Source organism: Bacillus sp. 007/AIA-02/001 (assembly GCF_004634455.1).
Classification (GTDB): domain Bacteria; phylum Bacillota; class Bacilli; order Bacillales; family Bacillaceae_G; genus Bacillus_A; species Bacillus_A cereus.
Genome location: NZ_SEIY01000012.1, coordinates 115,344 through 163,131 on the forward strand (window position 1 = coordinate 115,344; position 47,788 = coordinate 163,131).

Below are 47,788 nucleotides of genomic sequence, written 5' to 3' on the forward strand. Positions count from 1 at the left end.
TTAATCCCCTGTTCTTTCGCCAAATCGATTAAATCTGGTAAAGGCATCGCATTATGTTTTTTCATAATACCTTTAATCATCTTTGGTCCCATACCTGCAAAATTCATTTTTGATAATCCCATCTTATCCGCACCGCGTGGCATCATTTTTCCAAACACTTTTTCTATAAAAGTTTTCTTTACCTTCACATGCTCATCTTTCCTTAAAGCATTTAATCCCCAAAAAGTATGAAAAATAGTTACCTCTTGATCATACGCCGCTGCACCATTTGCAATAATATAAGCAGCCATTGCTTTATCATAATCTCCGCTAAATAAAACGATTGTTGTTTTCTTCTGTTGTTCCATGTTGTTCTCCCTCCGATTACCTATAGGGGTATTTTATCATTTATAAAAAGGCTCAAATCATGTATCTCTGTACTATACGACTTTACCTTCCCATGCTAACATACCACCTACCATATTAATTGCTTGAAAACCGTAGCTCTCTAAAAACTGAACTGCTCGTGCACTTCTTCCGCCAGAACGACAAACGATAATATACTCTTTCTTTTTATCCAACTCATGCATACGAAACTCTAATAGTCCTAGTGGAATATTACACGCTTCTGGAATTTTCCCTTCGGCTACTTCTTCTACTTCACGTACGTCCACGATATTTACTGCTTCTTTACGTAACAATTTTTCTTCCAATTCTTTTACTGTCATTTCTTTCATTTTAAATCCCCTCCTCACAAACCATTCATACCGCCTGAAACATTGATAACGTGCTGAAATCCTAATTTCTTTAATACCTTTGCTGCTTGCTTACTTCTCATTCCACTTTGGCAAATAACGATTACTTCCTTATTCTTATCTAATTGATTCGCCTTACTTGCTAGATCATTTAGGGGGATATTTTGAAAGCCTTTCATATGATTCCCTCTATATTCACCTACTGTACGGACATCAATAAAATACTTCCCCTTTTTCCCCACTATACTTTTCAATTCTTTGCCATTTATATTTTGAACACCTTTCACTGGTAAAAATCGTGAAATAACAAACCATGCAGCAAGTACAATGAAAAGCGTACTTAATATTGTATTCATATAACCAACCTCTCTATATTTACAAAACTATTGCTTCACTACGCCTTCCTAATCCAAAACTTCAGCACATCGCCTTCTTCTTCAAGCTTTACGATGTCATGGCCACATTTATTTGCCCACGCTGGAATATCCTTAACTGACCCTTTATCCGTTACATGTATTTCTAACACTTCTCCAGTTTGTAGAGCATCCATTGCTCTCTTTGTTCTTACAATCGGCATTGGACATGCTAAACCTTTCGCATCTAACACTTGTTTTATATTCATCATCAATTCCTCCATTTTTTATTTATTTCATTATTCGTGCACTGCACAACGATTTGGACCAATCTCCATTTCACGCTCTTTATCCACACTTGGGTGAATTTTACCCATATTGGTTTGACGAATTTCTTCATATGCATTTGGCTGAGGTGGTAAGTTTTCTGTTACAACTTTACGGAACTCTCCCTCATCCTCAATATTTAATCCTGCATTATGCTCAAATAAATCTTTTAATTTTGCACTAACGATACCACTTTCGTTCATTTCACTTATTTTTGAATAATGAGCCGGTAACACAACTAAATTTTGAGATAGCTCTTTATATCGGCTATACAAAGTATTACGTAAATCACTCACCCAATCTTCAGCCTTACCAGCAAGATCAGGACGCCCAATTGAATCTACAAATAAAATATCGCCTGATAATAAATAAGAATCATCTACAATGAATGACGTACTTCCAATCGTATGCCCTGGTGAGTATAATGCGTCAATTACAATTTTAGTACCCCCCACCGTAATAACAGATCCTTCAACAAGCGGTTCGTATGAGAAAACAACTTCCTCTGCATCTTTTGGTGGTAACCAATACGTACCACCTATCTTTTCCGCTAACTTACGTCCTCCGGAAATATGGTCTGCATGTAAATGTGTATCCATTACATTCGTAATCGTAACGCCATGCTCTTTCGCAAATTCTTCATATGCTTCAACTGTTCTTACTGCATCAATAACTGCTGCTTCACCATTTGAAACGACCATATAAGATAAACAGCCTTTTCCAAGACGGTTAAACTGATACATACTTCCACCATTTTTTAAATCTCCAACTTTTATAGGCTTTACATATTCACTCCAAGCCTTCATGCCACCAGCTAAATAATAAATATTTTCTAATCCAGCCTCTGTTAATTGCTCTGCCACAAATATAGAAGACCCTTCTTTTGCACATACTACTAAAACATCTTTATCTTTAGGTAATTCACTTACAATATGATCTACACCATCTAACAAGTCAAAGTAAGGTCTATTAATAGAAGAAACTTGTTTCCCTTCAATTTTCCAATCTTCATAATCCGCCTCATTACGAACATCTAAAATGAATAACTCTCCGAATAACACTTTCTCTGCCACATCTTTTGCTTGTAACGGTTTAACACTCACTCTATTACCCCCATAGGTATATTTTTATTCAAAAAAATTTATTTCTCTATATTCCCTTGCCACTCTAACATACCTGGAATGACATTTTTCACATTTGAATAACCTTTCTCTTTCAACATTTGGCAAGCTATATCACTGCGATTACCAGTTCGGCAAATAACATAAATTTGCTTCGTCTTATCTAATACTGCGCTGTCTAATTCACCTAATGGTACCGAAATGGCGGATGGAATATGACCAAAAGCAAATTCCGCTGCTTCGCGAACATCTAATACAATGCTCTCTTCTCCATGAGACAATATAGACTGTAATTCTGCATTCGTAATTGTATGTGGATATTTCACAATTTCATTCACTTCATGCTCGTTTGCTTTCCTAACATAATGCACCAATACATTATCCTCGTGTTTCGTCCCGATATATTGATGTCCTACTTTACCCGCCCAACTTTTTATATCTACCGTAGATCCTTTATCTGTTGCCTGAACTTCAATTACTTGCCCTGGTGCTAATCCTTCTATCGCCTTCTTCGTTTTCACAATCGGCATCGGACAAGCCAACCCTTTACAATCTAAACTCATATCCACTTTTATACTCATAATTGATTCCTCCACAACTTATATACATATACCTGTAGGGGTATATTAAAATGTTTTTGAAAATCTGTCAACAATTATGTCTGACAGATTATCGGCTTTTTACAAGTAATTGAACAGCTTCTTTAATTAACTCTTCATTTGAAGCATTACCGCTTTCAAACTGCTCACGCAAACATTGCTCTAAATTTGTCCCAACAACAAGTCCAATTGTACGATCAAGTGCAGAACGAGATGCCGTTAACTGTGTAATAACCTCTCGGCAATCTTTTCCTTCTTCCATCATACGAAGTACACCACGAACTTGACCTTCAATACGTTTCAATCTATTTTTCATATCTTGATTATATTCCATTCTATAATCACCTCATTACCATTATGTCACTATTTATAACCTATGACAATATATTATACCCTATAGGGTATTTTGTAAACCCCTATTTTTAATATTTATCTTATATGTTCACAAAACAAGAAGTGAAACCTTACTATATAGGCTTTCATCTTCCACCAAATTTTGAAGTGGAAGATGAAAAAATATTAATATACAACACGTTCTGGTACTACTGTTCCGTATAATTTAAAGCCACCATCTAAGTTCTTTACCTTATATCCTTTTTCCATTAACATGCGCGCTGCAACATACCCTCTCATACCAAGTTGGCAAGTGATATATATTTCTTTGTCCATTGGCACTTCATCCAATCGATCACGTAATTCATCTAACGGAATATTAATAGAGTCTTTAATCATTCCCTGTTTTAGTTCATTAGGCTCTCGAACATCAATAAGATATCCACCATTTTTAACAATGTGATCTATTTCATGCCATTGCACTGTGCCCACAAAACCATCTACTATATTACTTGCCGCATACCCCACCATGTTTACTGGGTCTTTTGCAGAAGAATAGGGCGGGGCATATGATAATTCTAAATCCGGCAAATCGATTACAGTTAAGTTTGCCTTCATTGCCGTTGCAATAACATCAATACGCTTATCTACACCATCACGCCCTAACGCCTGCGCTCCATAAATTTTTCCGCTTTCTTTATTAAAAATTAATTTTATTAGCACAGGCGTAGCATTCGGATAATATCCCGCATGAGAATTTGCCTGTACATGTACTACCTCATAGGGTATATTTAGTCGTTTTAATATTTTCTCATTCACTCCAGTCGAAGCAACTGTTAAATCAAAAACTTTAGCCACAGAAGTTCCCATCGTACCTTTATATAAAGAATCCGTATGACCATGAATAATATCTGCTAACATGCGACCTTGACGATTAGCTGGCCACGCTAAAGGAATCATCGTTTCTATTTCTGTAACAAAATCTTTCACTTCAATCGCATCACCAATTGCATATACATATGGGTCAGATGTTTGAAATTTCTCATTTACCTTTATCGTTCCTCTAACTCCCAATGCTAATCCTGCCTCTTTCGCTAAACTACTCTCTGGTTGTACACCAATTGCTAAAATAATCATATCTGTTTTTATAACTGAGCCACTTTTTAAACGTACAATAGCCCCGTCTTCTTCTAACGCATCTACACCATCTTCTAAAACAAGCTCAACATTGTGATTTCTCATATGTTCATGTACGTATGCTGCCATTTCATAATCGATTGGTGGCATTACTTGATTCGCCATCTCTACAAGAGTAACATCAATCCCGCGTTCTCTTAAATTCTCAACCATTTCTACTCCAATAAATCCTCCACCAATAACCGTCGCATGACGTGGTTTCTTCTCATCAATATACGCTTTTATACGATCTGTATCAGGTACATTTCGTAACGTAAACAACGCCTTCGCTTCTTCAATGCCCGGAATAGGTGGAACAATTGGTTTCGCCCCTGGTGAAAGAATCAAAACATCATATTCCTCGTTATATGTTTCATCTGTAGTTACATTCTTTATCGTAATTGTTTTCTCTTCTTTATTAATCTTTACAACTTCACTCAATACACGTATATCTAAATTAAAACGTTTTGACATCCTTTCAACAGTTTGTACTAATAACTTTTGTCTTTCTGTAATGACACCGCCAATATAATATGGCAATCCACAGTTTGCGAACGAAATGTATTCACCGCGTTCAACCATAATAATTTCATCTTCCTCACTTAAACGACGAAGCCTTGCAGCTACTGATGCCCCGCCAGCAACTCCGCCTACTACAACAATTTTTCTAGACATATTTCAAACCTCCATGTTATTTATTATTTAATTTTTTCATGAATCACACAAAAACCTATACCTGTATGGGTATATAATAGGGTATAAAAAATTTAATTTCAATCAATATGTCTTTCTTTCACAAATTTGAAACAAATAAAAAAGAACTTAGATACCTCCAAGTTCTTTTGCGTATAGTTCTATAACTTTCTGCACGATTAAACCAATGTATAAATACGTGTTTTGAAAATTTAAATACACCTGTATTTAAATTTTCAAAATCAATAGCTTCTTCACATAAGGTTAAATCCATTCCACGTAAAATTCTTTAATGCCACAACCTGAGAAAACGAATCCCAATGGACTCTTTTTCTACAATGATATATTTATTTTTTTCGTTGCATCTCTATCATTAATCATAACCATCTGCGTCTCGTTATTTGGCAAAAATACGATATATTTTCCCGTTCTCACATTCCTCCAAATAACTTTTCCTTCTTCGTCTGTTTTCCCTATTGAGATCCCAATTTCTTTACTGGGTTCAGGTGATTCGTCTTTCATAAGTATAATTTCAAAATCTTTTATTGGCTGTTTTTCTTTATTTTTCACGTGAAAAGTTACAGAATTAACAACCTTATTAAACTTCTTTTCATTATTTACTATATAACTAGTCATTACGATTATGACCAATACACAAAATAAAATCCATAAAAGCTTATTATATTTATTCAGACCATTTTTTAAGATTATTAAAAACATCGTCTGTCACCCGGTTTCCAGAATTCCAAGAATTACTTCCTACTGCATGGGTAGCTATTATTGTTACACCCGTACGAGAATAGTCATGATATACAGGTGCTCCACTTTGACATCCATAAGTGTCCATCCTATATGTTAAAATTCTAGGACTAGTGCCTTCAATTGGTCCATAATCTGTCCACATAGTATATTTTTCATTTCCTACTTTATCACATGGATACCCTGGAACTACTGCGAGTAATCCCTTTGGAGACTCTACATTAGTAGTTCTATATCCTAACCAACCTGTATAATCTCCAGGAGATCCATTTAATTTAATGGCTCCATAATCAAATTCCGAATCTCCATCATCAGTCCATCCACTTACTGAATAAAGCTTTGTCCAACTATAAGGCAAATACGGTGCTTGGTCTCCATTTCTACCAGGAGTCACAATAACATTTTTTGCCCATCCACCAAGCTTTTTATTGTAAACACAGTGCCCAGCTGTAAATACTGTATCTTTACTAATTAGCGCTCCTGTACCCCCATAAACCTCTTGTCCATTAAATTGAATTACTAAGTGTACTATAGCCCTATAAGGATACAAAGTTGTATTAGTAACTCTAATTCGATCATCTCTTCCTATTACAGAATGTGTAAGGATATTAGATGGATAATTAAAATTACTGTCTCTTAATAAGTATCCCCAATCTTCCCCACCATGTTTACGCCCTTCAAATGAAGGTGAAACAAGATCTTCTCCCCTTCGATCATTACTATACAAAGATTGTTCTTGAAAAAGTACACGTTCTCCCTCATTTGAAACTGATGTCCACGGTACATCTTCTGCATACACCTTCTGATTCACCAAAAATACTGTACAAAAAAAGATAAAAAGAACACCAAAACTATAAAGAGCCAACCTACATCTTATAGAAATAAAGCTATCCAACATAACTTACCTCCTATACAAATGATAGCGAACAATTGAAGATCCCTTTATAAATTCTAGTTTTTCTTTTTTTAGAAGTCAATGTAATTAATAATGATTATCATTATTAATTACATTGACTTAACAAAATCAAACAATGAGTCATATTCTTTACTCTGCGTTCAAAAACCTGTCTCATTAAAGTTTCACCATATTACATAAATCCATAACCTTTTTCACAATCAACTCCGCAGTATTCTCTCCCGGTGGCATTAACAAATTTGTAACTGTTCCATACACAATAGGACTTAATTCTACTTCATATCCGCCATATGCATATTCGTCTTTTGTCGGTAAATAACCAAGATATCCGTTCATATATCCACCAAAGAAAGCCAATTCATTTTGAAGGCTCTCTTTCATTGCTAAGGCAGTTTCTGAAAAAGGTTCCATCGGTATACCTGAAAACATACCATCATTAACTTGAAACAGTTGAACTTCTAAATCTATACGTAACTTCCGAATACCTTGCCTATATTTCTCTAATACGATAGCAACCCATTCATCCGTATTCACGCCCCACTGCTTCTCGGCTAATCGAGCCATGCTTCGTATCTCATCAATTTCAGGAATATCATTCAACTTCATTTGCATCATACTTGAAACTGTCCTTAAATTTAAAATTGGGCTATATGTAACTGCTGGCAACATCGTTAATATATGTCCACTAAGTATGTAAGCCATTTGTTTTAACGCTTCACTTGAACCGCGATACTTCGCATTCACATTTCCAGCGGCACCTTGAACGATAATAACAGGGCAGTTCACTATCTGCTCTAGAATCTCTCTCGTTATTCCAGGATAATCTGCTGATAATTCATCGCTATCACCTTTTAAAACATTCGGATGCGCCGTACAAAATACTATAATCCCAGATAGCTCCTTCGTTTCAGCATCTCTTATTGCCAACATGCCAATTCGCTTATCTACAACACCTTCTATATTTGTTCCCATCTTTGCTTTTCCATCAGATGTTCTCTCTCGTCGGTTTACACCAATATCACCTGTCGTAACACCCCATCCAACTTCGCATCGCTTTAAATTGTTATTTGCAGTAACAGCACCGTGCACTACATTATTTACTAAAATCGTTTTATACGACTTTACTAAAGGATGATCACCGACTGTTTCCGGTCCAGAGTGTGTATGTGTATAAACAACAGTTATTCGCTCAACTGGCACATGAACCTCACTCGCTACTCGTTCACGAATCATATTCGTATCTTCTACTAACATACCGATATTATCAATGCTTATAAACACAGTCTTCATTTCATCTTTTTCAAATACAAAAACTGTCCCATAAATACGCTCTTCAATATTATTTATTCCGTTCTCTCTATGATATCCAACAAAATCAATACCTAAAGGCGGCGTAATATCCACCTTACATACCCCTATTTTGCTCATTTAAATCACTCCATTTCTCTATATAACTCCCTTTTTTCAAGAATAGCATATTTAACTTGGTTCCAAATAAAAAGAACGGACACAGTATCCTATGTCCGTTCTTCCCCTCACACATACTTCCGATGCACCATCTTACCATCATAAGAAAACACAACGCCCTTACTCTCCACAATGGACTCCATATGCACCGTTCTTCCCCATAGTTGATGAAGATATGGTAATACTTTTTCTAAATATTTTAAATCGAGCTCGATTCCTTCGTAACTATGTTTAATGTATAACTCTCCGTTTTTTAAGTAGTCTCCGTCTTCTACTACTAAGTATGGGAAGCCACCATTTGTACGCATATTTACGAGCTGATCACGTACATTTTCCCATTCTTTATCTATTACCTTATATTCTTTTCCTTGGCGCTGGAATAAATACATATCTTCTCTCATTACGAGATCTTTATTTAAGTAGTTTCTTAAGAAGGATACATCCCATTCGATTTCGCGTACTTCAAACATTTTGTCACGGCCAGATCCTGGTTTTACGCCTCGTCGTTTCATTTCTTCAGTCGGATTGTTGTACCGTTCTTCAATATCTTCAAAGATTTTAATACCGAGGTAGTATGGATTAATACTTGTTTTTGATGGCTGAACGACACCTGCATTTAGTTTCGCAAATTCAATTGCTTCATCAGAGGTTAAGTCCATTTCACGAAGTATGCGTTGATGCCAGTAGGATGCCCAGCCTTCGTTCATGATTTTCGTTTCAAGCTGCGGCCAAAAATATAACATTTCTTCGCGCATCATCGTTAATATATCACGCTGCCAATCTTCTAACTCACGGCTATATTCTTCAATAAAGAGAAGTAAATCCTTCTCTGGTTGCGGTGGGATTTTCTTCTTTTTACGTATATTAGAGCGCTCTTGTTTTTTATTTCGGTTATCTAAATTCCATAAATCATCGTATTGCGATACCTTTTTCTTTTCTACTTCTTCCTCTTCTAAATCATCAATACTCCATGCGAGCTTCGGACGCATAAGCGACGGATCAATATGCTCTTGAATGGCAAGTACGGCATCTAAAAATGTTTCTACCTCTGCTTTTCCATACTTATGCTCATAAGCTTTCACACGGTCCGCTGTTGCGGCCATACTCTCTACCATATCTCGCTTCGTATTTGAAAAACGAATATTATTTTTGAAGAAGTCACAGTGTGCTAAAACGTGCGCTACAATTAATTTGTTTTGAATTAAAGAGTTCGTATCTAATAAAAAGGCGTAACATGGATCAGAGTTAATAACGAGTTCGTATATTTTACTAAGTCCTAAATCGTATTGTAATTTCATTCTGAAAAATTGTTTTCCAAAACTCCAATGTGAAAACCTTGTCGGCATCCCATATGCACCAAATGTATAAATAATTTCCGCTGGACATATTTCATAACGCATCGGATAAAAATCAAGCCCAAATCCAGTCGCAATTTCCGTAATTTCCGCAATCGCATATTGCAGTGCTTTATCGTCACTTGCTCTCATTATTTTCCCTCCTTACACTTTCCCTTAAGAAAGTGTATGATGAAGAACAAGCTTTCATGAGGATTGATTGCATAATAAAAAGACACCCCCGCAAAAACGAGAATGTCTCATCTATTAACCTTCAATAATCTCCATCTTCTCCGTAATCGGAGTACGTGCTTTTCCTTCTGGCGCTTTATCGAAATAGCCGATATGAAGAATTCCAACGATACGTTGGCCTCTTGTTAAACCGATTCCTTCTATAAATAATGGATTGTAGTTTAATCCGCCTGATTTCCAAACGCAACCTAATCCGCGTTCCCAAGCAAGAAGTTGGAAGTTTTGCATGAATGCACATGTTGCAGCATAATCTTCATCACGTTGAATTTGACGCGGATCTTCATTTATATATACAACGATTTGTGCAGGCGTGCTTAAAAAACGATCTGATAAAATTTTACCGCGTTTCGCTCTTTCTTCTTCCGTGAAAGAGTTTAATACTGCATCTACTAATTTCTTGCGGCCTTCTCCGATGTATAGTTTACAATTCCATGGTTCACGGTGCTTATGATTTGGTGCCCATGTTGCATCGTTTAATAGTTCAATTAATAAATCTTTTTCTACTGCTTTGTCTGTAAATGTACGAACAGAGCGTCTTTCTTTAATCACATTAGCGATGGAAGTATATGTAGTCATATTTACCTCTCCCTTATTTTTATCTATATGTATAAGTTTATCGTCATCATTGATATTGATTTTCAATTTCGATTATACCTTAGTTTTTTACTATTAATCAATGTTTTATGTTGGAAAACTTCTAAAAACGTCATTTCATACTGTGAATAAAAAAACTTGATTTGTTCACAAGTATTTCACATTTTATGGAAATGATATGTGTACAGTTTTCTACATTATCCATCTAGGAGGAGTTTACATGTACAAAAAAATCGCTGTTTGTATGACTATGGCAGCATTATTATGCGGGATATCCACCTTCCCTACATCCGCTGCCACACCAAAAGAAGTAACAATGCATCACCATAAACCAATTCCAGAAGAAGAAGTGCAATCGCTAGAAAAACTCGGCTATAACAAACATGAAATTTGGAAAGCTGCTCATATTGCAAGAATTAGTAATAAAGAAATAAAAGATGTTTTAGCTTACTATAAGCAAAATAAATCTTGGGAGAAAACAGCCGAGCATTTCGGTGTAGATCCAAGTAAGCTGAAAAAGCATCATATGAATAAAGAAACAAAGCAAGCACTGCTACAACAGTTAGCAACTATGCAAAAATCCACACCTGATCAGCTAAAGCAAAAAATGAAAGAATATAACATCAAATTGCGTCATCTTACTGTGTTAACAATCATCTCTCAAAAAAGCAATACCCCTCTTGATGATGTATTAAAAATGAAAAAAGATGGAATGGACATTAAACAAATTGCCGAAAAATTAAATGTAAAAAGAGAAGATATACGAGCGGAAATGATGAAATTAGTGAAGTCTATTAAAGAACAAAAAACAAATTAAAATGCTAAAAAGGAAGAGGCTTTCACTACTCTTCCTTTTCTTTATGAACTTTCAATTTTTAAGTATAAATTCCCGTCTTTCCCAAAAACTAACACAAGTAAATGATGTAAGTTAGGGGTGAGAAAATGTTCGGTTTATCATCTAAGAAATCAAAAAAGACTAATACAAAAACACTTTGTTCTATCCCAGAATTTATACAAACCATGAAAGAATCAAGCGATTTTGTCTCTTATAACATACTTAAAGATGAAACGTTGTGCTTGTTTTATTATAAATCTGTCGTGGAAGCACTTATTATTAAACAATTCATTTTAACTCCTATAAAAAAGGAATCGGAACAAATCCAAAACATCTCTGATTTATGTAATATTATCTCTATTGAAGACATTATTACCTCCCCTTCTATTGATGATATTCGTGAAAAACTATTAGGTGGATATATTTTAATACGCTTAAAAAACAATTCGAATCCTGATCAATATGCTTTAATTCGTGCCGAAAGTACTGTTTTAGGAAAACGATTATATAACGATACAGAAAATGAGTATAGCGTAATCGGGCCTAAAATCGGTTTCGTTGAAAACCTTGATACAAATATCCACTTATTACGCCGAAATATCGTAACGGAGCAACTCATTTTTAAAGAAGTTACCGTCGGATCTATATCAAAAACGAAAGTAGCAGTTGCTTATATAGAAGGAATTACAAATGAACAATTTGTCAACACCGCAATTCAACGGCTAGAAGACATTGACTTTGATGTCCCATTTGATTCAACTATGATTGAGCAATTTATTAGTGATAATAGCAATTCACCTTTTCCTGTTCTATTACCTACAGAACGATTAGATCGAGCTGTATTTGCATTAATTAACGGGGAAGTTTTAATTTTAACAGATGGCTCTCCATATGCTTTATCAGGACCAACAACGTTACTGGATTTTTTCATTTCACCAGAAGATTATTATTTACCGTGGATGATTGGATCGTTCTTTCGTATTATTCGTTTTTTCGGAGCTATATTTTCTCTTTTTTCCTCCGCTATTTATACAGCGGCTTTAACATATCATTATCAAATGATTCCTGCCGATTTACTAGGTCCTATTATTTTCTCGAGAGCTAACGTACCTTTCCCTCCTATTCTAGAAGCACTCTTTTTAGAAATTACAATTGAATTGCTTCGTGAAGCTGGAGCGCGTTTACCGACAAAAGTCGGACAAACGATTGGGATTGTTGGGGGAATTGTAATTGGCCAAGCATCCGTGGAGGCAGCTTTGACAAGTACAATTTTATTAATTGCAGTTGCTTTATCCGCCCTTGCATCTTTCACAACACCGACTGTAAAGATGTCTTCTACTATCCGGTTGTTACGCTTTCCGCTTATTCTCTTAGCCGGTGCATTCGGAGGATTAGGCCTCGCTGTCGGATTTGTATTTATTTTAGCTCATTTAATTAAATTAAAATCGCTTGGATCACCTTATTTGTTACCTTTATATCCATTTCGTGGTTTAGGTACAGCAGAAGGTTTTCTTCGATTACCATTTAGTCAAACGGCACAAAGACCTTCTTTTCTTAGACCAAAATCAAAATGGCGCTACAATCCAAACAAATCGAAGCAAAAACGTGATGGTGAGAATGAATGAAAAAAATTTTATTGCACCTTATCATTATCTTCTTCGTTTTACAAACTGGCTGTACACAAACGTATATAGTGGATGCACAGCGTATTATTCATATTGCTGGATTTGACATCACAAAAAACAAAAAATTCCAAGGAACTATTCTATTCCCAGAGTACACACATGGTGTAAAGTCTAAACCAGAGACGCAAACAACATCTGCCCGTTCACTTGAAACAATTGCTTCACGATTAAATGCGAAATCTCCTCACAATGTTGTTGTAGGTCAAATGCGTGTCGTCCTATTTGGAAAGGCTCTAGGGGAACGCGGAATGGGAGAGATTATTACTAACTTACAACGTGACCCAAATATCGGGCGTGATGTACAACTAGCAATTGTAGATGGATCGGCTGAAGAGCTTTTAAATTACGGGAAAAAAAATGGGTCTTTATATATTGCTGATTTACTCGAGCAAAATATAAGAAATGAGAACATTCCACAAACTGAATTAAACATTTTTTTATATAATTATTACTCTTCTGTATGTGATGCCTATGTTCCTTATATTAAAATGGACGATAATCATTCTGTCGCTGTCAAAGGACTTGCCTTTTTAAAAGGCGATAAAGTCGTCATGTATACGGATAAAAGACATTCTGTTTTAGCAAAATTACTTATTAATCCTACGAAAAATGGACGTTACGAAGCAGCAATAAAAAAGGATAAACATAAAGGTATGGTTGTGATACAAAACTTAGCTGGGAAAAACAAATATGATATAGATCAAACTGGCGACATACCAAAAGTAAAAATCCATTTAAAATTAAATGGATTAATTAAAAACTCTCCTAATTGGATTGATTTAAGAAAAGAAACAAATATCAACTATATAAAAAAACAAATTGAACGAAATGTCGAAAAAGACTGTGAAGATTTAATAAAACAATTTCAAGAAAAGGAAATTGATCCGTTAGGAATACGAGATGAAATTAGAAGCCATACGAGAAAATGGAATATAAAACAAATTCGAAATATGTATAAAAATGTAGCGGTAGATATAAATTTAGATCTTAATATTGTACAATCTGGAATCGGAGAATAGTGAGGTGAAATAAGCAATGAATACAATGAATAAAACAAAGACAGTATCTCCATATTTTGCATTTATTTTATTGCATTCTCTCCAGATTGGTATAGGAATTCTCGGATATCAACGTGTAATTTTGAAAAATGCAGGTTATGATGCTTGGATTTCTCTTATTATTGCAGGTATTGCAACTCATATTGTACTGTTTTGTATGTTAAAAATGCTTGAAAAAGACGGAGATTTAATTAGTATTCATACAACAACCTTTGGAAAATGGGTTGGCTCTATATTTTCTGTAATTTTCACTCTTTATTGCTTATTATTTTGCCTTACTGTTCTTCGTACATATATGGAAGTGATACAAGTTTGGATTTTCCCTACCATTAAGTTATGGAAACTTACGCTTATGTTTTTATTAGTCACTTACTACATTATAAAAGGTGGCTTCCGTTCTGTGACAGGGATATGTTTTTGGGGTATTGTTCTTCCTATGTTCGTTGTATTTTTTTTAGTCTATCCGATGAAGTATGCACATTTTCGTAATATTTTACCTATTTTTACACATTCACCTTTTGACATGCTTATATCTGCAAAACACTCTGCATTGGAATTTCTAGGGTTTGAAACAATTCTTATCTTTTATCCCTTTATTGAAAAAGGAAAATCTTTAAAAAGATGGGCCCATGCTGGAATTGCTTTTAGCACCTTAATTTATGTAGTTTTAGCTATCGTATCTTTTATGTATTACAGCGAGGGACAATTAAACCGTACTATTTGGCCTACTTTAACGATGTTAAAAATAATTAAAGTTCCTTTTATTCAGCGCTTTGAATATATTATTATTTTCGTTTGGTTTTTAATTATTTTACCAAACCTTTGCTTAACCATTTGGTCATCATGTCAAACGATGAAGCGTTCCTTTCATATTTCATTTAAATTTACATTACCGTTTTTTATTTTCATCATATTTTCAGCTTCTCTACTTTTCACAAACCGTGAAAGTATCAACACATTAAATACCGTACTATCTCAAGCGGGTTTATATATTGTATACGCTTATATCCCAATTTTATTTCTATTCCATTCGCTAAGATGGCGCTTCAAAAATCAGTCAAAAAAATCTTCAACCGATACACCGTAATCTCTGATACAATTTGATTAATACATTTGTAAAGGGGGACAAGCGAATGAAAAAGTATGTATTTTCTTTACTTGCAGTACTAAGCTTAATTCTTGCTGGATGCGGAAGTACTGGTACAAATGACCAAAAATCTTCTGAATCAAAACAAGAAGAACATGACCACGCATCGCACACTCAGCAAGCTGACATTCAAGAGAAAACAAAAGGAGTCGACACACTTCCAACCTTCCTAGATAAGCTTGATCCACAAATGAAAGATATCTACACCGTCGCTGGACAAAATGCAGAGCTATTAGATTGGATTCCATGCTATTGTGGTTGCGGTGAAAGTGTAGGACATAAAAATAATAAAAACTGCTTTATTCGTGAAATTAAAAAGAATGGTGAAGTTGTTTGGGACTCCCATGCAACGACTTGCGTCAATTGCCTAGAAATTGCAGTTGAATCTGCTTCCATGAAACAAAAAGGAAAATCAACGCTTCAAATTCGTAACTATATCGATAATAAATACAAAGAAGGCTATGGCAAACCAACACCTACGCCAATGCCAAAAGCTTAAAAAACGAGGGAATTCCTCGTTTTTTCTTTTCATTCTCATTTTTTCTTAACAAATTCTTTCAAGTGTATTTCTCCTTACTTATCACACACTATATATAACTCTCGGTAAGGAGGGTACACAGTGCAAACATATAACGACTATGATAAAGCTCTCTATTACACGTATTGCTGTAATTGGGATAAATTACTCGTTCTCATGGTTCAAACGAACGATCAATTATTTTCTAAGCGTATTGAGCATTTTTTACACGCTTATCAATACAGCAAGGAACTGCCAGAAGTTGATAAACAATTGCAGCTCCTATTTCAATATATTGACCACGCATCCCAAAAGTCGCATGTAGAAGAAGTAGAACAAATTCAAATGTAAACTATAGCGCTATTCTCTTCCGGAGAATGGCGCTTTTTTTAAATTTTTATATCAATAAAAGTTTCTCCTCATAAAACTTTTATTGATAAACATATTTTTTCTTTCTTTTCCATACCACTTCATACTATAATTTAGTATGTAACTATTATAAGAGAGGTATAAAATATGGGACGAGAAAAAAAGCAAGAATATGCTTTACTTACCGCATGGGGAGCTTCTTTTATCGCTACACTGGGAAGTCTTTATTTTTCCGAAATCATGAAATTTGAGCCTTGTGTACTTTGTTGGTATCAACGTATTTTTATGTATCCATTCGTTTTATGGCTCGGTATCGCTGTAGCAAAAAAAGATTATCGCATCGCAAGTTATTCTTTACCAATTGCAAGTATTGGTGCTTGTATTTCTTTATATCACTATGCAATTCAAAAAGTCCCAGCGTTTTCAGCTGCTGGAGCAGCTTGCGGTCGTGTACCCTGCACCGGAGAATTTATAAACTGGTTTGGTTTTATTACAATCCCGTTTTTAGCACTTATCGGCTTTATTACAATCGCTGTTTGTAGCTTTATTGTCATCAAAAACAAATAAGGAGATGAAAGAATGAAAAAAATGCTTATATTTGGTGGTATTATTATCGCCTTGTTCGTAGCAATTTTCGCTGTCACACAAATGGAAGAAAAAAATGCTACTAGCCAAAAGATTGATAATCCTACTGAAAGTAAGACAAACGGTCCTGACTACTACACAAATAAAATCTCTCTTTCAGATCTTCAAAAGAACTTAAAAGAGAAAAAAGAAGAAACAGTATACTTTTATCAAACATCTTGCGTTCATTGCCAAAAATTATCTCCTGTCCTAGTGCCAATGGCTAAAGACTTAAACGTTGATATGAAAGTTATGGATATTGAAAAATTAGATGCTCCTTGGGATGAATATAAAATTCAAGGAACACCAACAATCATTCATTTTAAAGATGGCAAAGAAGTGAGCCGTATTAGCGGTGAACAGCCGAAAGATAAATTAAAAGAATGGCTTGAGCAAACGAAAAAGTAACTAGAAAAGGAAACTCCTTCTACACATGAAATGGGTGTAAAATCCCACACTAATGTATAAGGAGGGGGTTTTATGCCAGAAGTAAGATGTTCTGTTTCCAACTGTTCTTTTTGGGGACAAGGTAACTTTTGTCAAGCAAGTGCGATCATCGTTCAGCCTGATGCAGATGAAACTGGTCAAACTGAAAATGATTCATATACAGCTGCTGTTTTAACAAACGAGACGCTAGAAAGTCCTGTAGCAACGAGTGTAGAAACTTGTTGTCATACATTTAAGCCTAAATATTAAACAAAAAAAGCATGCGATTAATCGTATGCTTTTTACATTCCCCTCCAAAAATCATGCATAATAAAAAAGTACAAAATAACGAGAACGGCCGTCCCGCATAAGGTAATGCGCCGATATATACTCTTCTCTCCTTCCCTCGCTTTCACAAACGCCCAAATAAATCCGAAGAACAATATTAAATCAACATATGGAACATAAAAAGAAAAGACGAGAAACGCATATAAATACACGATAAATAAACAGGTCGTTACTAAAAAAACTTTAAACGCAAATTCACTTTTCATAATATAACCGCCCCCTATCTGTACTGTATTATATTCAGCAAAATATAATAGTTGCAGTTAAACTCCAAGTATAAATAAGCTACCGTCTATAAAACGGTAGCCATTACGGAACATTGTATTTCCGTTTATATATATTACTTAAAATTGAAGAAGGAATTTGCTCGTAACGAATTTTCTCTCCTGTTTCATCTATAATATACAAATTGTTTCCTATATAATATATTCCATCTTTTCGTTTTGAGTACACTGGATATCTTTCATTTGGCAATACCGTTTTCACTTTTGTTAACTGTCCATTTGGTTCTTGCCAATATATATCCGCGCGGTCTACTAGCGTAAGTACTCCAATTTGTTCTTCTTCTATTTTCCGACTATTCCAGCTCACAACGCGATAACCAAGCTTATTCGCTTCATATTCGGGGCTCGTATGAAAACGAGAAATGATTACTTTTGTTTGTAATTGTACTCTGTCATATAACCATTGTATATCCCTGTCATGCATGCGAATACAACCATTTGATTCCCTACTTCCAATCGTCCATTCCCGATTTGTCCCGTGAATCGCATATTCATTCTTATCTAGTCCAAGCCACCTCGTACCGAGAGGATTATTCGGTGCACCCCCAGGTATTTTTTTTCGATGGTATTCTTTATTTTTAAATTTAGTTATAATACAAAAGTTACCTTCAGGCGTAGGTGTACGATCTCTTCCAGTCGTTACTGGAAATGTTTTTGTATAATTTCCATTCTCAAAAAAAGACAACTGATTTGTCGTAAGATTCACTAATATTAAATGATCTGTATTAGCAAAAGCACTAACCGGTAGGATGAAAAATAATAGTATGACGAAACATAACTTTTTCAGCTATATCCCCCCTAGCGCTCACTATAATAAGTGGAATTAACATTACTTTGCTCTTATAAATGAAAACTATCCATTTACAATAACGCCCCCATTTACATGTATCATTTGTCCAGTAACATAAGAAGAATCACCAGACGCTAAATATACGTATGCCGGCGCTAACTCATATGGTTGACCAGGCCTTTGCATTGGGACATTGCTCCCAAACTGAGAGACTTTCTTCTCATCAAAGCTCGATGGAATAAGCGGTGTCCAAATCGGTCCTGGTGCAACACCATTTACCCGAATCCCTTTTTGCACTAACGATTGAGAAAGTGATCTTGTAAAAGCTACGATTGCTCCTTTCGTCGCGGAATAATCAATTAACGTTTCATTTCCTTCATATGCAACGATAGATGCCGTATTTATAATGACATCCCCTTTCTTCAAATGAGAAAGGGCTGCTTTCGCAACGTGAAAATAAGAAAAAATATTAATACGAAAAGTCTTTTCTAGCTGTTCTGCTGTAATATACTCTAGTCCTTGCTGCGGATATTGCTGCGCGACATTATTTACTAAAACCTGTAAACTACCTAGCTGCTGGACGGTCTCTTGAACAACATCTTTACAATGCTGTTCATCACTTAAATCACCCGGCAACAATACACACTTTACACCTTCTTTCTCAACATATTGCTTCGTCTCATTAGCATCTTCTTCCTCATCTAAATAAGCAATCGCAACATTTGCTCCTTCTTTTGCAAAAGCGATGGAAACTGCTCGTCCAATTCCGCTATCTCCCCCTGTAATTAATACATTCTTTCCTTTTAACTTTTCGCTACCTTTATAATTGGGATCTTCAAACTGTGGTAGAGGATTCATTAATGATTCAATACCAGGCTGCTTATTTTGATGTTGCGCAGGCATTGTTATAAAGTTTTTTTGCTGTGGCATAGCTGCTTTCAACTCCTTTTCCTTAGCATGTGCACAATAAAAAGCTGAAATTCACACATCGGTTTACGATTAATATTCGAATTTAAGACACAAAATATGAATTGTTATAAACTTTTTATGCAAAACTATTGCAAAATAGATAAAAAACGAATATTATATATAACTGTTGTGAAAATTATTCGTAAACAGAAAGGATGTTTATATGTTTAACCTTTCAAAACATAAAACTTCTATTAAAACTGAAATTATGGCAGGTATTATTACCTTCTTAACAATGGCATATATCATTGTCGTAAACCCTGTTATCCTTGGAGATGCAGGTGTTCCATTTGAACAAGCATTTACAGCAACAATTATTGCTGCTGTTGTCGGAACATTATTTATGGCAATCTTTACAAACTTACCAATCGCAATCGCGCCAGGTATGGGATTAAATGCTTACTTCTCTTACTCTGTTGTAAAAGCGCATGAAGGCATGACTTTCGCAATTGCATTCTCTGCTGTATTCGTAGCAGGTATGATTTTAATTTTGCTATCATTTACATCTTTCCGTACAAAATTAATGGAAGCAATTCCTGAAAACTTAAAACATGCAATTACTGCTGGTATCGGGTTATTTATCGCCTTTATCGGTTTACGATTAACTGGTATCGTTACAAAAAATGATGCAAACTTAGTTGGACTTGGTGATCTTCACTCTGCTCCAGTTCTACTAGCATTAGCTGGACTTGGAATTACTATTATCCTTATGTCTTTAAATGTAAATGGCGCACTATTTATCGGTATGCTATTAACTGGTATTATCGCTTTCTTCACAGGACAATTAACATTCTCAAACGGTGTTACATCAATGCCTGGATTACCAGAAGGAATTATCGTTTCAAATCCAATTACTGCTGTATCTGACGTAATTAACTACGGATTATACGGCGTTGTATTTTCATTCTTCCTTGTTACATTATTTGATACAACAGGTACATTACTTGGGGTAGCTCAACAAGGTGGATTTATGAAAGACGGAAAACTCCCAAAAGCTGGACGAGCTCTTCTATCTGACTCATTCTCAGCAACTATTGGTTCTATGTTCGGAACGACACCATCAACAGCTTACATTGAATCATCTGCTGGTGTTGCAGCTGGTGGTCGTACTGGTTTAACAACTGTTACAGTAGCTGTTCTATTCGCACTAGCAGCATTCTTCGGACCATTAGTAAGTGCTGTCTCTGGTGTATCAGCTATTACTGCTCCATCATTAATTATCGTTGGTAGTCTTATGATGGGTTCAGTTCGCCACATCGATTGGGACGCATTTGATGAAGCATTCCCAGCATTTTTAGTAATCTTAAGCATGCCTCTTACATCAAGTATCGCAACAGGTATCGCACTTGGATTTATTTCATATCCACTTATGAAAGTGGCAAAAGGTAAATTCCGTGCTGTTCACCCACTTGTATATGTATTTGGAATTTTGTTTGCTTATCAATTGATATTCTTACCACATTAAAAAAGTAGAGCATCGAAATCCGATGCTCTACTTTTCTTTTACAACAATCATTCAAACTATAAAGGCACCTCCAAAATATGAAGAAGGTTATAACCTTTTAATACTTCTCTTCTACCTTTAATTCTTTACTATACTTTTGAATGAAAACTGATGAAATAACCATTACTATGCCCACACTAAAACCAATAAGTTGATCTATTAACATTTCATCATGAATAAACCAGCGAAGTAAAAATACGCTACCAAAAATAAACATCATAATAAACCCAGTATGCCTAAGTCCTTTATAGACATTTTCCATATGTATCACCTCTTCACATAATATTATCCATATTACACCATACAACCATCGAGTAACCGTATCGTCCTCTGACAATATGCAGCTACCTTTTGATCATGTGTAACAACTAGCACTGTTTTTCCTTCTTTATTAATCTCTTGTAAAATACTCATAATTTTCTCCCCATTTTCTTGATCAAGAGCACCAGTCGGTTCATCAGCAAGTATAATTTTTGTATCTTGTGCTAAAGCCCTTGCTATTGCTGTTCTTTGCTGTTCTCCTCCTGATAACTCGTAAGGATATTTGTTAATATGCCTCTCAAGCCCTACCATTTTCAGCATTTCTTTTGATATTTGCATACGTTTCTTATGAGAAATTCTTCTATATATAAGCGGAAGCATTACATTTTCAACAACTGTATAATCATCTAATAGCGAAAAGTTCTGAAACACAAATCCAACTTCCGTGTTTCTATACTTATGATAATTTGACTTGAATGTACTCGTATCCATTCCATCTAAAAAATACTTTCCAGTAGAGGGGCTATCAATTAAGCCAATAATGTTAAGCAAGGTTGATTTCCCAGAACCAGATGGTCCCATAATGGCTATCATTTCGCCTTTTTCTATTGTAAGATTAATATCTTGTAAAGCACTAAAATTACTCTTTCCGTATCCCTTAGCCACATTTGCGAGCTGAATCATCTATAACACCTCTTTCATATATGTATTTTTTATTTTTAGTACATTGAAATAAATGATTGCATATATAACGAGGATCATTACAATTGATAAAGCACCTATAACAACCAATGATTCTATAGAGACTTTTAACGTTCCAAAGAAAGATACTATACTATTTTCTAGCCCTTTCTGAATTTCAATTACTCCGCTATTCTCCCATTGAAAATACATTATGCCTATACATATCGCTAAAACGAATAGCAACATATACTCAATAATAAATGGAAGACATATTTGAAAAGTGCTTGCACCTAACGCTGACCTAATAGAAATATTTTTACGCTCCATATAAAGTGCTGCCATTGATGTTAATACAATAGATAGAAATGAAAAAAAAAAGATTGTACCGCTTAATAATAAGGGGTATGACATATTATCAATACCTTGTTTTTCGTTTTCTAACAATTTATTCGGATTTGTAACATAATACGAATAACCCTTACCTTCTGTTACCTTTAATACTTTCTTTTGAAGTTCATTTATATTTATCTTCTCATTTGTTTCTATAATTAACCCATTGTATAAAAGTTCTACACTATAGAACTCTATTTCTTCTGTTCCAATTGGTAAAATCGCCATGTCATCTAATAATGTAATACGATTATCCGATATTTCACCACTTCGAGGATATGTAAATGGTGAATTTTTTTCTAAAAAACCAATTACTTTTAGCTTCATTTTTCCAGATGGTATAACATCACCAATAGATACCTTTTCTATATAATTAGCCCCTAATATAACAGGTCTAATATCAAATACTGATTTATGAAATTCCGATTCCTCAAAATATCTTCCTTGTGAAATTCGTATACGAAAGTACTTATTAATATCTTTATCAACAATAAGAGTCTTTATCGTTCCATTTTCTTTTTTTAAACTAAGTGAATAGTTACGGAACAGATAATTAGTTTTATTTGTTATTGGTATCATATTAGATAACCCTTGCATGAAATGTTGATAATCATTTTTCGCTTTTTCTTCGCTAAACAAGGTTATATCTTGCGTCGCATAAAGTTCATAGAAATTTTTATGAGTCGATAAATTATTTGCTACCGTCATCATTTTTCGATATCCCGAAAGATTACTAACAAATTCTATTGCTGAAGAAAATGCAATAATTAAAGAAATTACTATAATCAAACTTGGTAACAACCGTTTTTTCACAGACCGTATAGAATCAAATATAAAAAACATGACGACCTCCTACGTTCTTAAATGTTTTCCGGGATATATATTTATAATGTGCTTGATTGGAATTACAGTAACAAAAATTGTAAGAAAAATTATAAAAATAACATTGCATATCAATACATATAGTGTTAACGGTTTTACTAAGTATGTCTGAAAATAAGTATGAATTGTTCCCGAAAATATTTCTAACGTAATAAAAACTAAGAACATCGCTGCTAGAGAAATAAACAAAATTTGAATATATAGTTCGCAGTAGATAGATATATTAGAAGCACCTACTGCTTTTTTTAATGAAATCTCTCTTTCTTTTTTATAAATCCAAAATAAAACCGCAGAAATGCCAGAAACAATTGCAACAAGAATAAATTTATAATAATACTTATTTGCTGGAACTATATGTGTCACATGTAGTTCCTGAAGATCTCGTTCATTCAGTATTTGAACATCTCCCGAAAGCACTTCTTTACTCCTACCCATAAACTTTTTTATTTCGTTATGAATAGATGATGTAGGATTAACAACTGTTAATTGTAATTGTTTACTCGCGATAATACCTTTTTTAGATATAGTAGGTAAGTTTTGAAGTGGAACGTATATGCCTGCTACACCGACGTCACTGTCTTTTCTTGATATAGTTCCTATTTTTTTATATGTATCATCAAATTCATATAACTCCTCTACATTCGTTTGATCGCCAACAACCATATCGTTTACATTTTCACGATGAAAATATTGTCCTTCAGAAATATATGGCTTCCAATAATAATCATCTTTTAAATTCACAGCTATGATCTTTGTTGCCCCTGAACTATTTAATGCTTTTAAATGCTCTACATAAATATCACTTTTAACAAAAGTATCTTGTATGAAAGGAATTATCTCTTCCAATTCAGTTGCATTCGCTATCGGAACAGTTAAAACTTGGTTCTTCTCTGGAAAACCGATTTGAAAAGCAGATATAAAGTTTCGTTTAGACTCTGTTAAAAGTGCGGCTATTGATATAGAAAGAAAAGAAATAAAAAATGACATAAGGAGAATTAAGAAAAACAGTTTATTGCTTTTTATATTTTTAAAAGCTAGGTACATGTCTGTGCTCCTTTTAAATAAGAAGGAGATGATGAACATCCCCTTCTCCTTATCTAAATATTTATAAAGACAACTGTTTAATGCTTTTTACCACTGCAATCGTAAGTTACCATTACTATCAAAAGTACCTTTGTGTGTATCTTCTTGATAGTCATTATTCTCATTTGCATAATGCTCCGAGTATAGTCCTTTTGCACCAAAGGCGTTATATGCACCATTACTCACAGTTGCGTTTAATGCTCTTCCAGATTCATGGGATCCTAATTTGTCTGAAGCGCTTTCAATATATGAATTATTTCCATTTGATTTAATAAAAGAAATTGCTACTGAACAACGAGATGCATTTTGATTCGTAGTAGTTTGAGCTCTGTAAGATAGTAGGTTACCGCTTTTGTGACCGCTTAGAGTTGGATAGAATGCACTTGTTGGATGTTGCTAATAATACTAAAGTCGTAATTGAAAAAACTTTTCCTTTCATTAACAATCACCTCATAAATTTAATAGTTTAGTAGCGCTACATCATCATAATATCCTTCAAATAAATTCTCCTCAACAAGAAACCCCGGTGTTTTACAAACTCTTTAAACACTTAAACATTCATACATTTTTAAAAAGTAACGGATAAGCAAGCAATACAAAAAAGGCTGCAGAGAATTTCTTCTCCGCAGCCTAATACTTATTTTTGCAAGAACGCCTTTAAATCTGCAAACTGTCTCTTTGCATCTTCATAGCCTTGCTCGTATAAATTTTGTAGTTTTGCTGTATCTTTTTCCATACGATCTACTTGAAGCGGCACTTCTGGGCGAATAACAAATAAATTACCAGCTTGCTCTTCTTTTTCAATATAGTGAAGTGTTTCATTATACACTTCATAACGATTGAGCATCGTGTTAACAAGATTCGGATATTTTTTATAAGCTTTCGCAGCAACCCACCCAAATCTTGATTTTTTCTTTGCGTAACCGTGATTTCTTGTTAAAATTACGACTGATTTTTTAAATCCATCTTCCTGTGCTTTACGAACTGGAATCGGATCTGAAATCCCACCATCTAATAATTGCTTACCACGGTAATTTACTACCGGTGCAATGAAAGGCAATGAACTAGACGCTTGTAATAAATTTAGCGCATCATCATTCGTTCCTTCTTTTTCAAAATAAACAGATTGCCCAGTTTCACAATCCGTCGTTCCTACAAGGAAACGTTCTGGGCTATTAAAGTATGTTTCAAAATCAAACGGAACATGCTTTTCTGGGATTTCATGAAAAATGAAATCCATATCAAATAGTTGACGTTTTCTCCATAAGTTTTTATACGATAAATATTTCGGATGTGATGCATAATCAATATTGACCGTTTTATTTCTATTTCTTTGTCTGGAAAGATACGACGCTGCATGACAAGCACCAGCTGATACACCGATTACATATGGAAAATATAAATCTTGTTCCATAAAGTATTCTAATATCCCGCCCGTGTACACACCACGCATACCGCCGCCTTCTAATACTAACCCCGTATTTTCAAGCATGTTACTCTCTCCTCTATATATATTGACTCTTTAATTATTCACCATGTTAAGTATCTTTTTCTATTATATATGAGTTCTTTCAGAAATTATATTTAAAAGACTTGAGAAAAAGGAGTTTTTTCTTCCAATTATATTTCCAAATGATCGGAGACATCCTTTATAAACCTTTGGATAAAGTCTTGCTCTTCTTTCCTATATCCATCTAAAAGTAACAACCACTTTTCTTCAGCTTGCTTATGCAATTTTTCATGAGCTTTATATATTTCATTCCCACTTTCCGTTAAGCGGAAGAAGATTTCTTTTTGATTATCTAACATTTGCATCTTCTCAACGAATTGCTTTTGAAACAACTTTGTACAAATTTTAGAGATTGCTCCCTTCGTCATGCCCATTTCTGTCGTAATTGCCGTTACATTCATCAAACCATTTTTTCCGATACATTCGATTACATGTAACTCAGATAAAGACATACTACTTACGCCTGTCTCACGAAGAAACTTCTCATTTTGTCGTTTTAAATATTCTTCTTTTTTATGCAAAAGTGTACGAATGTCCGAAAGTATTTCCATTTGCTTCGTTGCATGCTTCAATCCGTTCGCCTCCTAAGTTTCCGAAGAAACAATTTAACTATATACCATTTTAAAATTTTTTTTTCATCTTTACAAGTGAGAAAATCATGTTAAAATAAATTTAGTTTCCTAGGAAACTAAATTACAAGGGGGTTAACAAGATGAAAAAATCTAAACTAAATTTCATTTTATATGTTATCTGTATTAGTGCCTTATTCGGTTCCTTCGCTCAAAATATTTACACACCTATCTTACCGATGATTCAAAATTCTTTTCATACTTCTCTTTATCTTGTAAATGTAACAGTTTCACTTTTTACATTCGTTCTTGCGATTATGCAGCTCATATATGGCCCTTTAATTGATACAAAAGGGAGAAAATCTGTCCTTATTCCTAGTTTAATTATTAGTACGATTGCTTCAATCGGATGTGCTTTTTCGGCAAACATTTATTTATTTCTCTTTTTTAGAGCTGTTCAAGCTATAGGAATAGCGGCTATACCTGTAGTTTCAGCAACGATTATCGGCGATTTATTTGAAGGAAAAGAACGCGGAGAAGCGATGAGCCTATACCAAATGTTACTTGCCCTCGCACCTGCAATGGCTCCTCTCATAGGTGGTTATCTTGGCAGTATAAATGGTCACTTATCTGTATTTCTCTTTTTATCTACACTTGGCATTATCTTATTAATGATAAACATTTCACTACTTCCAGAAACAAAGCCAAATGTAATTAAGCGGTCTAAAGCACAAAAGAATTACTCTCTTATCTTAAAAAATAAAACTGGATTTTCTATTACTCTTATTGGCTTCATTCAATTTTGTATTTACTTTTGCTTTCTCGTTTTTTTACCGAGTATTTTAACAAATTCATTTCATTTAGCTGCAAATGAAATTGGTCTTATGTTTGTGCCAATGTCTCTTTCTATCATGCTAGGAAGTTTTTGCTACAAGTTTTTGCAAAAACGCCTCACAACAAAGCCAACTTTATTTATTACGAGTTTCTTCAATATTATATGTGTCTTTTTATTCTCTTTCACATATAACATCAATATCCCATTCATCATTATCGTTACATCTTTGTACGGTTGTAGTATGGGACTTTCTATGCCAACTCACACTACTTTATTAACAGAAGAATTCGTGCAAGAACGTGCAACAGCTATCGGTATGTACAACTTCATCCGCTATCTTGGTATGGGTACAGGGCCACTTATAGGTGGATTTCTTTTATTTAACCAAAATTACTTTTGGATTTTCTTCCTAGGCGCAATTATGTTTTTACTTGTAATCTTATATGCAATGAAAATGCTAAGTTTTCATGCTGTACAAAAATTAAAATAGAGCCCCAAAATGTCGGCTCTATTTTACCCTCTTTGATCCGCAACAATATGAATATCAATATACTTTGTTTGTCTCATAATTTCATTTACAATAGAGCCTTTTCGTATTTCTTCCCACCTTGTTCTTGCAGATTGTCCAAGTAAAATTTGCGTCACTTGTAATCTTCTTGCGACTTCAATAATAACATCCGCTGGTTTTCTCCCTTTCGCCTCTTCTAATACAAAACTCGCATCAAATTGATTGGTTAACGATTTCCACTCTTCAATCGTCTGCTTTTTTCCAGCTGAAATAGAATCTATATTTTCCCTCTCAACGTTTAATACGTACAATTCAGCATTTAATCGATCAGCCATGCGCCATCCCCGTCTTATTAATTTCTCCGCTGTTGAACTGTATTGTACACAAACGAGAATTTTTTCTTTTACGCCAATTGGTTCTATTACTGTTTGGCTAATTTTCTCGTCCATATCATCGGCAACTTCTCGAAGTGATAATTCCCTAAGTGCTCCTAAATTATTAAGTGTAAAGAAGTTTTGTAAGCTTTGCTGAATTTTTTCTTCTTTATATATCTTTCCGTCTATTAGTCTCTTCCTTAATACCTCAGGCGTTGCATCAACGAGCTGAATTTCATTTGCTTTTTGTAAAATAAAATCTGGAATTCGTTCTCTTACTTTTACATTCGTAATTTGAGCTACAATATCATGAACACTTTCTAAATGTTGAATATTAAAAGCTGATAATACCGATATACCAGCCTCTAACAATTCCTGCACATCCATATAACGTTTCTTATGTTTAGAACCAGGAACATTACTATGAGCAAGTTCATCCACTACGACTACTTGCGGCGCGCGTTTTTTTATTCCTTCCACATCAAGCTCATAAAATACCTTTCCTTTATACTGTATTTCTTTCAAAGGAACTTTTTCTAAATTAGCAATTGCTTCTTCCGTCTCTTTTCTTCCATGCGTTTCAATTAAACCAATTACAATATCAATTCCATCTTTTTTCATTTCCCTTGCATCAAAGAGCATTTTATAACTTTTTCCTACGCCTGGAGCTGCTCCTACATATAGCTTTAACTTTCCCCGATTTTGCTGACGAATATATTCTAAATATTCCTCTGGCGTTCGCCTTTGAAACTTCGGTTCATAATCATCTGCATACAAAATAAACACTACCTTTCATTCGAAACAACGCTACCTCAATCCTTTAGATTGAGGTAGCACTGTTGCTATTTTATTAATTTCTGTAACTCTAAATTTAATTTTAAGACGTTCACACGATCTTCTCCAAACAAGCCGAGTGCAGCGCCTTCCGTTTGATCCTTAATCAATTGATTAAGTTTTTCTTTCGGAATATTCGTTAATTTTGAGATGCGATCCACCTGCACCGAGGCCGCCTTTGGACTAATATCAGGATCAAGCCCTGAACCTGAATTTGTCACTAAGTCTATCGGTACTTCTGTGACTGGAACAGTGGGATTTTGTTTCTTCCACTCTTCAATACTTTTCTCTACTCGCTTTGCTAAATCTGGATTAGATGGTGCATAGTTATTTGAACCAGATGCTTCAGCCTTATATTCAATACTAGAAACACGCCCTTGAAAATAACGTGGATCCGTGAAGTTTTGACCAATTAATTTAGAACCAATCACTTCATTTTTATCATTATATATTAGACTTCCATCCGCATTATCCTTCATCACTGCTTGTGCAATACCAGTAACAATAAGTGGGTATACAAGTCCACACAACACTAGAAATGTAAAAGTAATACGGATAATTGGTGATAGTATACTTTGTTTCTTCTCCATCTTTTTCCCCTCTTCCTTATATAAACAAGCCGACAATCATATCAATTACCTTAATTCCAATGAACGGAACGATAACTCCGCCAAGCCCATAAATAAGTAAGTTTCGGCTAAGCAATGCATTAGAACTCATCGGTTTATATGCAATACCTTTCATCGCTAACGGAATGAGTAATGGAATAATAACAGCGTTAAATATTAATGCTGATAAAATCGCTGACAGTGGTGATGTTAATTTCATAATGTTCAATGCTTCCATTTGCGGAATCGCAAGTGTAAACATTGCTGGAATGATTGCAAAATATTTCGCTATATCATTCGCAATACTAAACGTCGTTAAAGCACCTCGCGTCATTAACAATTGCTTACCGATTCCTACAACCTCAATAATTTTCGTTGGATTCGAGTCTAGATCAATCATGTTCGCCGCTTCTTTCGCTGCTGTCGTACCACTGTTCATCGCTAATCCAACGTCCGCCTGTGCTAATGCTGGAGCATCATTTGTACCATCACCTGTCATTGCTACAAGTTTCCCTTTATCTTGCTCTGCTTTAATAACAGCAATTTTATCTTCCGGTTTACACTCGGCAACGAATTCATCTACTCCAGCTTCTTTTGCAATCGTTGCTGCCGTTAACGGATTATCACCTGTACACATAACCGTTTTAATCCCCATTTGGCGTAACTGTTCAAAACGCTCACGCATACCCGGTTTTACTGTATCCTTTAAATAAATTAAACCATAAATACGATTATCTACTGCAACTACAAGTGGTGTTCCACCCTCTTTTGAAATTAAGTCTGCTTTTTGATTTACATCTTTCGGAATTATTCCGCCTTGTGACTCAACCCATTCAATAACGGCACCTACAGCACCTTTTCTCACTTTCGTTCCGTCTTGTAAATCAACACCACTCATTCTCGTTTCTGCTTTAAACGGAACAAACTCACCTTGTTCTGCAAGTTCTCTATTGTATGATATAGATTTTCCCTGCACATACTCGATAACAGATCGACCTTCTGGTGTTTCATCTAAAACAGAACTAATAGCGGCCCACTTTCCAACTTGCTCAATCGTTTCATTTCCTACAGGCAATAATGTATGAGCCATCCGGTTCCCAAAAGTAATTGTACCTGTTTTATCTAAAATAATTGTATTAATATCGCCAGCAGCTTCTACTGCTTTCCCCGACATCGCTAACACGTTAAACTTTGTCACACGGTCCATCCCAGCAATACCAATTGCCGATAATAGCCCACCAATTGTCGTTGGAATTAAACAAACTAATAATGCAACTAGCACAGCAGTATCAATTTGAAACCCTAAATAATTTGTAAAAATCGGCAACGTCACAACGACGATCAAGAAAATAAGAGTTAAGCTCGTTAATACTGTATTTAAAGCAATCTCATTCGGCGTTTTTTGACGAGCAGCTCCTTCTACTAAAGAAATCATTTTGTCTATAAATGATTCACCAGGATTACTCGTAATGACAATTGTAATTTCATCACTTACGACCATCGTTCCACCTGTTACGGAACAAAAATCACCGCCTGCTTCTTTTATAACAGGAGCTGATTCCCCTGTAATTGCAGATTCATCTACAGATGCTAATCCTTTGATTACTTCGCCATCATTCGGAATCATTTCTCCTTGTTTTACGATAACAACGTCACCTTTTGTAAGATCAGTTGCTGAAACTTGGACAATGTCTCCATTTTCTTTTACAACATTTGCAAACACATCTTTCTTCGACTGCTTTAAAGAATCGGCTTGCGCTTTACCACGACCTTCTGCTAATGCTTCTGCAAAATTCGCAAATAAAACTGTAAATAATAGAATGAGAGAAACTGTTATATTAAACCAACCTGGTATACTACTAGAACTACTTGGAAGAAAAGATAAAATGAACGTAATGATAAATCCAATTTCCACAACGAACATAATCGGATTCTTTATCATGACTTTCGGATTCAATTTCGCAATGGATTGCTTCATCGCATGTGTTACGATATCACGATCCATCGTTTTCGCTTGTCTAACTTCATCTTCTACAGCATGTATTTGTGACTCATTTAATTGTTTTTCTTTTACTACTACCGGTCTCATCATTTACCCTCCATTACTTCAATGTAAGAAATTCTGCAATTGGTCCAAGTACTAACATCGGGAAGAATGTTAATGCACCAACAATTACAATTGTTCCGATGAAGATGCCACCAAATAAACTATTATCTGTACGGAACGTTCCGACTGTTTCTGGCACTACCGTTTTTTCTTTCAACGAAGCTGCCACAGCTAGCATCGTAATTAAACTGAAGTAACGTCCTAAAAACATAACTAAACCAGTCGTAATATTCCAAAACGGTGTATTATCTCCTAATCCTTCAAATCCAGATCCGTTATTCGCAGCTGACGATGTATACTCATATACAACTTGCGTTAAACCGTGGAAACCGGAATGAGAAATAGCATCCGTCCCTAAATTTGTTGAAAGAGCTAATGCCGAAAAGCCTAAAATGAGCAATGGATGAAATAAAATCGTGACCGCGATTAATTTCATTTCCTTACCTTCAATCTTTTTACCTAAAAACTCTGGTGTCCGTCCAACCATTAACCCAGATATAAACACCGCGATAATTGCATACATAATAATGTTCACAAAGCCTGCTCCAACGCCGCCATATACTGTATTTAACATCATATTTACGAGTGGTACTAAACCACCAATTGGTGTTAACGTATCATGCATCGTATTAACAGCACCTGTTTCCGCAGCAGTCGTTACTGTCGCATAAAGGGAAGAAAATACTGTTCCGAACCTCACTTCTTTTCCTTCTGCACTTCCTTGTACATGCTGGATACCCATTTCATTTAATACTGGATTTCCATGTAATTCAGATGTCGTAATTGTGATAAATCCTAGTAAAAACATCATGAATAGTGATACGAAAAGGATACGACCTTGCTTTTTATTTCCTACCATTCGTCCGTACGTAAACGGAAGTGCAGTTGGTAATAACATCATAAGCATCATTTGCAAAATATTACTCATTTGCCCTGGATTTTCAAAAGGATGCGTAGAGTTTGCTCCGAAAAATCCACCACCGTTATTTCCAAGTTCCTTAATGGACACGAATGATGCAACTGGTCCGCGTAATATACTTTGCTTTGCACCTTCAATCGTATGTGCTGTAACAGCCCCATCTAACGTTTGCGGTACACCAAGAGCGACAAAGATTAACGCCGTAATAAAAGCGATAGGAAGAAATACTCTCGTTAACGCTCTCGTAAAATCAACGAAAAAGTTACCGAGTTCTTTTCCAGCGAGCCCTCTTATAAATGCCATAACGAGCGCTAATGTCGTTGCTGGTGCTGCGAACATTAAAAATGTAATCCCGATTAATTGTGATAAATAAGATAAGCCATTTTCACCGCTATAATGCTGTAAGTTTGTATCAGCCATAAAACTAATTGCTGTATTAAAAGCGAGCGTAGGCTCCATTCCTTCAATATGCGCTGAGTTTAGCGGCAATACACCTTGTAATCTGAAAATGAAATATACAATAACAATCATAAATCCGTTGAGTAAAACTAATGATAATGCGTACTGTTTCCACGTTTGATTGTATTCTTTTACACCCGTAATTTTAAAAATAATTTTTTCAAAAGGCCCGAATACTTTATCTAGCTTTTTGCTACCTTGAAAAGCTTTTTCTAAATAAATCCCCGTTGGCTTTGCTACTAAAATAAACAAGAGCATTGTAATAATGACTGCAACCCAAATCATAATGAATGATTCCCCCTAATTAAAACTTCTCTGGATTTAATAATGCATACACTAAATACACTGTAATTGCTGCGACAATAACCGATAAGACAATCATCATGATTGCTTTCCTTCTTTCACAACTTTATCTGACCAACTTGCAAGACTTGCCATTGATGCAACTAATAAAATAAAAATCCCGACCATTACAACATCTAACATAGCTATCCCTCGCTTTGTTTTTGTTAAAATTTACCATTTAAATGTTAAAAAAGAACACTGAGCTCTACTCAGTGTTCAAAAAATGAACAACAAAAAGTAAACCTCCTCTCTAAACGCTTACGAGGTTAGCTGTCGGATTCGGGCCTAAAGAGTAGCCCTACTTTCAAAACTGAAAGATTCACCCCAAGTGACGATGCACAAAATTGGTTCCCCCGCTCCATTTCTGGAACTCAGCGATTTTAGGTTTTTTTGGAAATTTTATGAATGATTTATGAGAGTAAATATACTCCTCTATATTTCACTTGTAAAGGGGTAAATTACTGAAAATAATAATATTTACATCCATTTAAACGCTTACATTAAAGGTTATTACTATTATTTCATCTATTTTCTTTATTTCTCTTCTCTTTTCTTAAAAATGACCTGTTAAATATGAAATAAAAAGAGCGAATGAGATGAAGTGCATAGCTTGTTGCACTCAGCATTCGCTCTTTTTATTCAACCTTTATTCTCCTCGTAAAAATGCACGTAAATTTCTCCCGCGAATATAAACTTGTGTCAATTCTGCATGTAGCTGCTCATACTCGGTAATATCCACCTCTAAATACAAAGCATCTTTTGATGGTAATATAATATACGGCCCTGGAAAAAGGGGATCGATCTGAACCAATTCTTGAACTCGCTCTACCGATACTGCCCAACGATTTGCTATATCTCCAAGTAATAGTACCTTCATCATTTCTTCCCCCGCCCTATTCAAAAAATAAAAAAGAAATATTATCACAATTTGTAAACACGACAAACTTAGCTCCAATTGTTTCATAGAGCCTCGCTGGATATCGTTTATTCCTTGTAACAATAGTAATAGGTGCTTGAAAAGAAAAGCGAATGTGTTCTGTGAAAAAACTAACGATTGAAAGCTCATCCCCTAGTAAAATCACCTTCTTAATACACTCACAAATACTAGTAAAGTCCTGCTCCTTACTGCAGCTATAAGTCCAATCAAACCCACAATTCCTAACTTCAGCCGCTATCTCTTCATTTGCTGTAAAAATAATTAACTCATGTTGAAATGATACTAGATCTCTTAAACTATCTACCTTACTTTCTTCTCCAACACAAATAAGTGTTAGTTCCATGTACCTCATCCTCCTTAGTATAAAAGAAATCAAACATAGATTGATATTCTCCTATACTAATCAGATCGATGAAGTGATGTATCCATCATGGCACCGTCCTCTCTCAAGACGCTTACGAAGTTAGCTGTCGGATTCGGACTTTGAGAGTAGCCCTACTTTCAAACTTGAAAGATTCACCCCTAGTGCCTACGCACAAATTGGTTCCTCCGCTCCATATAATTGGACTCAGCGTTTACAAAAAAATGTATTCTGGCTGATATATTACTCCTGTATTTTGAAAAAGTAAACAGAAAAAAAGCCAGTTATAAAACTGGCTTTTCACTTACCTATGCACGCATTCTATTCACTTTATATGCAAAATGATTCGTCGGCCCATGGCCACTACCAATATTCAATGGCTCTTCAATTGCTATACTAATAAATCGTTTTGCTTCTTGAACAGCATCTTCAATCGAGTATCCTTTCGCAAGTCCTGCTGTAACCGCTGAAGCAAATGTACACCCACTTCCATGCGTTTGCTTTGAAGGAATTCGCTCGCTTCTAAACTCAATAAATTTTTCTCCATCAAAGAGGAAATCAATTACTTCATTCCCTTGATATTCTGCATGTCCGCCCTTCATAAGCACATATTTAGCACCTAATTCATACAATACTTTTGCAGCTTCCTTACTATCTTCAACATTATGAATCTCCATCCCAGTTAACACTTCTGCTTCTGGGACATTCGGTGTTATAACAGTTGCTACTGGTAATAAATATTCTTTTAATGCTTGAACTGCTTCTTGCTGTAATAATGATGCACCGCCTTTTGCAATCATAACGGGATCTAGCACAATATTATTCCAGCCAAACTTTTTAATTTGTTCTGCAACAATTTGAATTATTTCACTACTAAATAACATTCCTAGTTTCACTGCATCTGGTGTTAAATCCGTACCAATTGAATTCAACTGTTCTGTAATACCTTCTAACGGAACAGGATATACCCCTTGAACGCCAAGCGTGTTTTGAGCAGTAATCGCCGTAATAGCCGTCATTCCGTATACACCAAGCTCTTGGAATGTTTTTAAATCTGCCTGAATTCCAGCACCGCCGCCGCTATCAGACCCTGCAATTGTTAAAGCTTTATTCACTTTCATCCCACTCATCCTTTTCTATCCAAAATAGCGATGATAAATCGTTTTTGCTTCGCTTATATCTTTCGTTCCATGTACGAGCACACGGCCATCTTTAAAGGCGACTAACCTCTTGTCTTCAATAGAAAATGATAGTAAATATGGATTTATATTTAAATCATTCACACGACCTTCCAACAACTCTTTATATTGTTCAAAATTTATTTCATCTTTATGAGGTGGTCTAATTTGAACTGTATTTCGCCCGCATAAAACTGCTGTTTTTGATGTGTTCTCTTTATTTAAATACGGATATAATGCATTCTCTCCGCATGAAGGACAATTATGCTGGCGAAGCTTTTGCACATTCATACATGAATACTCATTCTTCCACATATCAAACGATACAAGCCCATCTCGAAGTGATTCGTAATCTTCTACTAACAGTTTAAGAGCTTCTGTTACTTGATGAGAAACGACAAGAGATACAGCAGGTGATATAATACCCGCTGTATCACATGTTGCCCCGCCAAGCGGAATCGACTGTAATAAACATGATAAACATGGTGTTTTACTAGGAAGGATTGTGTAAGAAAGACCGTAACTACCTACACATGCACCGTAAATCCATGGAATAGAATATTTTTGTGCTATATCATTTACAATAAAGCGTGTTTCAAAATTATCAGTCGCATCAATAATTACATCAACATTTATAACAAGTTCTTCTAGCTCTTCAGCTGTTACATCTTGAACGAGAGCTTCTATTGTTACATCGCTATTAATCTCATCTAAACGTTTTTTAGCCGCTATAGCTTTTGGAAGATTATTCTTTACGTCGCTCTCTGCATACAATTGTTGTCTTTGTAAATTACTCCAATCTACATAATCACGGTCAACAATTGTTATCTTGCCAACACCTGCTCTTACAAACATCTCTGCATTTGCACTACCTAATGCACCTGCACCGATAATAAGCACATGCTTTTCTCTTATCTTTTGCTGTCCTTCTTCTCCAATTGGAGAAAATAGTTCTTGGCGAGAATATCGATTATTCAACTACGCTCATTCCTTCTAAAGGACTACTTGCAGTTGCACAACGCTTACGTGCAATACGACCTGCTTCAAATCCTAAACGGCCTGCTTCAATACTTAATTTCATTGCTTGTGCCATTTTAATAGGATCTTTTGCACCTGATACAGCTGTATTTAATAACACGCCATCTGCTCCTAATTCCATTGCAAATGCCGCATCAGCTGGGCTACCAATACCGGCATCAACGATAACTGGTACTGTCGCTTGTTCAATAATGAAGCTCAAATTTAATGGATTTACAATACCAAGTCCTGATCCGATTGGAGATGCTCCTGGCATAATCGCATGCACGCCAAGCTCTTGTAATTTACGTGCTAATACAACATCATCAGATGTATACGGAAGTACGATAAATCCTTCTTCCAGTAACATTTCAGAGGCCTTTAACGTTTCTACCGGATCAGGTAATAACGTTCTATCATCACCAATAACTTCTACCTTTATCATGTCACAAAGCCCAGAGGCTTTTGCTAATTTTGCAATACGAACAGCCTCTTCAGCGTTTTTTGCCCCTGCTGTATTTGGTAATAACGTATATTTTTTCACATCAAGTTTCTCTAATAAATTAGGTTGCTTTGCATCAAAGATATCCATACGACGTACTGCAAACGTTAAAATTTCAGCTTCAGAAACGTCAATTGCCTTTTGCTGTACGTCAAAATCAGGGAATTTACCTGTTCCTAATAAAAGTCTAGAATGAAATGAAAATGGTCCAATGTTTAACATAATCAACCGCCTCCTACGAAAGTTACAATCTCAATTTGGTCTCCATCAAAAACAGATGTATCTGTATGATCATCTTTTTGTAAAATATCTTTATTACGCTCTACTACAACAATTCTGTTATCTAACTCTAAATGTGTAAGTAGCTCAGCTACTGTTTTTACACTCGCTGGCACTTCAATTTGGTTACCATTAATTTTTAAATTCAAACTTCCATCCCCTTTCTAAACGCTTCTAGAAAGCAATGAATCTAGCAAATGATTCTCTTGCTTTCCTTCTATTAAATCAGCCATATATTGACCAGAAATAGGACTTAATAAAATACCGTTTCGATAATGGCCCGTGCAAGCATATAAACCTTTTATTTCTTCATGCTCTCCCATATAAGGAGCTTCATGATTCGATTGTGGTCGTAATCCTGCCCACGTGCTTTCCCATTCTGCTTCTTTTAAAGCTGGCAATATTGTATAAGCACGCTCTAATATAGAAGTTATACTTTCTGGCTGCACAGTTTTATTGAACGTATGTTGCTTCATTGTTGCCCCAATTACGTAACGTCCACCGCGCTTTGGAGTAATGTAAAATCTTTCTTGAAAAATAGGTGCTTTTAAAAGTTTTTTTCTACTTCTTACCGCAACCACTTCTCCTTTAACTGGATATGTACCCCAATCACGGTGAAAATAACCTAGTAACTTCGTGCTCCATGAACCTCCTGCAATAACGACTTTCTCACATGTGACAATACCTTCACTTGTAATAACTCCAGTCACTTTATTATTTTCAATACGGATATCAAATACTTCTGTCTGTTCATATATATCAGCACCGGAAATTGCCGCAGAATGTGCGAATGCTTTCGTAAGCTCTGGTGCAATAACATGACCGTCTTTCGGATAATATACTGCTCCTATAATAGATTCGGATAGATATGGCTCTTTTTCCCGCACATGGTCTCCCGTTAGAAAATAAGAATCTTCACCTGTTTTCTGCTGCCAATCCATAATGTGAAGTATTCTTTCCTTCTCATCTTCATTTTGAGCAATACGATAAATTCCTTTTTCTTCATATCCAATATCAATACCCGTCTTTTCACGTAAAACTGCTGCAAGGTGTGGAAATATAGCTCGGCTTTCTCTAGCAAGTTCAAATAGCGGATCATACGCATCCCATTCTGCCTGAACACCAAGTAAACCAGCAGCTGCTTTGGAAGCTTCCGATGCAATACTTTGCTTCTCCACAATCGCTACTTTATGTCCTCTTTCTGCTAGAAAATGTGCAACTGAACTGCCAATTACACCACCACCAATAATCGCTACATCATACTTCTCACACATGTTTTTCCGCCCACTTTCTTATTGATTCCTTATAAGATTTCGCTTTGCTATACGGGTTACTACTACTTACAATTCCAGACATAACTGCTATACCACTTACACCGTTAGTAAGAACATCCACTGTGTTTTGTGGGGTAATTCCTCCAATTGCTGTAATCGGTATAGATAAACACCTTGCAATGTCTGAAATTTCTTCAAGCCCTCTCGCTGGCACACCTTTTTTACAATCTGTCGGAAATACATGGCCATAAACGAGTGAATCCGCTCCATTTTTAAAAGCTACTATTGCTTCATCTAGCGAATGCACAGAATAACCGACATGCAAATACGAAAACTTTTCTTTCACTGACTTTACATCTGTACTTCGATATCCTAGTTGAACACGAGGAATATTTAATAAAATTGCAATATCAATTCGATCGTTTATGACAATTTTAGAAGCCGGAAAGCCCTCCATTAATAGACTTTCCACACCTTCATATAATTCCTTCGTACTCTTCTCACGCTCACGAATATGCAAATAATCAATCTCACTCTCAATTTGCATCGCTACATTCACTAACTCTTCGAATGGCATATGGCCATTTGAGATTACGTGGAGCTCATTTTTCATATTCATTCGCCTACTTTAAAATATTTTCGAATAGTTCATCGGCTGGGACGGTTTCTTTCGTCATTCCTTTGTCCTTCAGCCACTTATTTTGTTTCTCCCAAGATTCTTTTGAATCTGATAAAAATGGCTCATCTTTCGTTTCCATCTTCTCTAATAAAATTTTCATACTTTCCTTTTCAACTTCTGGCACAAGTGGGAAGTTTTCTTTTTCTTGATGATTTAATAAAATATTCAATGCTTCATCTGGGTTTTTCTTCATGAAATCATAGCCTTTTTTCGTACCGCGTAAGAAAGCTTGCAACGCTTCTTTATCTTTTTTCAACGTTTTATCACCTGTTACAAACACAAGCTCATGATAGTTTGGTACTCCGTAATCAGCTGGATTAAAGTACGCTGGTTCATGGCCTTCATGACGCATAACAGGTACTTCATGGTTAATGTATGCCCCTGTTACCGCATCTACTTTCTTCGTAATTAATGCTGGTACTAAATCAAAGCCAACATCAACTACTTTCACTGTATCAGGATTACCACCAGCTTCTTTTACCATCGTTTTTAAATACATCTCACTTAAAGGTGTTCCAGAGTATCCTACTGTTTTTCCTTCTAAATCTTTCGGTGATTGAATGCCTGCTGATTTCAGTGATACAACATGATTTAATGGTGAACGTACGACAGCTCCAATTGATTTCACTGGAATTTGCTCATTCGCTCTCGCCATAACAACATCTGGCTGATAATACAAGCCAACTGTTACCTTCCCTGCTGCTGCCAGCGTTAATGGATCAGTCGGATTAGAAGGGAATTTAATATTTACCTTTACACCTTCTTCTTTAAAGTATCCTTTTTCAATTGCTGCATAGATAAAGCTATGTACCGCATTTGGATACCAATCTAACATGACTGTTATTTCTTTCTCTTTTTTACTTTTGTCTGATGCTGAATTACTCGAACATCCTGCAATTATTGCAATTAATAATGTAACCACAAAGATGCGCTTTAAAAATTTCATGAATACTTCCTCCAACTAATGAATTTCTTTTCTAATATGGAAATAATTACGACGAAGAAAATAGCTAATAATGATAACAATACAATAGGTGCAAATACGCCAGCTCCATCTAACTGCGTCATCATTCTCTTACTGAAATATCCAAGCCCAGCTTGTGCACCGAGCCATTCTCCAATTGCTGCTCCGATAACACTAAGCGGAACTGCAATTTTTAAAGCTGAGAAAAAATAAGGAAGAGCAGACGGCAACTTTAATTTAAGAAAAATATCTCTTTTTGTTGCTCCATATGTAACTAAGAGCTCCTCCCATTCTTTTTTCGTACTACGCAGTCCATCATACGTATTGACCGCAATTGGGAAAAACGTAATTAAAACTGTGACAACAACCTTACTCCAAATTGTGTATCCAAACCATAAAACAAATAGCGGAGCAAGCGCAGTAATCGGAATCGTTTGTGAAGCAACTAATAATGGATAAAATGCTCTCTCCATCCATGTACTCGCATTCATTAACATCGCTAGCCCTACACCTAATACGATAGAGATAACAACACCTATTAAAACGACGTATAAAGTTGCAGGTAAATGAACTGTAAATAATATGTCTTTTAGTTTCCATATCTTCATTACAATCGCAGAAGGTGACGGTAAAATGTACATCTCATCTACAATTCTTGCTCCTATTTCCCACACAGCTAGTAAAATACTAGAAAGTGTAATAGCAGGAACTAATTCTTTCAATCGGTTCATCACACAAGTACCTGCCTTTGTAACATACTAAGAAGCTCATCTTTCAGCGCTAATACTTCCGGTTTATATAAATCTTTTCGTGTTCTGTTATGATCAAGCGGTACAGTCCGCTCAGTCAAAGTCGTTATCGGCTGCTGTTCCACTACTAAAACTCGGTTTGAAAGAAATAACGCTTCTTCAACATCATGAGTAATGAATAAAATTGTTTTTTCCCACTCTTGCCATTGTTCAAACAACCATTCTTGCAAAGAGGTCTTCGTTAAAGCATCCAACGCACTAAATGGTTCATCTAACAGCAATATTTCCCCGCCTGTTAATAAAGTTCGAATAAAAGATACACGTTGTCTCATACCACCAGATAAATCTTTCGGATATTTTTTCTCATACCCTTGCAAACCAAATTTATGTAACAGTTCCTTTGCCTTTACTTGTGCTTCTTTCTTCTGTACACCTTGGCACTCTAGCGGCAGGGCAGCATTCTCAATAATTGTTCTCCACGGCAAAAGCATATCTTTTTGCGGCATATATCCTACAGGATGGTGCTTTGTTTCTGTCAGTTCTATCTGTCCAGTACTTACCTTTTCTAGACCTGTAATAAGGCGAAATAAAGTACTTTTCCCACATCCACTCGGTCCGATAATACTGACAAACTCTTTCTCATGTATAGAAGCATTTAATTCATGGATGATTGGTTTCTCATCGTAATGAAAAGAAACATTATGAAACTGTAGTATGTTCTTGCTCCTCAAATCCCCACATCTCCTTACGATAGGACATATCCCAGAATAAATATTCAAATCGACTGGAATATAAGAAAATCTCCTCTAATCTTTCTAGTTCTGTCTCAGACTTTCCCACTGCCATTTCATTTAATAAATCTATTAACCAAATACACAGATTACCGTATTCTTCCGAACTATATCCTTGAATCCACTCACCAAAAAACTCATGATCTCTTGCTCCAGGAATATCATTTAAACGCTTTCCAATTTCCCAATAGCTCCACATACATGGAAGAAGCGCTGCTATTAATTCCGCAAGTGTGCCATTTTGAGATACAGACATCATGTAATTTGTATAAGCTAAATTTTTAGCAGATGGTTTCGCAGACTCTATCTCCTCTATAGAAATTCCAAGTCTTTTTGCATATTGTTTATGGATTGTCATTTCGCCATTTAATATTCCATCAATTTGTTCAGCGAACTTTCCCATTACTTGTGGATTCGTTGCTTTTACAACACCAATCGCATATAACTTTGCATAATCTAGCAGATATAAATAATCTTGAATAATATAATACTGGAATTTATCTTTTTCTAACGTGCCATCTCCCATACCTACTACAAACGGATGATTATGACTCATCTCCCAAACCGGTTGCATAGTTTCTAATAATCTATCGCAAAATTTCATTTCTCTATCCCCTTTCAATATATGTATCTAAATAAAAAACCACTTCTATATATAAGAAGTGGTTACAGCAAATAAAGTTATACATTTATTCGATGTTCCACTTCCCTTCGCTAGTATTACCTAGATCAGGTGTTGTAAGGGTTAAGGATTATTCCTCTCTCAGCAAATCAAGCACCCCTAGTGGTTTCAATATGAAATTTTCAAATAAAAAAGCCCCGTTTCTATACGCAAAGAAACGGGGACTCATTGTTAGTGTCCGAATTGCTTCCCTACGCTAGCATAATCTAGATCAGGTAATAAAAAGGATCAAAGGCTTACGGCCTACTCTCAGCTGGCAACACCAGCTCTCCTAGCAAACTATAAAATTATCACTGTCAGTATAACACCCTAATAAGACATCATCAACTTTTTTAATTTTCTTAATTATTAACAGAATATCAAATTTATACAATACATACATTCTATTTTAGAAAATAAAACCCCAATTAATTGCATAAGAAGGAATCATTATCCTCAAAAAATTTATTTTTATATTGATTTCATATTACATTTATGTGAATACACCCACTATATTATATCTTTATACTATAATAAAATTACAACTATACAACTAGAGGAGGTCTCTATTCCATGAATATGAAAGCTACTGCTTTAACAGCAACTACTGTAGCGATTGCTTCTTTACTTCCTTCTATGGGTGAAACAAATGTACAAAAAGCAAACGCTGAACAATTATCTAATATTAAAACTGGGTATGTCAAAGTCGATCAAGTAGCATTACATACAGAAGATAACGTAAAAAGCACATCAATTGATACAATTCGCTTTAATACAAAAGTGAACATCCTTGAAACAACTAATGAGTGGTATAAAGTATCTGTTCATAATAAAGTAGGTTATGTACAAAAAGATGCTATTTTACTAAAAAACAAACTTCATTCTAATGATCAATACATCGTTAATGCTAATGCATTAAACGTTCGCTCTGAACCTAATTTAGAATCTTCCATTTTAGATGTATTACCAAATGGCAAGTTTATTACCGTTCAAGAAGATCAAGGCGAATGGTATAAAATATCGCATAATGGCCAAACAGGTTACGTACAAAAAGCATTCATCTCTAATGGTTCACAACCCTTAGTAAAAGGAATCACCGTTCAAAATAATACAAAATATACTGTTGCAACACCTAATCTAAATGTACGTAGCAACGCTAGTACAAGTAGCGCTCTACTCGGTTCATTACAAAACGGTACACAAGTACAAGTAGTAGAAACTGTAGGAACTTGGTATAAAATTCGTTTTGGCACAGGATACGGATATGTAGCAAAACACTATGTAGTACAAAATCAACCACAAGCTAAAACAGATCAACCTTCATCAATTCCAGCTGCTTTCAAATTCCCTGCTCAAGGAAGAATTAGCTCAACCTTTGATATACGCTGGGAACAAATGCATTATGGTATAGATATTGCCGCTCCAGGAAACGTCTCTATCCAAGCTGCTGCTGCAGGTAAAGTTGTGAAATCTTATTATTCAGCTAGCTATGGCAATGTTGTTTTCATTGCACATCAAATCAATGGGAAATTATATACAACTGTTTATGCTCATATGAAGGATCGCACTGTACAAGCTGGTGATCAAGTACAAACTGGACAATTAATAGGTCATATGGGAAACACAGGTCATTCATACGGGCAGCATCTTCATTTTGAATTACATAATGGAGAATGGAATTTTGAAAAAACAAATGCAGTAAATCCACTGCCATATTTAGTTAGGTAAATTGTATGCCACGCAATATACCTCTTATAATTGAATACGTAGCCTTTTTAGGTTTAATCTGTTGTTTAATCATTTACAATACAAACATTGTATTTTTATCTATTATTATTGCTTTTGTTGCATTAGAAATTATGATGGAATCATTTCAAGTGCAACTAAAACAAAAAATTGCCCATATTTATAATGCTATTTTTCTTTTGAGTGCTCTCATAACAAATATAATTAGTAATGGCTTTTATTTATCTACTGTATTTCCAGTATTCTTTATGGCTGTTTTATTATTTGTAGCTAGATATATTAATGTCCCTTATAACCAAAAACAAAAACAAGAACAAGAAGCTTAGAAAGAGGAGACACTGTGTACCAATCTTTCAAAGATACTCCAATAAAATACATATTGAATTTGTATAAGAAAGCCAATACTTTTTTTGGTATACAAGGAAGTTATACTGAACAACTTCTCCTATATGGAATGTTTTTTCTTGTCTTAATCACTTTCTCCTTGTTTTACTAACAAAAAAGGATCTCACATAAACTGGAGATCCTTTTTAATTTATATTAATTTTTCATATCGAAAATATTGTTTATCCACAAGCATATTTTTCATAAATAAAGCTCAGATTATATTTTTTCTCTAAGCTCATTCGTTGTTCGTCATCGCACCAATAGAAAAGAATATCATGAATCGTTGCGTAACGCTTATTTTTAAGAAATAGCCTAAAGAATGATGGTAAACAATCATGTAATTGTATAAATATATAATTGCGTAGTGTTTCTTCTTTATATTCAATGCCCTTACAAATATACAGTAATTCTTCACAATAATATGCATGCTGTGGAACTTGTATCATTTCGAAAAATGGCACATAAGATAGTAGCTTTCCAATAAAATGACCATATCGATCCATTACTCCTATCGTCATATGCTCCATCATTTCTTTCATCACATATAAATAATCATCTACATGTGTTGTCTTTAATGGGTCTAAGCGATCGGAAATTTGAGATAATACAGCTCTTTGACATGCTAAAACTGCCTGACTAGGTCCATAATATGATAGGAAATCTGTACACTTACGATATTTCCGTAATAAATCATGTGTATACAAATCATATACAAAAGTATTACAATACATTGCTAAACTCATCATATCACTATTTAATTGCTCTTTTGATAATGATTTCGCTCTCTTGCACATATAAAAGAATGTAAATTCCAATACTTCTTTATGAGATAATAAATGTTTACAATCGGTTATACACTTCTCATTAAATTTAACTCTATCCCAAATTTCAATATCCCTATCTGTCAATTCACCTATACGATATTTAATAATTAAATAATTTAAAGCAACTGATTGCGTCAAAAGATCCCATGTTTCATATTCCAATGAAGTATGAACAAACTCAGCTAATCCTTGCGCTATCATAAAATCATTTGCCTCTTCATACCAACCAATCTCTTGGCATAAGCGAAGAATACGCACTAAAGTTGGAATTTCATCTTTATGAAACTGCGGTAATTTCTTTGCTTTATTCATGCCATATACGATAAATGCCGCTAAATTTTCTTCTTTATAAAATTCTTTCTCTTTCCATACTAATATAGTTCGTTCTTTCCCCTCACCTTTTGGGTGACAAGGTACAAGCAAAGAAAATAATTCAGCGAAATTATTTGGTTCTATATATGTATCTGTAACCAAATTCCAATTTGGATCGCCCTGTACAGCCTTCATATAATTCCCCTTCCCTTTTCATCTATGTAGGAAATATTAATTTATTATCGCACCACTAAAAATTAATATTGTTATATTCAAAATCTATCATAATACTTATATCTATCAGTATATCATCTTTTCTCTTATTAAAAATTAAGAATAACAAATTTTAAAAAAATGTCGAAATTATTAACCGTATCCTTATTATATAATGTCTCAGATACATCACGCTAACATATTAGTTTAATCCATATATGCTAGAATAATGTATCTGAAATTTATATATAATTTAGCTCTTTATGAGTGACCATTAAACTCTCGGTTAATTAAAGTTTCAATTTACTCTGTACGCTCTGAGATTTCACTCAAGGCAAATCCAGCTTGATCATCTGCTGATTCCCTTATAGCTAAATCTCCTAGTGCTAACATGCCAATAAGTTGACCACTATCAACTACTGGTAATCGTCTAATTTGATGCTGTGCCATTAGCTCTGTAGCTTTTTCAATAGAATCATTTGGAGAAACTGAGATAATATTTGTTGTCATTACATTTGTAATTTTATTAGATCCAGGATGTTTTTCAGCAATCCCTCGAACGACTAAATCACGATCAGTAACAAGCCCAACAACTTGCTCATTTTCAACAACAGGAATTAATCCAACTGATTCTTCCTTCATTTTAACAGCTGCCTCATATACATTGTCTAGCGGTGTACAATGTACAATATGGGTACTCATTAAGTCTCTAACTCGTGTCATTATTTATTTCCTCCTTTTTATACATACCATAGCTTTTCCAAAATTCCTTTATTTATTTCTGGAAAGTAACGTAATAAAAAGGATTAACAAAATAAAAAAGAGCCAGCATAATGCTGACTCTTTTTTGTATGACCCGTACGGGATTCGAACCCGTGTTACCGCCGTGAAAGGGCGGTGTCTTAACCACTTGACCAACGGGCCATGGCTCCGCAGGTAGGACTCGAACCTACGACCGATCGGTTAACAGCCGATAGCTCTACCACTGAGCTACTGCGGAATAATATATGGTGGGCCTAAATGGACTCGAACCATCGACCTCACGCTTATCAGGCGTGCGCTCTAACCAGCTGAGCTATAGGCCCATATACTTTACAGGGGCAGTAGGAATCGAACCCACACTGGAGGTTTTGGAGACCTCAGTTCTACCTTTAAACTATGCCCCTAAATGATGCCGGCTAGAGGACTTGAACCCCCAACCTACTGATTACAAGTCAGTTGCTCTACCAATTGAGCTAAGCCGGCATAAAAAAATGGTGGCTCGGGACGGAATCGAACCGCCGACACGAGGATTTTCAGTCCTCTGCTCTACCGACTGAGCTACCGAGCCTT

At 35.2% G+C, this 47,788-nt stretch carries 55 protein-coding genes, 6 tRNA genes, 1 pseudogene and 4 riboswitches (1 of these 66 running past the window's edge); of the genes and pseudogenes, 13 read left to right on the forward strand and 49 right to left on the reverse strand.

Annotated elements, in window-relative coordinates; all coding sequences use genetic code 11:
* The 13 genes from ES895_RS20985 to ES895_RS21045 form a co-directional block, all read right to left on the reverse strand.
* A protein-coding gene (locus ES895_RS20985) for a DsrE/DsrF/DrsH-like family protein (RefSeq protein ID WP_000437728.1) crosses the window boundary here: on the reverse strand, positions 1-347 show its 5' portion. It extends 133 nt beyond the left edge of the window; 347 of the gene's 480 nt are visible here — the first part of the coding sequence; its start codon is at positions 345-347; the stop codon falls past the left edge of the window.
* 72 nt (positions 348-419) lie between these two features.
* The gene (locus ES895_RS20990; protein ID WP_000661816.1) at positions 420-716 is read right to left on the reverse strand and encodes a rhodanese-like domain-containing protein; all 297 of its coding nucleotides are present in this window, start codon (positions 714-716) and stop codon (positions 420-422) included.
* Positions 717-730: 14 nt separating this feature from the next.
* Positions 731-1,090, reverse strand: a complete 360-nt coding sequence (locus ES895_RS20995; protein WP_001092317.1) for a rhodanese-like domain-containing protein — start codon at positions 1,088-1,090, stop codon at positions 731-733.
* A gap of 38 nt (positions 1,091-1,128) precedes the next feature.
* On the reverse strand, positions 1,129-1,359 hold the full coding sequence (locus ES895_RS21000) for a sulfurtransferase TusA family protein (RefSeq protein WP_002093886.1): 231 nt from the start codon (positions 1,357-1,359) through the stop codon (positions 1,129-1,131).
* A 27-nt stretch (positions 1,360-1,386) separates the two neighbouring features.
* Positions 1,387-2,517, reverse strand: a complete 1,131-nt coding sequence (locus ES895_RS21005; protein WP_098664463.1) for an MBL fold metallo-hydrolase — start codon at positions 2,515-2,517, stop codon at positions 1,387-1,389.
* A 38-nt stretch (positions 2,518-2,555) separates the two neighbouring features.
* Positions 2,556-3,116 (reverse strand): sulfurtransferase TusA family protein, encoded by a 561-nt coding sequence (locus tag ES895_RS21010; RefSeq protein WP_050821648.1) that lies wholly within the window; start codon positions 3,114-3,116, stop codon positions 2,556-2,558.
* Positions 3,117-3,204: 88 nt separating this feature from the next.
* Positions 3,205-3,468, reverse strand: coding sequence for a metal-sensitive transcriptional regulator (locus tag ES895_RS21015; protein ID WP_000456205.1), 264 nt, complete (start codon positions 3,466-3,468; stop codon positions 3,205-3,207).
* Between the two features lie 185 nt (positions 3,469-3,653).
* Positions 3,654-5,318: a CoA-disulfide reductase gene (gene cdr / locus ES895_RS21020; protein ID WP_135238618.1), complete on the reverse strand. Its 1,665-nt coding sequence runs from the start codon at positions 5,316-5,318 to the stop codon at positions 3,654-3,656.
* 351 nt (positions 5,319-5,669) lie between these two features.
* A complete protein-coding gene (locus tag ES895_RS21025; RefSeq protein WP_135238619.1) occupies positions 5,670-6,056 on the reverse strand; it encodes a DUF2606 family protein in 387 nt (128 codons plus the stop codon).
* A complete protein-coding gene (locus tag ES895_RS21030) occupies positions 6,022-6,993 on the reverse strand; it encodes a trypsin-like serine peptidase (RefSeq protein WP_135238620.1) in 972 nt (323 codons plus the stop codon). The genes ES895_RS21025 and ES895_RS21030 overlap by 35 nt, the downstream gene beginning before the upstream one ends.
* Positions 6,994-7,167: 174 nt before the next feature.
* Entirely contained in the window at positions 7,168-8,439 is a 1,272-nt protein-coding gene (locus ES895_RS21035; RefSeq protein ID WP_098207991.1) for a neutral/alkaline non-lysosomal ceramidase N-terminal domain-containing protein, read from the reverse strand.
* A gap of 107 nt (positions 8,440-8,546) precedes the next feature.
* Positions 8,547-9,965 (reverse strand): stage V sporulation protein SpoVR, encoded by a 1,419-nt coding sequence (gene spoVR / locus ES895_RS21040; RefSeq protein WP_001202701.1) that lies wholly within the window; start codon positions 9,963-9,965, stop codon positions 8,547-8,549.
* Positions 9,966-10,079: 114 nt separating this feature from the next.
* Positions 10,080-10,640 carry a nitroreductase family protein gene (locus tag ES895_RS21045; RefSeq protein WP_000214819.1) on the reverse strand — a complete coding sequence of 187 codons (561 nt, stop codon included), beginning with the start codon at positions 10,638-10,640 and terminating at the stop codon, positions 10,080-10,082.
* Positions 10,641-10,878: 238 nt separating this feature from the next.
* On the opposite strand from ES895_RS21045, the gene ES895_RS21050 reads away from it, so the two are divergent.
* The 9 genes from ES895_RS21050 (at position 10,879) to ES895_RS21090 (ending at position 17,589) form a co-directional block, all read left to right on the forward strand.
* Positions 10,879-11,475 (forward strand): hypothetical protein, encoded by a 597-nt coding sequence (locus ES895_RS21050; protein ID WP_000276968.1) that lies wholly within the window; start codon positions 10,879-10,881, stop codon positions 11,473-11,475.
* Positions 11,476-11,600: 125 nt separating this feature from the next.
* A complete protein-coding gene (locus ES895_RS21055; protein ID WP_000467489.1) occupies positions 11,601-13,118 on the forward strand; it encodes a spore germination protein in 1,518 nt (505 codons plus the stop codon).
* Entirely contained in the window at positions 13,115-14,197 is a 1,083-nt protein-coding gene (locus ES895_RS21060; RefSeq protein ID WP_000722248.1) for a Ger(x)C family spore germination protein, read from the forward strand. Before ES895_RS21055 ends, ES895_RS21060 begins: the two co-directional genes overlap by 4 nt.
* Before the next feature lie 16 nt (positions 14,198-14,213).
* Positions 14,214-15,323, forward strand: a complete 1,110-nt coding sequence (locus ES895_RS21065; protein ID WP_001095041.1) for a GerAB/ArcD/ProY family transporter — start codon at positions 14,214-14,216, stop codon at positions 15,321-15,323.
* Between the two features lie 46 nt (positions 15,324-15,369).
* Positions 15,370-15,882, forward strand: a complete 513-nt coding sequence (locus tag ES895_RS21070; RefSeq protein WP_065704848.1) for a PCYCGC domain-containing protein — start codon at positions 15,370-15,372, stop codon at positions 15,880-15,882.
* A gap of 120 nt (positions 15,883-16,002) precedes the next feature.
* Positions 16,003-16,251 (forward strand): YhdB family protein, encoded by a 249-nt coding sequence (locus ES895_RS21075; RefSeq protein WP_001195459.1) that lies wholly within the window; start codon positions 16,003-16,005, stop codon positions 16,249-16,251.
* A 165-nt stretch (positions 16,252-16,416) separates the two neighbouring features.
* The gene (locus ES895_RS21080; RefSeq protein ID WP_000532264.1) at positions 16,417-16,836 is read left to right on the forward strand and encodes a disulfide formation protein C; all 420 of its coding nucleotides are present in this window, start codon (positions 16,417-16,419) and stop codon (positions 16,834-16,836) included.
* Between the two features lie 12 nt (positions 16,837-16,848).
* Positions 16,849-17,301: a thioredoxin family protein gene (locus ES895_RS21085; RefSeq protein WP_000738450.1), complete on the forward strand. Its 453-nt coding sequence runs from the start codon at positions 16,849-16,851 to the stop codon at positions 17,299-17,301.
* Positions 17,302-17,373: 72 nt separating this feature from the next.
* Positions 17,374-17,589, forward strand: a complete 216-nt coding sequence (locus ES895_RS21090) for a DUF1540 domain-containing protein (protein ID WP_001115480.1) — start codon at positions 17,374-17,376, stop codon at positions 17,587-17,589.
* Between the two features lie 32 nt (positions 17,590-17,621).
* Here the strand turns inward: ES895_RS21090 and ES895_RS21095 are convergent, their stop codons facing one another.
* The 3 genes from ES895_RS21095 to ES895_RS21105 form a co-directional block, all read right to left on the reverse strand.
* The gene (locus ES895_RS21095; protein ID WP_000834195.1) at positions 17,622-17,873 is read right to left on the reverse strand and encodes a hypothetical protein; all 252 of its coding nucleotides are present in this window, start codon (positions 17,871-17,873) and stop codon (positions 17,622-17,624) included.
* A 103-nt stretch (positions 17,874-17,976) separates the two neighbouring features.
* Positions 17,977-18,738, reverse strand: a complete 762-nt coding sequence (locus tag ES895_RS21100; protein ID WP_025118307.1) for a L,D-transpeptidase — start codon at positions 18,736-18,738, stop codon at positions 17,977-17,979.
* A 66-nt stretch (positions 18,739-18,804) separates the two neighbouring features.
* Positions 18,805-19,671 carry an SDR family oxidoreductase gene (locus ES895_RS21105; protein WP_001136259.1) on the reverse strand — a complete coding sequence of 289 codons (867 nt, stop codon included), beginning with the start codon at positions 19,669-19,671 and terminating at the stop codon, positions 18,805-18,807.
* Between the two features lie 202 nt (positions 19,672-19,873).
* Here ES895_RS21105 and ES895_RS21110 point away from each other — a divergent pair, with 202 nt between their 5' ends.
* The gene (locus ES895_RS21110; RefSeq protein ID WP_000482710.1) at positions 19,874-21,175 is read left to right on the forward strand and encodes an NCS2 family permease; all 1,302 of its coding nucleotides are present in this window, start codon (positions 19,874-19,876) and stop codon (positions 21,173-21,175) included.
* Between the two features lie 97 nt (positions 21,176-21,272).
* Here the strand turns inward: ES895_RS21110 and ES895_RS21115 are convergent, their stop codons facing one another.
* From ES895_RS21115 to ES895_RS21145, 7 genes and pseudogenes are all read right to left on the reverse strand, one after another.
* Positions 21,273-21,476, reverse strand: coding sequence for a hypothetical protein (locus tag ES895_RS21115; RefSeq protein WP_000432806.1), 204 nt, complete (start codon positions 21,474-21,476; stop codon positions 21,273-21,275).
* Positions 21,477-21,508: 32 nt separating this feature from the next.
* The gene (locus ES895_RS21120; protein ID WP_000615295.1) at positions 21,509-22,159 is read right to left on the reverse strand and encodes an ABC transporter ATP-binding protein; all 651 of its coding nucleotides are present in this window, start codon (positions 22,157-22,159) and stop codon (positions 21,509-21,511) included.
* On the reverse strand, positions 22,160-23,392 hold the full coding sequence (locus ES895_RS21125; protein ID WP_065704850.1) for an ABC transporter permease: 1,233 nt from the start codon (positions 23,390-23,392) through the stop codon (positions 22,160-22,162).
* 9 nt (positions 23,393-23,401) lie between these two features.
* Complete coding sequence (locus ES895_RS21130; protein WP_065704852.1) at positions 23,402-24,475, reverse strand: ABC transporter permease; 1,074 nt, start codon at positions 24,473-24,475, stop codon at positions 23,402-23,404.
* 87 nt (positions 24,476-24,562) lie between these two features.
* Positions 24,563-24,953, reverse strand: a pseudogene (locus ES895_RS21135) (hypothetical protein).
* 198 nt (positions 24,954-25,151) lie between these two features.
* Entirely contained in the window at positions 25,152-26,006 is an 855-nt protein-coding gene (locus ES895_RS21140) for a patatin-like phospholipase family protein (RefSeq protein WP_000892680.1), read from the reverse strand.
* 128 nt (positions 26,007-26,134) lie between these two features.
* Complete coding sequence (locus ES895_RS21145) at positions 26,135-26,596, reverse strand: MarR family transcriptional regulator (RefSeq protein ID WP_065704854.1); 462 nt, start codon at positions 26,594-26,596, stop codon at positions 26,135-26,137.
* A 140-nt stretch (positions 26,597-26,736) separates the two neighbouring features.
* On the opposite strand from ES895_RS21145, the gene ES895_RS21150 reads away from it, so the two are divergent.
* The gene (locus tag ES895_RS21150) at positions 26,737-27,918 is read left to right on the forward strand and encodes an MFS transporter (protein WP_065704856.1); all 1,182 of its coding nucleotides are present in this window, start codon (positions 26,737-26,739) and stop codon (positions 27,916-27,918) included.
* A gap of 23 nt (positions 27,919-27,941) precedes the next feature.
* On the opposite strand, the gene kdpDN is transcribed toward ES895_RS21150, so the two are convergent.
* The 18 genes from kdpDN to tenA all read right to left on the reverse strand — a co-directional run bounded on the left by kdpDN (position 27,942) and on the right by tenA (position 42,917).
* Positions 27,942-29,096: a KdpD-like non-kinase potassium sensor gene (gene kdpDN, locus ES895_RS21155; protein WP_003283246.1), complete on the reverse strand. Its 1,155-nt coding sequence runs from the start codon at positions 29,094-29,096 to the stop codon at positions 27,942-27,944.
* Positions 29,097-29,152: 56 nt separating this feature from the next.
* Positions 29,153-29,734 (reverse strand): K(+)-transporting ATPase subunit C, encoded by a 582-nt coding sequence (gene kdpC / locus ES895_RS21160; protein ID WP_000412599.1) that lies wholly within the window; start codon positions 29,732-29,734, stop codon positions 29,153-29,155.
* Positions 29,735-29,750: 16 nt separating this feature from the next.
* Positions 29,751-31,841 (reverse strand): potassium-transporting ATPase subunit KdpB, encoded by a 2,091-nt coding sequence (gene kdpB / locus ES895_RS21165; RefSeq protein ID WP_001247992.1) that lies wholly within the window; start codon positions 31,839-31,841, stop codon positions 29,751-29,753.
* Between the two features lie 13 nt (positions 31,842-31,854).
* Entirely contained in the window at positions 31,855-33,522 is a 1,668-nt protein-coding gene (gene kdpA, locus ES895_RS21170) for a potassium-transporting ATPase subunit KdpA (RefSeq protein WP_135238621.1), read from the reverse strand.
* A 19-nt stretch (positions 33,523-33,541) separates the two neighbouring features.
* Positions 33,542-33,622, reverse strand: coding sequence for a K(+)-transporting ATPase subunit F (kdpF, locus tag ES895_RS21175; RefSeq protein ID WP_000973728.1), 81 nt, complete (start codon positions 33,620-33,622; stop codon positions 33,542-33,544).
* On the reverse strand, positions 33,619-33,723 hold the full coding sequence (locus tag ES895_RS21180) for a SipW-dependent-type signal peptide-containing protein (protein WP_000887894.1): 105 nt from the start codon (positions 33,721-33,723) through the stop codon (positions 33,619-33,621). The genes kdpF and ES895_RS21180 overlap by 4 nt, the downstream gene beginning before the upstream one ends.
* Positions 33,724-33,823: 100 nt before the next feature.
* A riboswitch (cyclic di-AMP (ydaO/yuaA leader) is annotated at positions 33,824-33,969 on the reverse strand.
* A 259-nt stretch (positions 33,970-34,228) separates the two neighbouring features.
* Positions 34,229-34,462, reverse strand: coding sequence for a hypothetical protein (locus tag ES895_RS21185; protein ID WP_001985933.1), 234 nt, complete (start codon positions 34,460-34,462; stop codon positions 34,229-34,231).
* Between the two features lie 13 nt (positions 34,463-34,475).
* Positions 34,476-34,862 carry a hypothetical protein gene (locus ES895_RS21190; RefSeq protein ID WP_000424069.1) on the reverse strand — a complete coding sequence of 129 codons (387 nt, stop codon included), beginning with the start codon at positions 34,860-34,862 and terminating at the stop codon, positions 34,476-34,478.
* A gap of 93 nt (positions 34,863-34,955) precedes the next feature.
* Positions 34,956-35,103, reverse strand: a riboswitch (cyclic di-AMP (ydaO/yuaA leader).
* A gap of 85 nt (positions 35,104-35,188) precedes the next feature.
* Entirely contained in the window at positions 35,189-36,001 is an 813-nt protein-coding gene (gene thiD, locus ES895_RS21195; RefSeq protein WP_000867381.1) for a bifunctional hydroxymethylpyrimidine kinase/phosphomethylpyrimidine kinase, read from the reverse strand.
* Positions 36,002-36,016: 15 nt separating this feature from the next.
* Complete coding sequence (gene thiF, locus ES895_RS21200; RefSeq protein ID WP_001065413.1) at positions 36,017-37,036, reverse strand: thiazole biosynthesis adenylyltransferase ThiF; 1,020 nt, start codon at positions 37,034-37,036, stop codon at positions 36,017-36,019.
* The gene (gene thiG / locus ES895_RS21205; RefSeq protein ID WP_000931981.1) at positions 37,029-37,799 is read right to left on the reverse strand and encodes a thiazole synthase; all 771 of its coding nucleotides are present in this window, start codon (positions 37,797-37,799) and stop codon (positions 37,029-37,031) included. Before thiG ends, thiF begins: the two co-directional genes overlap by 8 nt.
* 2 nt (positions 37,800-37,801) lie before the next feature.
* Positions 37,802-38,005 carry a sulfur carrier protein ThiS gene (gene thiS / locus ES895_RS21210; protein WP_001049502.1) on the reverse strand — a complete coding sequence of 68 codons (204 nt, stop codon included), beginning with the start codon at positions 38,003-38,005 and terminating at the stop codon, positions 37,802-37,804.
* A 15-nt stretch (positions 38,006-38,020) separates the two neighbouring features.
* Positions 38,021-39,130 (reverse strand): glycine oxidase ThiO, encoded by a 1,110-nt coding sequence (gene thiO / locus ES895_RS21215; protein WP_065704861.1) that lies wholly within the window; start codon positions 39,128-39,130, stop codon positions 38,021-38,023.
* Entirely contained in the window at positions 39,123-39,743 is a 621-nt protein-coding gene (tenI, locus tag ES895_RS21220; RefSeq protein ID WP_000787171.1) for a thiazole tautomerase TenI, read from the reverse strand. The genes thiO and tenI overlap by 8 nt, the downstream gene beginning before the upstream one ends.
* A 10-nt stretch (positions 39,744-39,753) precedes the next feature.
* Complete coding sequence (locus tag ES895_RS21225; protein ID WP_061654759.1) at positions 39,754-40,755, reverse strand: ABC transporter substrate-binding protein; 1,002 nt, start codon at positions 40,753-40,755, stop codon at positions 39,754-39,756.
* Positions 40,752-41,504, reverse strand: coding sequence for an ABC transporter permease (locus ES895_RS21230; protein ID WP_001080856.1), 753 nt, complete (start codon positions 41,502-41,504; stop codon positions 40,752-40,754). The genes ES895_RS21225 and ES895_RS21230 overlap by 4 nt, the downstream gene beginning before the upstream one ends.
* Positions 41,504-42,253, reverse strand: a complete 750-nt coding sequence (locus tag ES895_RS21235) for an ABC transporter ATP-binding protein (RefSeq protein ID WP_001256793.1) — start codon at positions 42,251-42,253, stop codon at positions 41,504-41,506. The genes ES895_RS21230 and ES895_RS21235 overlap by 1 nt, the downstream gene beginning before the upstream one ends.
* Positions 42,222-42,917: a thiaminase II gene (gene tenA, locus ES895_RS21240; RefSeq protein WP_135238622.1), complete on the reverse strand. Its 696-nt coding sequence runs from the start codon at positions 42,915-42,917 to the stop codon at positions 42,222-42,224. Before tenA ends, ES895_RS21235 begins: the two co-directional genes overlap by 32 nt.
* A gap of 85 nt (positions 42,918-43,002) precedes the next feature.
* Positions 43,003-43,106: riboswitch (TPP riboswitch) on the reverse strand.
* Positions 43,107-43,166: 60 nt separating this feature from the next.
* Positions 43,167-43,278: riboswitch (TPP riboswitch) on the reverse strand.
* Positions 43,279-43,547: 269 nt separating this feature from the next.
* Between tenA and ES895_RS21245 the strand changes: the two genes are divergently transcribed.
* A complete protein-coding gene (locus tag ES895_RS21245) occupies positions 43,548-44,702 on the forward strand; it encodes an SH3 domain-containing protein (protein ID WP_001056031.1) in 1,155 nt (384 codons plus the stop codon).
* A gap of 5 nt (positions 44,703-44,707) precedes the next feature.
* The gene (locus ES895_RS21250) at positions 44,708-45,046 is read left to right on the forward strand and encodes a hypothetical protein (protein ID WP_001137824.1); all 339 of its coding nucleotides are present in this window, start codon (positions 44,708-44,710) and stop codon (positions 45,044-45,046) included.
* A 240-nt stretch (positions 45,047-45,286) separates the two neighbouring features.
* Here ES895_RS21250 and ES895_RS21255 read toward each other — a convergent pair whose 3' ends face one another.
* The 8 genes from ES895_RS21255 to ES895_RS21290 form a co-directional block, all read right to left on the reverse strand.
* Positions 45,287-46,438 carry a DUF3965 domain-containing protein gene (locus ES895_RS21255; protein ID WP_000648912.1) on the reverse strand — a complete coding sequence of 384 codons (1,152 nt, stop codon included), beginning with the start codon at positions 46,436-46,438 and terminating at the stop codon, positions 45,287-45,289.
* Between the two features lie 321 nt (positions 46,439-46,759).
* Positions 46,760-47,179: a CBS domain-containing protein gene (locus ES895_RS21260; RefSeq protein ID WP_000199011.1), complete on the reverse strand. Its 420-nt coding sequence runs from the start codon at positions 47,177-47,179 to the stop codon at positions 46,760-46,762.
* Between the two features lie 129 nt (positions 47,180-47,308).
* Positions 47,309-47,380 (reverse strand) — tRNA-Glu (locus ES895_RS21265).
* Position 47,381: 1 nt separating this feature from the next.
* Positions 47,382-47,456 (reverse strand) — tRNA-Asn (locus ES895_RS21270).
* Positions 47,457-47,464: 8 nt separating this feature from the next.
* Positions 47,465-47,541 (reverse strand) — tRNA-Ile (locus tag ES895_RS21275).
* A gap of 10 nt (positions 47,542-47,551) precedes the next feature.
* Positions 47,552-47,622 (reverse strand) — tRNA-Trp (locus ES895_RS21280).
* Positions 47,623-47,628: 6 nt separating this feature from the next.
* Positions 47,629-47,701 (reverse strand) — tRNA-Thr (locus ES895_RS21285).
* 9 nt (positions 47,702-47,710) lie between these two features.
* Positions 47,711-47,786 (reverse strand) — tRNA-Phe (locus tag ES895_RS21290).
* Between the last annotated feature and the right edge of the window lie 2 nt (positions 47,787-47,788).

What these genes read in the sequence shown, in the direction of transcription:
- ES895_RS20990 (WP_000661816.1), bottom strand. Translation starts at nt 716, where the DNA reads ATGAAAGAAATGACAGTAAAAGAATTGGAAGAAAAATTGTTACGTAAA.
- ES895_RS20995 (WP_001092317.1), bottom strand. Translation starts at nt 1,090, where the DNA reads ATGAATACAATATTAAGTACGCTTTTCATTGTACTTGCTGCATGGTTT.
- ES895_RS21000 (WP_002093886.1), bottom strand. Translation starts at nt 1,359, where the DNA reads ATGATGAATATAAAACAAGTGTTAGATGCGAAAGGTTTAGCATGTCCA.
- ES895_RS21010 (WP_050821648.1), bottom strand. Translation starts at nt 3,116, where the DNA reads ATGAGTATAAAAGTGGATATGAGTTTAGATTGTAAAGGGTTGGCTTGT.
- ES895_RS21015 (WP_000456205.1), bottom strand. Translation starts at nt 3,468, where the DNA reads ATGGAATATAATCAAGATATGAAAAATAGATTGAAACGTATTGAAGGT.
- cdr (WP_135238618.1), bottom strand. Translation starts at nt 5,318, where the DNA reads ATGTCTAGAAAAATTGTTGTAGTAGGCGGAGTTGCTGGCGGGGCATCA.
- ES895_RS21025 (WP_135238619.1), bottom strand. Translation starts at nt 6,056, where the DNA reads ATGTTTTTAATAATCTTAAAAAATGGTCTGAATAAATATAATAAGCTT.
- ES895_RS21030 (WP_135238620.1), bottom strand. Translation starts at nt 6,993, where the DNA reads ATGTTGGATAGCTTTATTTCTATAAGATGTAGGTTGGCTCTTTATAGT.
- ES895_RS21035 (WP_098207991.1), bottom strand. Translation starts at nt 8,439, where the DNA reads ATGAGCAAAATAGGGGTATGTAAGGTGGATATTACGCCGCCTTTAGGT.
- spoVR (WP_001202701.1), bottom strand. Translation starts at nt 9,965, where the DNA reads ATGAGAGCAAGTGACGATAAAGCACTGCAATATGCGATTGCGGAAATT.
- ES895_RS21045 (WP_000214819.1), bottom strand. Translation starts at nt 10,640, where the DNA reads ATGACTACATATACTTCCATCGCTAATGTGATTAAAGAAAGACGCTCT.
- ES895_RS21050 (WP_000276968.1), top strand. Translation starts at nt 10,879, where the DNA reads ATGTACAAAAAAATCGCTGTTTGTATGACTATGGCAGCATTATTATGC.
- ES895_RS21055 (WP_000467489.1), top strand. Translation starts at nt 11,601, where the DNA reads ATGTTCGGTTTATCATCTAAGAAATCAAAAAAGACTAATACAAAAACA.
- ES895_RS21060 (WP_000722248.1), top strand. Translation starts at nt 13,115, where the DNA reads ATGAAAAAAATTTTATTGCACCTTATCATTATCTTCTTCGTTTTACAA.
- ES895_RS21065 (WP_001095041.1), top strand. Translation starts at nt 14,214, where the DNA reads ATGAATACAATGAATAAAACAAAGACAGTATCTCCATATTTTGCATTT.
- ES895_RS21070 (WP_065704848.1), top strand. Translation starts at nt 15,370, where the DNA reads ATGAAAAAGTATGTATTTTCTTTACTTGCAGTACTAAGCTTAATTCTT.
- ES895_RS21080 (WP_000532264.1), top strand. Translation starts at nt 16,417, where the DNA reads ATGGGACGAGAAAAAAAGCAAGAATATGCTTTACTTACCGCATGGGGA.
- ES895_RS21085 (WP_000738450.1), top strand. Translation starts at nt 16,849, where the DNA reads ATGAAAAAAATGCTTATATTTGGTGGTATTATTATCGCCTTGTTCGTA.
- ES895_RS21090 (WP_001115480.1), top strand. Translation starts at nt 17,374, where the DNA reads ATGCCAGAAGTAAGATGTTCTGTTTCCAACTGTTCTTTTTGGGGACAA.
- ES895_RS21095 (WP_000834195.1), bottom strand. Translation starts at nt 17,873, where the DNA reads ATGAAAAGTGAATTTGCGTTTAAAGTTTTTTTAGTAACGACCTGTTTA.
- ES895_RS21105 (WP_001136259.1), bottom strand. Translation starts at nt 19,671, where the DNA reads ATGCCACAGCAAAAAAACTTTATAACAATGCCTGCGCAACATCAAAAT.
- ES895_RS21110 (WP_000482710.1), top strand. Translation starts at nt 19,874, where the DNA reads ATGTTTAACCTTTCAAAACATAAAACTTCTATTAAAACTGAAATTATG.
- ES895_RS21115 (WP_000432806.1), bottom strand. Translation starts at nt 21,476, where the DNA reads ATGGAAAATGTCTATAAAGGACTTAGGCATACTGGGTTTATTATGATG.
- ES895_RS21120 (WP_000615295.1), bottom strand. Translation starts at nt 22,159, where the DNA reads ATGATTCAGCTCGCAAATGTGGCTAAGGGATACGGAAAGAGTAATTTT.
- ES895_RS21125 (WP_065704850.1), bottom strand. Translation starts at nt 23,392, where the DNA reads ATGTTTTTTATATTTGATTCTATACGGTCTGTGAAAAAACGGTTGTTA.
- ES895_RS21130 (WP_065704852.1), bottom strand. Translation starts at nt 24,475, where the DNA reads ATGTACCTAGCTTTTAAAAATATAAAAAGCAATAAACTGTTTTTCTTA.
- ES895_RS21140 (WP_000892680.1), bottom strand. Translation starts at nt 26,006, where the DNA reads ATGCTTGAAAATACGGGGTTAGTATTAGAAGGCGGCGGTATGCGTGGT.
- ES895_RS21150 (WP_065704856.1), top strand. Translation starts at nt 26,737, where the DNA reads ATGAAAAAATCTAAACTAAATTTCATTTTATATGTTATCTGTATTAGT.
- kdpC (WP_000412599.1), bottom strand. Translation starts at nt 29,734, where the DNA reads ATGGAGAAGAAACAAAGTATACTATCACCAATTATCCGTATTACTTTT.
- kdpB (WP_001247992.1), bottom strand. Translation starts at nt 31,841, where the DNA reads ATGAGACCGGTAGTAGTAAAAGAAAAACAATTAAATGAGTCACAAATA.
- kdpA (WP_135238621.1), bottom strand. Translation starts at nt 33,522, where the DNA reads ATGATTTGGGTTGCAGTCATTATTACAATGCTCTTGTTTATTTTAGTA.
- kdpF (WP_000973728.1), bottom strand. Translation starts at nt 33,622, where the DNA reads ATGATGATTGTCTTATCGGTTATTGTCGCAGCAATTACAGTGTATTTA.
- ES895_RS21180 (WP_000887894.1), bottom strand. Translation starts at nt 33,723, where the DNA reads ATGTTAGATGTTGTAATGGTCGGGATTTTTATTTTATTAGTTGCATCA.
- ES895_RS21185 (WP_001985933.1), bottom strand. Translation starts at nt 34,462, where the DNA reads ATGATGAAGGTACTATTACTTGGAGATATAGCAAATCGTTGGGCAGTA.
- ES895_RS21190 (WP_000424069.1), bottom strand. Translation starts at nt 34,862, where the DNA reads ATGGAACTAACACTTATTTGTGTTGGAGAAGAAAGTAAGGTAGATAGT.
- thiD (WP_000867381.1), bottom strand. Translation starts at nt 36,001, where the DNA reads ATGAAAGTGAATAAAGCTTTAACAATTGCAGGGTCTGATAGCGGCGGC.
- thiG (WP_000931981.1), bottom strand. Translation starts at nt 37,799, where the DNA reads ATGTTAAACATTGGACCATTTTCATTTCATTCTAGACTTTTATTAGGA.
- thiO (WP_065704861.1), bottom strand. Translation starts at nt 39,130, where the DNA reads ATGTGTGAGAAGTATGATGTAGCGATTATTGGTGGTGGTGTAATTGGC.
- tenI (WP_000787171.1), bottom strand. Translation starts at nt 39,743, where the DNA reads ATGAAAAATGAGCTCCACGTAATCTCAAATGGCCATATGCCATTCGAA.
- ES895_RS21225 (WP_061654759.1), bottom strand. Translation starts at nt 40,755, where the DNA reads ATGAAATTTTTAAAGCGCATCTTTGTGGTTACATTATTAATTGCAATA.
- ES895_RS21230 (WP_001080856.1), bottom strand. Translation starts at nt 41,504, where the DNA reads ATGAACCGATTGAAAGAATTAGTTCCTGCTATTACACTTTCTAGTATT.
- tenA (WP_135238622.1), bottom strand. Translation starts at nt 42,917, where the DNA reads ATGAAATTTTGCGATAGATTATTAGAAACTATGCAACCGGTTTGGGAG.
- ES895_RS21245 (WP_001056031.1), top strand. Translation starts at nt 43,548, where the DNA reads ATGAATATGAAAGCTACTGCTTTAACAGCAACTACTGTAGCGATTGCT.
- ES895_RS21250 (WP_001137824.1), top strand. Translation starts at nt 44,708, where the DNA reads ATGCCACGCAATATACCTCTTATAATTGAATACGTAGCCTTTTTAGGT.
- ES895_RS21255 (WP_000648912.1), bottom strand. Translation starts at nt 46,438, where the DNA reads ATGAAGGCTGTACAGGGCGATCCAAATTGGAATTTGGTTACAGATACA.
- ES895_RS21260 (WP_000199011.1), bottom strand. Translation starts at nt 47,179, where the DNA reads ATGACACGAGTTAGAGACTTAATGAGTACCCATATTGTACATTGTACA.